The following is a 57,220-nucleotide window of genomic DNA, read 5'->3' on the forward strand; positions in this document are numbered from 1 at the left end:
ACTGTTCCGGCGCCTCAAAGGCTTCCGGCGCATATTCTCGCGATTCGACAAGCTGGATGTGATGTTCATTGCCTTCATCAATTTCGCGCTCATCGTTGATGGGCTTAGATAGTGTGAACACGCCCTAGTATGTGCCGGTCTATCCACACAGCAGCAAGCCATGACCGCAAAGAACGAACGAGTCCTGATCGCCGGCGCCGGCCCGGTAGGCCTGGTGGCCGCTAATGTATTGGCAGACGCCGGCATACCGGTGGCGGTGTTCGAGGCCGAGCCGGCCCTGCCCCAGACCTTGCGCGCGTCGACTTTCCAGCCGGCCACGCTCGATCTGCTGGCGCGCCTGGATGTTTCGAAATTACTCATCAACATGGGTCTGGTTGCCCCGCGCATGCAGTACCGCGACCGCAAGGGCTGGGTGGCCGAATTCGACTTCGGCGCCATAGGCGACGAAACCCGGCATCCCTATCGGCTGCAGTGCGAGCAATTCAAGCTGAACGGCCTGCTGGTGGATCGCCTCGCCCGCATTCCCCACGCTCAGGTGCGCTTCGATGCGCGGGTGACGGACGTGGCGCAGGACGCGGACGGCGTCACGCTGACCATCCAGAACGCCGCCGGCGCCGCCACGACCGAACGCGGCACCTGGCTGATCGGCGCGGATGGCGGGCGCAGCGCGGTGCGCGACCTGCTGGGGGTAGTGCTGGACGGCTTCACATGGGCCGAGCGCTTCCTGGTGGCGAGTACGCCTTTCGATTTCGCCGACGTGATTCCGGGCCTGGCCGACGTCAGCTACTTCGCCGATCCGGAGGAATGGTTCTTCCTGCTGCGCGTGCCGGGGCTGTGGCGCGTGATGCTTCCCGTCGGCGCCGAGGAGCAGGATGCCGACATCCTGTCCGACGCCAGCATCCAGCGCCGGCTGCAGCGCGTCCACCCGAATCCCGCAGGCTACACGATCGAGCACCGCACCATTTACTCGGTGCACCAGCGCGTGGCGCCGCGGTACCGGGTCGGCCGCGCCTTCCTGGCGGGCGATGCCGCCCACTTGAACAACCCGCTGGGAGGCATGGGCATGAACGGTGGCATACATGATGCTTTCAACCTCGCCGACAAGCTCGCCCGCGTCTGCCTGGGACAGGCGGAGGACGCGCTGCTCGATCGATATGAGGCGGAGCGGCGGCCCGTGGCGCTCGACTACGTGAACAAGATCACTATCGCCAACAAGAACAACCTGGAGACGCGGGACGAAGCGCACCAAAGGACGTGGCGCGAGGAGATGACACGCACGGCCGGCGACCGGCGGCTGGCCAAGGAGTACCTGTTGAAGGTTTCCATGATCAGCAGCCTGCGCCGACCCGAGATGCACCAAGGCGCGTGACCTCTCGGGACACGCGTCATCCCTACCACTCGTATCCCCATCGGGAGTTCAGCATGTTCAGCAAGCTCGCACTAGGCAGTATGCTCGCGCTGGCATCCTTCGCGATGCCGGCATGGGGCGATTCCTACCCCAGCCGCACGATCACCATCGTGACGCCCTTTCCGCCCGGCAGCACGAGCGACATCATTCCGCGCCTGCTGGCTCCCCAGCTTTCCAAGTCCCTCGGCGCCACGGTCATCGTGGAGAACCGTGCCGGCGCCAACGGTTCTCTGGGGGCCGCCAAGGTGGCCTCCTCGCCCGCCGACGGCTATACCTTGCTGATGGCCACTACGGGCGTGCTCGCCATCAACCCCTGGGTCTACAGCAAGCTCTCGTACGCGCCCGCCAAGGACTTCGAACCCATCATCAACGCCGCATCCACGCCCAACCTGCTGGTGGCCCATCCCGGCGTCGCTGCCTCGAGCCTCAAGGAACTGGTCGAACAGGCCAGGAAGCATCCCGGCGAACTCACTTTCGCCTCGGCCGGCAACGGCAGCACCAGCCACCTGTGCGGCGAGTCGCTGAAGGCCGCGGCCGGCGTGGACCTGGTCCATGTGCCGTACCAGGGGCCGGCACCCGCGATGCAGGACGTGCTCAGCGGCCGTGTCGCGCTGATGTGCGACAACCTGTCCAACGTCATCCAGTACGTCAAGAGCGGCCGCTTGAAAGCCATCGCGCTGACCGGCAAGGAACGCAGCCCGCAGGCGCCCGACATCCCGACTTCGGCCGACGGGGGCTACCCCGACGTGCAGGCCGGCAACTGGTACAGCTTCGTCGCGCCCGCGGGCACCCCGCGCGCCATCGTCGACCGGTTGAATGCGGAATTCGCCAAGGCGCTGCGGGATCCGACCGTCACCGCGCGGCTGGAGTCCATGGGATTGACCATCATCGCCGACAAGCCCGAGGAATTCCGCGCCTTCATTGCGCAGGAGTCCGCGCATTGGCAGAAGGTGGTCAAGGCGGCCAACGCGCGCCTGGACTGACGCGTCCTCATTCCCCTGGATTTCCGCCGGCCCGGCCGTGCATCCGCACGGCCGGCCTCGGCATAGCCGATGGACACACGATGCTATTGAATCTCGTCACCCTCGAAGGCGTCCGCCAGCACGACGCCACCATTTCCCATGCTGTCATCGCCGGCTGGACCGGCCGCGACCGTGCCGCCATGGAAAAACACATCGCCGAACTGGAAGCACTAGGCGTTCCCCGCCCCGCCGCGACTCCCATGTACTACCGCGTCGCCGCTGCGCGGCTCACCACGGCGCCTCGCATCGAAGTCTGCGGCACCGATTCGAGCGGCGAAGTCGAGTTCGTCATGCTGCGCATCGACGGACGGCTGTGGGTCGGCATAGGGTCCGACCATACCGACCGCAAGGTCGAGACCATGGGCGTAGCGATCTCCAAGCAACTGTGCGAGAAGCCGGTCGGCACCGATTGGTGGCTGTTCGATGACGTTGCCGCCCATTGGGACGAACTGCTCTTGCGCGCGTACATCGTCGAGAATGGCCAGCGCGTGCTCTACCAGGAAGGGCCGGTCACGGCGATGCGCGATCCGCGCGACCTCATCGCCGGCCATGCCGGCGCCGGCGGCGTCCTGCCCGAAGGAGCGGTCATGTTCTGCGGCACGCTGGCGGCCCGGGGCGGCATCCGTTTCTCTCCTCGATTCGAATTCGAACTGCACGACCCCGTGCTCGGCCGCACCCTGCGCCACGCCTATGACATCGAGGCCCTGCCGGTGGCCGGCTGACCATTGATAGCTGAAAAGACAAAGGAACCCATCATGCCCGTGAACAAGCAACACGACGAATTCCACTCCGTGGACATGGAAAACGGCTGGCAACTGCCCGAAGGCTACGACCCGGACTCGGGCGCGCGCGAGAAAATCCTCTCCGGCTCGCTCGACGTGCTGAACAAGCGCGGCAGCCGCACCCGCCTGCTGCGCTTTCCGCCGGGGCTCTACACCAGGCAGCCCATCGTCCACGACTACTGGGAAGAAGTGTTCCTGGTGGCCGGCGACCTGACAGTGGGCAACGACGCCAACGGCCAGGGCGGCACGCCCTTCTCGGGCTACACCTACGCCGTGCGTCCGCCCGGCGCCTGGCACGGCCCCTTCAAGTCCGAGGGCGGCTGCCTGCTGCTCGAAATACACTACTACGATCCGGTGTAGGGGAAAGCCCACCCCCGGGGAGGCCCACCCCCTTGCGCTACGCGCTCCCCCTCAAGGGGGCGATGCGGGTGGACCGGCGGAGCCGGATCCACCGCATCCTGGGGTAAAACCGGGCTGGCCGCAGGCGGCGTTTGGCCGCGGCTCTCATTTTGGATGACGTTATGACTTTGCCTGTCGTGTCCCTGGAACATCTGAGCGCCGAGCTGGAAGCCGGGCGCGTGAGCAGCCGCGAGCTGGTCGAAGCCTGCCTGGCGCGCATCGCGGATCCGGCCGGGGAAGGGGCGCGCGTTTACATCCGGGTGGATGCCGAGGACGCGCGCCGCGCCGCCGACGAAATCGACGAGGCACGCGCGCGCGGCGAGCGGACACGGCGCTATGCGGGCATTCCCGTTTCGATCAAGGACTTGTTTGATATCGAGGGCCAGGTCACCACGGCGGGTTCGGTCGTGCTGGCGGGCAGCGCTCCCGCCGCGCGCGACGCCGCGGCGGTGGCGCGCCTGCGCGAGGCGGGTTTCATCATCATCGGCCGCTCGAACATGACGGAGTTCGCATACTCCGGGCTAGGCCTCAATCCGCACTACGGCACACCGCGCAACCCCTACGATCGGCAAGCCGGCCGCATTCCCGGCGGCTCGTCGTCGGGGGCGGCGATCTCGGTCACCGACGGCATGGCCGCCGTGGGTCTGGGTACGGATACGGGAGGCTCGTGCCGCATCCCCGCGGCGCTGACGGGGCTGACAGGCTTCAAACCCACCGCGTCGCGCGTTCCCGCGACGGGAGCGTTTCCGCTGTCCACCACACTGGACAGCATAGGCGGCATCGGTTTCACGGTGAATTGCTGCGCCATCGTGGACGCCATCCTGTCGTCGGATCCGGTCTACCTGAGCGAGCGCGCGCCGCTGGCGGGCCTGCGCATCGGCGTTCCGCAGACCGTCGTGCTGGACGGGATGGACCGGCACGTGGCGGACACTTTCCAGGCGGCGCTGCGCCGCCTCTCGCAGGCCGGAGCGCAGGTCGCGGACGTTCCCTTCGCCGAATTCGGCGAACTCGCGGACATCAATGCCAAGGGAGGATTCACAGCGGCGGAATCCTATCCCCTGCACCGCGCCATGCTGGCGCGACATGGCGACCAGTACGACCCGCGGGTGAAGGTTCGTATCGAGAAAGGCGCGCAGCTGACGCCCGCGGATGTCGCGGAACTGCGGGCGCGACGGACCGACTGGATACGGCGCACCGGCCGGCACTTCGAAGAGCTCGACCTCATCGCCTGCCCCACGGTCCCCACGATCGCGCCCACGCTGGCGGAACTGGACGACGACGGCGCCTACGGGCGCATCAATCTGCTGATGCTGCGCAATCCCACCTTCATCAACTTCCTGGACGGCTGCGCCATCTCGCTACCATGCCACGAACCGGGCACGGCGCCCGTCGGCCTGATGCTGGCCGCCACGCAGGGGCAGGACCGCCGCCTCCTCGCCATGGCGAGGTCGGTGGAAGCCCTGCTCGCCGCGCGCTGAGCAGTGCTAGCGGCGCTGCGCGAACGCCAGGTAGTCCGTGTCGAAGCTCATGCCCCACCCGGGTGCCGTGGGCAGGGTGTAGAGACCATTCACGAAGGGCCGGTCCGGCTGGTTGGCGATCAGCTTGTAGAAGAACGGATCGCGCCAGGGGAGCATGACTTCGGCATAGCGCCCATTGGGCACCCCGGCTGACATCATCAGGCCGATCTGCGGCTCCAGGTGCTGCATGACCGTGACGTTGAAGGCCGACGCCAGCATGGCGACACGCCGCCATTCGGTCGGCCCGCCGCCCCAGCTCGCATCGAAGTTGCAGATGTCGATGGCGCCGGCGGCAAGCAGATCGCGGCAGCCGAAGCGCGACAACTCGCTCTGCCCCGCGGCCACCGGCACGCCGCCCACCGCGCGCACCACGGCCATGTCGGCGCGGTCGTTATCCCAGCGGCACGGCTCCTCGAACCAGGCCAGGCCCAGGTCGCGGGTGCGGCGCACGAACTCGAGCGCCTCTTCGCGCGTCCAGCCCTGGTTGGCGTCGCATGCCAGCACGAACGAATCGCCGCCTGCCTTGCGTACCGCTTCCGCGCGCAAGGCATCTTCGGCCGGCGTCTTGCCGCCCAGCTTGAGCTTCAGGCCGTGGATGCCGAAAGCCTTCAACTCGGCCACTTCATCGGCCAAGGCCTCGAGATCGCCGCTCTGGCGGTAATAGCCGCCCAATGCGACTACCGGCACTTGTTCACGCGCGCCTCCCCAGAGCACGTGCAGGGGTACGCCGGCCAGCTTGCCTACCGCGTCGTGCAGCGCGCTGTCCACGCACGCCTGGGCGCGCAGCGCCACCCGCCGGTCGCGCAGGAACGGTTCGGTGGCGCGCCGCGTCGCGGCCCAGGCCTCGTCGACGGCGGCGACCTTGCGGCCGCGCAGCATCGGCTCGAGTTCATCGTGGATCAGGCGGATGATGGCCGGCTGCAGTTCGTCGTCGTTGCCGTTGAAGCACTCGCCCACCACGCCCGCGTCGGTGTGGATGCGCGTGACGATAGTGCAACGATGGGTCAGCTTCAGGGTCGATCCCGTGGCGGGCCGCTCGAGTTCCACCTTCAGCGGGATGGTCTCGATATGCGTGATGCGGGCATCCACGAGAGGGTGCACGCCGGTTGCTGGGGTCGCGGAAGTCATGATGCTCCTTTGCCGGGCTCGAGCGCATAGACCCGCTCGCACATGACCCGGCGGGTATTCTGGAAATGCGGACGCACGCGGCCGCTCCACTCCGTGGCGCGCACCGCCAGCCATGCCGGATCCTGCTTGATGGCCGGCGTGGTCAGGTCGTAGCATGCCAGCGATCGCTGGCTGCCGTCGGCGTTGGCGGCGACCAGCCGGCGCGCGCGTATGTTGCCGGCCACCGCCGCCAGGCCGGGAAGGTGCTCCTGCGCGTACCAGCCGTCCAGGTCCTCGGCCACTTCGGGCCGCACGTCGGTCTCGACCACGTAGTGGTAGCGGGCGGTTTCGCCCCGGGAGGCACCGGGAAGATCCTGCACGGGGGCCAGGTACAGCACGTCACGCGCCGCGCCGGGCATCTGGCGATCGGCCAGCCCGGCCAGTTCGCCGGCCAGCGCCGCATCGGACATGGCTGGATCGCTCGACCAGAAATAGAGATACAGGTGAGAACCGTCCAGCGCGCGATTGGCATCGACGCGCTCGAAACGGCCGGGATACCGCGCGACGGCTTCGGCCGCCAGTCTTTCGATGGCGGCCGCGTCGGCGGGTGCCGGGGAATACCGCAGCAGTATCGCGGCGGGTGTGGTCATAGACATCTTCCAAAAAAAGGCCCCGCGCCAGCCCCTTCGCGCTCCCCAACGGAGCGCCTTGTCGTCTCGGGGCGGCGCATGCTCGTCCTCGGCAGCGGGGGAGGGGGCGCATCCGCTGCCGTCCGGCGGTCCTCGTCAATCGGCCTGGATGCCCAGCCGCTTGATCAGTTCCGCCCACTTGGTGGTTTCGCCCGCGAGGAACTTGCCGAAGGGCTCGGGTGCCAGGTAGGCCACCGAGGCGCTTTCCGCTTCCAGTCGCCGGCGCATGTCGGGCTCGGCCAGGATGTCGCCGATGGCCTTGCTCAACTTGTCGACGATAGGCTGAGGCGTTCCGGCAGGCGCCAGCACACCCCACCAATTGTCGCCGTCGTAGCCGGACAGGCCGGCCTCCTCGACCGTGGGTACATCCGGCAGCACCGCCTGCCGCTTGGCGCCGCTCACCGCCAGCGGACGCAAGCGGTTGGCCTTCACATGAGGCAGCGCCTGCAGCACGGTGCCGACCGACACCTGGGCATGGCCAGCGGCCACGTCGGTCAACGCGGCGCCCGCGCCCTTGTATGGCACGTGGGTCATCGATATGCCGGCGCGGATCTCGAACAACTCGCTGACCAGGTGCTGGGAACTGCCGACACCGGACGAAACGTAGTTGAGCTTGCCGGGATTGGCCTTGGCATGGGCGATGAGTTCCGACAGCGTCTTGACCGGCAGGCCGGGATAGACCGAGATCAGCAGCGGCGCCGTCGCCAGCCTGGCGACCGGCGCGAAGTCCTTGGCAGGATCGTAGGGCAGCTTCTTGTAGAGCGTGGAGTTCGCAGTATGCGGCGTCGAGATCAGCAGCAGCGTATAGCCGTCCGGCCGGGACTTCGCCACGACTTCCGTGCCTATGGTGCCGCCCGCGCCGCCGCGATTGTCGACGATGAACGGCTGTCCCAGCCGCTTGGTCAGCTCCTCGCCGATGAGCCGGCCGACGATATCGTTGCTGCCGCCCGGGGCGAACGGAATCACGATGCGCACGGGACGGCTGGGATACTCCTCGGCGTGGACGGCCGGGCTCGTCGCTGCCGCCAGCAGCATGGCGGCGGCCGGCGCCAGGAGTTTGCGGTAAATGGGCATGAGGTCTCCTCGTTCGTGCCGCGCCGGCGGGTTCCCGCGGGCGGCGTTTCGTCAAGGGCCGCATTGTGCGCACCGGCGTTATTTTCATCAATAAAATAGCGGCTACATCTGATATCCGAAAATTAAATACCATGGATCTGCAGCAGCTCGAATCCTTCGTACGCGTGGCGGAACTGGGCAGCCTCACCCGCGCCGCGCTGGTGCTCGGCGTCTCCCAACCCACCTTGAGCCGGCACATCCGCCTGCTGGAACTCGAGCTCAAGAGCCACCTCCTGGTCCGCACCGGGCGCGGCGTGGAGCCGACCGAATCCGGAAAATGCCTGCTTTCCTACGGCAACGCCATCCTGAAGCTGACGCGCCAGGCGCGCGCCGACATCCAGGCTCTGCGCGAACAACCCACCGGCCGGCTGACCGTCGGCCTGCCCCCGCGCATCGCGCACGTGCTGACGCCCGCGCTGGTCAAGGAATTCCGGCGCCGCTATCCCGAGGCGTCGATCTCGGTGTCCGAAGGCCTGAGCGTGTCGCTGCGCGAGGACCTGATCCTGGGCAAGATCGAGATCGCCCTGCTGTTCGACCCGCCCCCCAGCCCGAAGCTGGAGTATCGCAGCCTGTACCGCGAGGAGATGATGCTGTGCGGGCGCCCCACGCCTGCCTTCCCCCTGCCGGCCAGGCTCGCCGCCAAGGAACTCGAGCGATATCCGGTCCTGGTTCCCAGCATCCCCAACGCCGTGCGCAATGTGATCGAGGCCAATTGCCGGCCCCATGGCATCAAGCTCAACGTCGTCGCCGAGGTCGACGCGGTCCATACCCTGCTCACGCTCGCATTGAGCGGACAAGGCTATGCCATCGTGCCGCGCAGCGCCGCGCCGGCCGCACGAACGCTGGGCGGCAAGCCCTTCAAGGTCTCCACCATCGACGCCCCGCGCATGCTCAACAACCTCGTCCTGGCGACGGCGCGCGAGCGGCCGTTGTCGCAGCTCGCCCAGGGAACGGTGGCGCTGCTGGCCGAACAGGATATCGGCCGGCTGCTCGGCGCGGGGCGGCGCCTCCACGGTACCGGCGGCTGACCCGTCGCCGGGGCGTGCGCGCCCTTCAACGGATGCGGCCGGCCCCGGGCTTATGGGCGACCACGTCTCCGAACTCCTTGGACGCCAGGATCGCCTGCCGCGCATCGTCGATGATGCCGGCATGCTCGCGGGCGCGCCGCCGGCGCTCCAGCAAGATCAGCCGCTTGGTCTGCGCCACCGCCGCGGCGGAGTTCGAGGCGATGCGGCGGGCAAGCGCGAGCGCGGCGGCAACGCTGTCGGGCGCCACCTGATCCACCAGCCCGATGCGCAGCGCTTCCTGCGGATCGATCAGGCGAGCCGTCAGCATGAGATCCAGCGCACGGGGTTCGCCCACCAATCCCGGCAGGGTCACGGCGCTGACGCCGGAGAGCATGCCGTGCTGGACCTCGGGAAACCCGAGCTTGCCCGATTGGGCGGCAATGCGGAAATCCGCATGGATAGCCAGCGTCAAGCCCATGCCGATGGTAAAGCCATGCAAGGCCGCCACGACCGGCTTGTTCAATTCCACCCCGATGCCCGGGATGGCGTCCATCAGCGTGCGGGTGTCGACCATGGTGCCGGTGGCCTGCATCTCCTTGATGTCGGATCCTGCGCAGAAGGCCTTGTCGCCCGCGCCGCGCAGCACCAGTACGGCCACCGCCGGGTCCTCGGCGGCCTCGCGCCAGATGCGGCCAAGCTCCCGCTTCGCAGGCACGTCCAGCGCGTTCATGCGCTCAGGCCGGTTGATGACGATTTCGTGGATGCCGCTGTCGAGCGGCCGGTAATCGATACCCATGGGAGCCTCGTTCGAAATGACGCCGGCCATGCGTTGACAGCACGTCCCGCGCTATGCAAACTATAGCGCATATGTGTAAATAGTAAACATTATGTGCATATTATGCACATTTATATGCCGGGAAATATTCCATGAAAGCCGTTTTTCTTTCCGCCTTCGGGGGCCCCGACGCGCTGGAAATCCGCGAAGTACCCACGCCATCGCCCCAGGCGGGAGAAGTCCTGGTCCAGGTCAGGGCCGCTGGCATCTGCCATCACGACGTCCTCCACCGCGCGGGCAAGCTGCCGGGAGCCAAGACCGGCGTCGTGCTGGGGCACGAAACCGCAGGCGAGGTCGTTGCCGTCGGCGCGGGCGTCGTCACGCACAAGGCTGGCGACGCGGTGGTGATCTACCAGCGCCAGTTCTGCGGCATGTGCCGCAACTGCCTGCGCGGCCGGCAGGACATGTGCCGCGCGCTGGGCCTGCCCGCCGTCGATACCGTGGGCGGCTACGCCGAATACGTGTGCGTCCCGGCGCCGATGGCCATCCCGGTCCCCCGCGGATTGCCCTGGGAAGCAGCAGCCCTTTCGTGCTGCCCCATCGGTACCAGCCTGCGCGCGCTGCGCACCCTGGCCGGCACCAGCCCGGGCGATACGGTCCTCATCACGGGTGCGAGCGGCGGCCTGGGGATGCACCAGATCCAGATCGTGCGGGCCCTGGGGGCGCGCGCCATCGCCGTCACGTCGAGCCCCGCCAAGGCCGCCCACCTGAAGGCGCTCGGGGCCGATGAAGTCATCGTGTCGCCCGACCTGAAATTCAGCGCCCAGGCGTGGCAGCTCACCGGCAAGCAAGGCGTGGATGTCGCCATCGACAACTTGGGCATGACGCTGCCCGAGACCTTGCGCGCCATGGCCCAAGGCGGCACCGTCGTGGTACTGGGCAATATCGAGGGCCAGCCGGTCGACGTGCTGCCGGGCCTGCTCATCGGCCGCCGGATACGGGTCATGGGCTCCGGCAGCGGCACGCTGGAGGATATCCGGCAGGCCTTGGCCATGCTGGTGGCGGGCCAGATCCGGCCGGTCATCTCGGCAACGCTGCCTTTCAACGACATCCGCCGGGCCCACGAACTGCTCGATACCAAGGCCGTGGAAGGGCGCGTGGTCATGCAGGGCTGGACATGAACGTCGGCGCCCTGCTGCTGCGCTGTGCGCAGCGCTGGCCCGACCGGCCGGCCCTCGTGGATGCGCGCGACGGCGGCGTCCTGACTTTCTCGCGCCTGGCCGAACGCGCGTTCGCGCTGGGGCGCGCACTGCGCTCGGAAGGGCTGAACGGGCAGGACCGCGTGGCCATCCTCGGCGACAACACGCCCTCTTATCTGCTGTGGGACTACGGCACGATGTCGGCCGGCCTGGTCAGGGTGCCGCTGGATCCTGCCCTCAGCGCCGACGAGCAGGCGGCCCAGCTGGCCGACGCCCAGGCGCGCCTGCTGGCCTACGGCGACGACTACGCCGAGCGCGCGCGCGAACTCGCCGAACACCTGCCCGGACTGCTGCTGCGGCCGCTCGAGACAGCCGCCGGCTGCGCGGACCTGCTGCCGGCGGCGCTTCCTCCCGCCGAAGCCATGGCCTCGCTCAATTACACGGGCGGCAGCACGGGCGCCCCCAAGGCGGTCGTCATCACGCACGGCAGCCTCACGTCGGCGCTGCAGAACATCGTGCCGGCTCGCGGTCAAGGGCCGGGGGATGTCATGCTCAACATGCGTCCGCTGTGGCCGATCGCGGCCATCGTCGTACTGGCCCAGTTGGCGGCCGGCGGCACGGTGGTGCTGGCGGGCAGGTTCCACCCCCGGCGTTTCCTGGAACTGCTGGCGCACTACCGCGCCGCGTCCACTTCGCTGGTGCCCACCCACCTTGTCAGGCTGCTCAAGGAAACCCGGCCGGCCGATTACGACCTCTCCGCGCTGCGCAGCATCGACGTCGGCGCCGCGGCCATTCCCCCCGACACGTTCGAAGCCGCCATCGAAGCCTTCGGCCCGCGCCTGGGCATCCTGTATGGACTGACCGAAGCGTCGTGGAGCTGCTACCAGCCTCCCGCCGCGCTGGCCGACCCGGCCACGCGCGAGCAGGCCATGCGCAGTGTCGGCCGGCCGCTGTTCGGCTGCGAAATCCGCATCGAGCGGGACGGCGAGCCGGCGCCGGCCGGCGCGGAAGGCGAGGTACTGATCCGCGGCGCCCACGTCGCGGCGGGCTATTGGCGCCAGCCGGAGTTGACGGCGCAGGTTTTCCGCGATGGCTGGTTTCGCACCGGCGACCTCGGCATTCTCGACGCCGCGGGGATTCTGCGCATTACCGGCCGGCTGAAGGAAGTGATACGCAGCGGCGGCAAATCGGTACTGCCCGACGAGGTGGAACGCGCCCTGTGCGCGCATCCGGCCGTCGCGGAGGCCGCAGCCGCAGGCTTGCCGGATCCCGAATGGGGGGAAATCGTCGGCGCCGCCGTCGTGCTGAACGAAGGCGTCACCGTCAGCGTGGAAGAGCTCATGGAGCACTGCCGGCTGTCGCTCTCGGGCTTCAAGAAGCCAAGAGTGATCCGGTTCGTCGCGGGCATCCCGAAATCCCACTACGGCAAGATCCAGCGCGCCAAGGTCCGGGCCCTGCTGGCCGACAGCCTTTGAAGGACCGGCCCCGCGCGCGGCCGGGGCACGGCGGCCTACTGCTCGACGATATTGGCCAGCTTCACGATCTCGCGGGACTTGGCGGTTTCCTGGTCGATGAAGGCGCGAAAGCGCGCACCCGACACCCCGGAGGGCTCCAGCCCCTGGCGCTCGAACCAAGCCCGCGTTTCTGGCTCCGCCACGACGCGCTTGATGGCTTCCTCCAGTTTTTCGACCACCGGCGCCGGCAGGTTGGCAGGCCCCCACAGGCCGTACCAGGTCGAGAAATTGACCTCGGGATAGCCAGCTTCGGCAAACGTCGGCACGTCCGGCGCCAAGGGGCTGCGGCGGTGGCCGGTGATGGCGAGCGCCTTGAGCTTGCCCGCCTTCACCGGCGGCAGCGACGACAGCAGCGGATCGATCATGCCGCTCACCTGCCCTCCCATCAGATCCACCAGGGCCGGGGCCGTGCCCTTATAGAGGATGGTCGGCACATTCAGGCCGGCTCGATACTTGAACGACTCCACGGCCAGATGGCCCGCGGCGCCGAAGCCCCCGACCGCGAAATTGAATTTGTCGGGCGCAGCCTTGGCCCGGGCGACGAAATCCTGCACCGAAGCAGCCTGCGTGGAAGGCGGCGTGACGAACAGCAGCGGTCCGGAAGCCACCAGCGCGAGATGGGTCAAGTCCTTGACCGGATCGAAAGGCGGTTTCTCTTTCATGATGAGCGGATTGACCACCAGCGTCGAGGCGGTAAGCAGGAGCGTATAACCGTCCGCCTGCGACCTGGCCACCGCATCGGCGCCGATGTTGCCGGAAGCGCCGGCCCGGTTCTCGACCACCACTTTCTGCCCCAGGTCTTCCGACAAGCGGGCGGCGACGGTGCGCGCCACCGCGTCGACGGCGCCGCCCGCGGCGAAAGGCACGATCAGCCGCACCGGCTTGGATGGATAGGGAGCGGCCGCGGCGACCGAGCCGGCAGCCAGTAGGAACGAGATGGAGAACCGCACCAGAACGCGTGGAAACGACATGGCAAAACTCCCGCAGGGCCTGTGCCCGGATACCGAGCGTCGCATGATACGGCGCTCTCGAAGCGTTTCTCCGTCCTCCGTTATACAGAGTTGCTATGTGCATATTCTGCACAATTAGCTTGCAATACGCACTCAGAGATTAGCGATACCATGTCGCGACGTCAACGTTCCTCCAGCTTCCCATGCCTCGCCAGCCATCCGTCTCCAACGCGCAATCCGGCAACCGCGTCCAGGTGATCGACCGGGCCATGGTGCTGCTCGACGCCTTGATGCGCACGCCCCGCGGCGCCTCCGCGCTCGAGTTGGCCCAGGCCACGGCGCTCGATCGCACGACGGTGCACCGGGTCCTGCGCACGCTTGCGCACTGGGGCATGGTGCAGGCCCGCGAAGGCGTCTATACCCTGGGCCCCCAATGCCTGGTCCTGGGCACCGCCCAGCACGACCGCCTGGGCATACGCAGGGCGGCGCTGCCCCACGCCATCGAGCTGCAGGAAAAAGGCGTGGGCAAGCGCCGTGCGATCGTCTCGATCTCGGTGCCGGCGCTGGACGAGGTGGTCATCATCGAGCGCATCTGGACTCCCTCCGTGCCGCTCAACATCATTACCGACATCGGCACCCACTTTCCTCTGGACGCCAGCGTCAGCGGCCGCGCCATCCTGGCGGCCTGGCCGCGCGCCAAGGGCATCGCGCACGTGGGGGAGGAACGCTATGCGGCGGTGAGCGAACGGCTCGACACGATCCGGGCCCACCGCGGCATCTCGTTCGGGCTGAGCGAGATGCGCCCCGGCGTCGGAACCCTCGCCTGCCCGATCTTCGGACACGGCGACGAGGCGGTCGCCGCCCTGATCGTGGCCGGACTGGCGCTCGAAGAAGAATTGCGCCCCGACTCGCCGCTCGCCCAGCATGCCCAGCGCAGCGCGGCCAATATCTCGGCCGTGCTGCGGGCCGGCTAGCCGCCGGGCGCCGCGCTGTTTTCGGTTAGCATTCCGGGTTCATGACCGCCCTGACCTTTCTGCTCTTCCTCGCCAGCGTAGGCATCGCGGCCTACTGCCAGAACCTGACAGGTTTCGCTTTCGCCCTGTTGCTGCTGGGCATGGTCGGCGCCTTCGGCCTGATGCCGATCACCGACGCCGCCAACGTCTCCAGCATCCTGAGCCTCGTCAACGCCTGGGCTTACTGGCGCTACAACCGCGTCACATTCGACTGGGTGCTGCTGCGTCCCGTCCTGACCAGCAGCCTGCTTGGCGTGCTGGGCGGCGTCGTCCTGCTGGAGTGGCTGAGCACCAACGCCGTGACTACCCTGCGGCTGCTGCTCGGCGTTGCGATCATCGGCTGCTCGGTGCTGCTGCTGGTCCAGGCGGCCCCGCGCGACAAGCCTTCCGGCAAGCCCGCGCTGTGGTTCTTCGGCGGGCTGTCGGGGCTGCTGGGCGGGCTTTTCTCCACCTCGGGGCCGCCCATGGTTTATCACCTCTACCGGGAGCCCATGGACCGGGGCGCCGTGCGCGAATGCCTGTTCATGATGTTCGCCGCCAATGCCGCCTTGCGCCTGGTCCTGGTCGCCGGGAGCGGGCACTTCGCCTGGCGCTCGCTGCTGCTGGCCGTGTTCGCGGTTCCGGTAGTGGCCGGCGTGTCCTGGTGGCAGGCCCGGCATCCGCCCCGCATATCCCGCCGGGCCGTGGAATGGCTGGTCTGCGGGCTGCTCATGCTGGCCGGTGTCAGCCTGATCTGGGCCAGTCTTGCCCGCGGTTGAGGCTATTGTGCATCGCACAACAAAAAAGAGGCTTAACCCGTAAATCCTACCCATTTGTAAGCAACTTCCCGCTGAGACGTGCGAATCTGGTGTCACCGCTGCGATATCCGCAACGGCCCTACCGTCCCACTCTTACAAGGAAGTCAAATGTCTTACGAAAACGCCTACGCCCAGCGCTCTGACCTGCTCCTGCCCCTCTCCGAACAAACGCCGGAAAACCTGCCTTTCACGGTACGCATCGCCCGCGACGAGACGGCCATGGAGAAAGCCATTGCCATGCGCCAATCGGCCTACGGACGCCACGTGCCGGAAATCGCCAAGAATCTCGGCATGCCGGAGTTGCACGACAACGATCCGGGTTCCGTAGTCCTTTTGGCTGAGTCCAAATTCGATGGCGCGCCGCTGGGCACCATGCGCATCCAGACGAACATGTGCGGTCCCCTGTGGCTGGAGCAGTCGGTTACCCTGCCCGACTGGCTCGCCGGCCACGCATTGGCCGAGGCAACCCGCCTCGGCGTGGCCAGCGAGCGCACCGGCCGTGTCGCGAAAACAGCCCTTTTCAAGGCCTATTTCCTTTTTTGCGTGCAAGCGGGCATCGATTGGATGGTGATCGCCGGACGCTCTCCGCTCGACCGGCAGTACGAGGCGCTGATGTTCCAGGAAGTGTTCCCCGGCCAAGGATTCATGCCGATGCGGCATGCCGGCAACATTCCCCACCGGGTTCTCGCTTTCGAGGTCGCCACCGCCGAAAAGCGCTGGCGCGAAGGGGGCCATCCGTTGTATCAGTTTGTGTTCAAGACCCATCATCCGGACATTCGTATCGATGGGAATTTGATTAACATTGACGCGCTGCACCGCGCCACGACGGGAGAGGAGGCCCTTCTTCAACCGCAGGTCTGAGTCAGCATGGTTGGCGGTCCGCCTTTCGGGCGGGCCGCATATCGACAAGCTCCTTATCGAAAAGGCGAACATGCAGCCCCGTTCGGCGGAACCCTCTACCGGCATGTCCGGAGTCACGGCAAAGATCGACTGGTTCCTGCGCAACTTCTCCTACTACGTCGTACCGGCTGCCATCTTCGTCTTTTCCCTTGCCGCGCTCTCGCTCGGGCACAGCATCTACGACGCGGACGGCAACCGCATCCTGCCGTTCGCGGTGGCGCCGGCGGAAGGTCCCGACCAGACGCCCGCCTCCGCCCTCGCGGCCTTGGCGGCCGCGCCCCCGGTCATGTTCCACGACACGCGCCTGGCCGAAACGCCGTTCTGGTTCCGCTTTCGCGCGCCCCCCTCCAATACTCCGCAAAGCGTCGAGCTCCCATCCCGCCATGCGCAGGAGGTCGCCTGCTGGAACGCCGGCGACATGAAACTGCTGGGATCGGCCGATCGCACCAAAGCGACCGGCCTGCTGCAACCCATGAAGGCAGGCTTCGCGCTGGACCTGGGCACGCATGCCCAGCCGCGCGACATCCTCTGCCGCAGCCATTTCTCCGGTCCCGCCCGCATCACGGTGGAGGCCTGGCCCCAAGACGAGCTCGCGCTGTCCAAGCTGGCCTACCACCATGCCACCGGCGTCCTCGAAGGCGGCCTGCTGACTCTCGCGGTGCTGACGCTGATGACCGCGCTCATCAATCGCGATCCGCGCTACGTGCTGTTCGCGGTCTGGCTGGTCGGCAATCTGCGCCTGGGCGGCATCACGATGGGGTTCGACACGCAATGGCTGGAACGCACCATTCCCGCCGACTGGATGGCGATGGTCCGCAAGCTGACCATCGCCGCCTACTACATCGTGACCTACACCCTGTTCAGCCAATTCCTGAGGACCGAGCTCGGACGCGTCGGCTACGCCTGGCTGCTGCGGGCGGGTTCGCGCGCGGGCCTGGTGCTGCTGGCGCTCGCGCTTGCCCTGGACTTCGCCGACTTCCTTCCGGCCATGTGGGTCGTGGTCTCGTTCGGAATTTTCGTCGTCATATTCTTCCTGGCCCGGATGGTCATCATCACGCGCTCGCGCATCGCGCTGTGGTATGCCGCCGCCCTGGGCATCGTGCTTTTCTCGACCTTCTCCGAGGTCATCGCCGCCGCCTTCGAGTTCAAGACCCTGGTGGGCACGCTCAACAGCGTCACCGCGGCGCTGGCCTCCAGCCTGGTCGCCGCATTCGCGTTCGCCGAACAGATGCGGGTGGAACGGGTCGAGCGCGAGCACGCGGAGGCCGAGCTGCAGCGCGCCTACGAGGTAACGCCGGTCGGCCTGTTCACGCTGGAGCCGGACGGCCGGTTCGTGCGGGCCAACACCGCCATGCAGGAAAAGCTGGGACTGGCGGGACGACCGCTGCACGAACAGCGGTGGCAGAACTATTTCGAAGCCGGCGCATGGGAGCGGCTCAAGGAAATCGCCGAGCGAGGCGGCGAGGCCGAGATCCAGGCCCTGCCCGTGGGCGGCACGGAAACGCGCTGGTACCTCGCCAAGGCGACGCTGGCCCATACCCGGATCGAGGGATCGCTCCAGGACATCACCGAACGCCGCAAGGCCACCGAGCGGCTGCGCTTCCTCGCCAACAACGACTCGCTGACCGGCGCCCTGAACCGCCGTGGCATCGAGCAGGTGCTGGAAAACTCGCTCAAGCAATTCGACGAGTCCAGTCCGTTGGCATTGGCCTACCTGGACCTGGACCGCTTCAAGCTGATCAACGACCTCTACGGCCACCAGACCGGCGATGAAGTCCTCAAGCAGGTCTGCCAGCGGGTCAAGTGGTCGCTGGGAGACACGCACTACGTGGGCCGCATCGGCGGCGACGAATTCATCCTCGTGCTGCGCGACACCGCCATGCTGCCTGCCACCGAGCTGTGCCGCCGCATCATCAGCGATATCTGCGACATGCCGTTCCAGTTGCGGCGCCGGTCGTTCCAGGTCAAGGTTTCCATCGGGCTCATCGAGATCACGCCCGAGATGCGGGTGCAGGACGCCGTGTCGGCCGCCGACCGTGCTTGCCGCGAGGCCAAGAAAGGCAAGCACGGCCACATGGTCATCTACAAGGAGAACGCGCCCGCCTTCCAAGAGCGCGCCGAGGAACTCAGGCTCATCGAGGAGCTCGGCAGCACGTTCACGCCCACCGGGCTGTCGCTGGTCATGCAGCCCATCATGTCGCTGCGAGCGCCGGAGGCCTCGCTCGACTTCGAGGTCCTGGTGCGCATGCAGGACTCGTCCGGCACCATGGTCCCCGCGGGCAAGGTCATCGCCGCGGCCGAGGCCAACGGCACCATAGGCGAGCTGGACAAATGGGTATTGACCTCGACGCTGGTTTGGCTGACCGAGAACCTGCCCCGCCTGCCCCATACCCGCTTCGTCTGCGTTAACCTGAGCGGCGCATCGCTGAACGACGAGGCATTCATCGAGGACACCTTCCGCATCCTGTCCCGGTTCGGCGCCGTGGTGAAGTACCTGTGCATGGAAATCACCGAAAGCGTGGCCCTGCACGACATCGCCAACTCGCGCCGCTTCATCGACCGGCTCAAGTCCTGCGGCGCCAAGATCGCGCTGGACGACTTCGGCGCGGGCTACACCTCGTTCTCGTACCTGAAGGAATTCGCCGCCGACGCGCTGAAGATAGACGGCACCTTCATCAAGCGCATGCACGAGCATCCCGCCAATTACGCCATCGTCGAGGCCATCGTCGAGCTTGCTCGCAACCTCGGCATGCGCAGCATCGCGGAATGGGTGGAGGACTACGCAACCGTGGAAGCGCTGGCCGAACTGGGCGTGGATTATGTCCAGGGCTGGGCCATCGCCAAGCCCATGCCTCCCGAGGAATTGCTGCGCGCCTCTTCATCCGCCAGCTTCATCGCCGACGAACGCATTCGCGCTTTCATTGCGGGCGCGCCGCATCCGGGTCCGCAAGGCGGCATGCCCGCATCGGGCATGCATTGACGCGGCCCTCGAGGCCGTGACGCGGTGGCCGCGCCGGGCGGCGCACCGTGGGCTGTCTCGATTGCCTACATTTCATGTATTGATGAATCCATCATTTGCTGCCAGCATAGCGGTTCCGGTTTCGCTGCAAGGAGCATGCTGTGAGGCAAGATCCTGGCTGGAAGAACTCGACCGGGGTGGCACGCGCACCGGCCGGCGCCGGCATGTCGCGCCGAGGCTTCCTGAAAGCCGCGGCCGTGGCCGGCGTCAGCGTCTGGGTCGCACCGCTCTACAGCGCCGCGTTCGGCGCCCTGTTCGAAGATCGCATCTTCCAGACTCCGCAATGGAATCCCGCCGACGGCCATACCCGCTTCAGGGTCGATGGCCACGCCAAGGTGGTCGGGGACAAAGTCTTCGCGCGCGACATCCGCGCCGCCGACATGCCCCACTGGCCCCGGCAGCAATCCCATGCCCTCATCCTGCGCACCACGCTCGCCGATAGGCTCTACGAAGGCTTCGACCTGGCCATCCTCGGCGAGGACCTGAAGCCCGACCGCGTCGTCACGGCCGAGGATCTCGCGCGCGACCGGCTCGCCTTCCCCAGCTTCTATGGCGACGACATGCTCCTGCCCACCGGCAAGACGCCGGCCTACCTGGGACACGCGGTGGCCATCCTGATCTTCCACGATTTCCCGCGCTACCAGCTCGCCCGCGCCCGGCTGCGCGCAGGCAAGGACGTCATCCGGTACGGCGCCGTGACCGGACCGCTGGATCGCGAGCCGTGGGGCGTCTTCCGCTACGTCAGGGTGAGCGGGCCCACCCCGGACGATGAAGATGCTTACTCCAGCCTGAAAGACAGTCCGCTCTTCCCCACTGAAAAGAAGACGCTGGTCTGGCCGTCGGTCAAGGCCGAAGACAGCATCGACGCGCGAGGCATGCGCGCCGCCGAGCAGATCGCCGCGGAACTGGACTCCCCGCCCGCCGACTGGCTGGTGATGAAGCGCCGCTATACCACGCAGTCCATCGACACGGCCGCGCTCGAACCCGACAACGCGAACTGCTGGTACGACCCGGCCAGCCGATCGCTGCACATGGTCCTCGCCACCCAATCGCCGCAGGAAGTGGCCGAGGCGGCTGCCAAGATGGTGGCGGAGAGCGGCTTCCCGCTCGAGCGGCTGTTCGTGCATCCCTGCTACACGGTGGGGTACGGCTCCAAGGATCATTGCAACGTGCCTTTCTACGGCCTGGTCGCGGCGCTGTACGGCGACGGCCGCCCCGTGCGCTTCGCGGTGGACCGCTTCGAGCATTTCCAGACCTCGCTCAAGCGCCATGCTTTCGACATGCAGTACGCCATGGCGGTGGACCGCAAGACCGGCAAGCTGCAGTCCTTCCAGGGCACATTGAAGGGCAACGGCGGGGGACGCGCGAACTTTTCGCCATCCGTCGCCATGGTGGCCGCGACGGCGGCGCAATCGGTCTATTACTTTCCCAAGAACGACCTGATCGCCGTTGCCGAGGCCAGCCGCGCCGTCGACGCGGGCTCGGCACGCGGCTATGGCACGCTGCAAAGCATGGCCGCCACCGAAATGATGATCGACGAGATGGCCGAGCAGCTTGGCCTCGACCCTATCGAATTCCGGATGCGCAACGCCTTGCTGTCGGGCATGAAGAATACCCAGGGCGCCATCGCCGGAGGGGCGTTGCGCGTGGACGAAGTCCTGGAGCGCGCGCGCCGCCATCCGCTCTGGACCGAGCGCGTCCAGCGCAAGCGCGACTACGAGGCGGCCCATCCCAACGAGCGCTACGGCGTGGGGTTCGCCTGCGTACAGAAGGATTTCGGCACCGGCGGCGAAGCTGCGTTCGTACGCGTCGCACTCACGCCCGAAGGCCGCATCGTGCTGCACCATACGGGCGTCGAGATCGGGACGGGCATGAGCACGTCGCAGGCGGTGATGTGCGCCGAGTGGTTCGGACGCCCCGCCGACGAACTCCAGACGGCGGTCACGGACTGGGCCGACCTGCCCATGGTGGGCAATGTCGACACCTACACCGTCAAGCAGGAGGAACAGGACAGGCTGTCCGCCGACCCGCTCTGGACGCCGGTCCACGCGTCGCCCTCCAGCGCCAGCAATTCCGCCTATTTCTTCGGGCACGCCACGCGCGAGACGGCACGCGTGGTGTTCGAGCATGGCCTGTGGCCGGCGGCCATGTCGATCTGGACCCGCGGCACCGGCGGTGGCCAGGCGGCGCCCCTGGTGGTCCGCCGCGAGGACGCGCGCTGGACCGAACGGGGGCTGACCGCGGGTGGCCTGGAGCCGCTGCCGCTCGAGCGCCTGGTCAAGGTGGCCTACGAGTCCAACCTGGTCACCGCCGCGGTGGGACACACCTTCAACCGCTGGCAATGGGCCGAGGCCGACTTCAACGTGGGGGGCTCCACCGTGCGCCGGCCGCTCGACGGACTGGCGGTCCGGTACGGCGACGGCACGCGTTCGTCGACGGCCTACGAAGTCATCAAGCGGCAAAACGTCTTCTATCCGCCGGCCCAGCGCAACAACGCGGGGGTCACCTACTACAGCGCCAATGCGGCGCTGGCGGAGCTCGCCGTCAACATGACGAACGGCGAAGTCCGCCTGCTTTCGCATCATTCCGTCCTCGAGTGCGGCAAACCCGTGGTCGCCGAGCTGGTGTCCGGCCAATTGCAGGGCGGCATCGCGATGGGCATCGGCCACGCGCTGCACGAATACCTGCCGCTGTACGAGGACGGCCCCGGCAACGGCACGTGGAACTTCGATCGCTATCACCTGCCGCGCGCCCGCGACGTGGCGGTCTGGAACCAGACCGAGGAGATCCTTCCCCCCATCTCCGAGACCGATCCTGCCAAAGGCGTCGCCGAAGTGGTGATGATTCCCATCGTCGCCGCCATCGTGAACGGCATCGCGCATGCCATCGGCCATCGATTCACCGACCTGCCGGTCACGGCGGAAAAAATTCGGGAGGTCCTGGAACAATGACGATCACGACCTCGCCCTTGTCCCTCACCATCAATGGCCGTGAGGTGGGCCCCATCGACGTGCCGGACACGCTGATGATGGTCGATTTCCTGCACGAGTACCTGAACCTGACCGGGTCGCGCTTCGGCTGCGGAATAGGCGTCTGCCACGCCTGTACGGTCTTGCTGGACGGGCCGGACGGTGCCGAGGAAATCCGCACCTGCATTACCGGCGCGCACTATTTCAACGGCAAGCGGATCCGGACCATCGAAGGGCTGGCGGAGCGCGACGGCCAGCAGAAGGTCATTGCCATCACGCCCATCCAGCAGGCCTACCTCGATCACTACAGTTTCCAGTGCGGCTATTGCACCCCCGGCTTCGTCATCGGCGCCACCGCGCTGATGGAACGGCTGAAGGCGCACCCCGTCCGCGCAGACCAGCTGGAAGAAACCATCACGGAGCACCTGGGCCGCCATATCTGCCGCTGCACCGGCTATGTGCGCTACTTCGAGGCAGCCAAGGCGGTGATCCTGGCCACGCCCGGCCTGGTCAAGGAGAACTGACATGACGCGCTCGTCTTCCCGGCGACGCGGCGCGATCGCCATTCTCATCGTCCTGGTGCTGATCGTCGCCGCGATCGCGGCGGCGCTGCTCGGCAATCGCGACGCACCGCCCGACCGGCCGCCCCAGAAGGTCGAGGCGACACCGGAGCAGCTGCAGCTCGGGCGCTACCTGGCCAGAGCAGCGGACTGCGCCGCCTGCCACCAGACCGCCGACGGACCGGCCTACGCCGGCGGCTTTCCGCTCAAGACGCCATTCGGCACGCTCTACGGCACCAACATCACGCCGGATCCGGACCATGGCATCGGCCGCTGGACGGCCGACGAGTTCTACCGCGCGCTGACCCGGGGCAAGGCGCCGCACGGGCGCAACCTCTATCCGGCCATGCCCTATACGGCCTATCACGACATGCCGCGCGCCGATGCGGACCTGATCTACGCCTACCTGATGAACATCAGGCCGAGCGCCCAGCCGAACAGGAAGCCGGACATACCCTTTCCCTTCAACCAGCGCATCCTGATGTCCGGCTGGAACCTGCTGTTCTTCGACCGCTCGCCCCTGCCCGCCGCCTCCCAGGGCGAGTCGCCCCAGTGGGTCCGGGGCCGATACCTGACCAATGTGCTGGGCCACTGCGGTGAATGCCACACCCCGCGCGGCTCGCTCGGCCAGGTGCAGCGGGATGCCTGGCTACAGGGTTATGTCCTCGGCCGCTTCGAGGCGCCCGCCCTCACGCCCCAGGCACTGGCCGAACGCGGCTGGACCCAGGAAGACCTGCAGCGTTTCATGCGTACGGGGCTTGCGCCACAGGGTATCGCGGCCGACGAGATGTATCCGGTGATCGTGCACAGCACCCAGTATCTCAGCGACGACGACCTGAAAGCCATGTCGGTCTTCCTGCTCGGGGACCAGCCTCCCAAGACCGTACCCGTCCCTTCGGCCAAGCCCGAAAGCGGGCCGCCCTCGGCCGGCCGGCGTGTCTACCTGAATACCTGCGCGGCTTGCCATGGCATCGAAGGCGAAGGCCATCCGCCCGGCATGCCTCCCCTCGCCGACAACAGCACCGTACGCCTGGCAAGCCCGCGCAACCTGCTGCTGTCCATCCTCGACGGCCTGCCCGCGCAAAGACTGCCCAATGGCACCGGCATCGGGGAAATGCCCGGGTTCGCCCATCGGCTGAACGACGAGGAGATCGCCCAGTTGGCCAATTACATGCGGACGGCATGGGGCGGCCGCGACGGGCAGGTCGCGGCGGCGGACGTGGCGAAGCTGCGCGAAGCCAAATAAGGAAATACGGAATATCTGATGAAACGCCTGCTAATCAGCCCATTCTTCCTTGCGTTGTGCATGGCCTGCACGCCGGCGCCGCGCTCTCCCGCCGGATCCGCTTCCAGCGACAACGGCATCACTGTCTATGGCACGATCGATGCGGGGGTCGTCGTCAATCGATGAGGCAGCTTTAGGCGGCCCCGTCGAACACCCCGCGCGCCTGGATGCGTGCGAAGCTGCGCCGACAGGGGGCGCAGTTGCTAGACCCGCGCTGCCTTGATCTTGCGCCACAACGTGGTGCGGCTGATGCCCAGCCGCCTCGCGGCCTCTTGATGATTGCCACCGCACTCGGCCAGCACGGCGCAGACATGGGCAGCCTCCTGGCCGGCCCGTACCGTCGACAGGCTCTGCACTGCGCGAGCCTGCTGCCGAGCCGGCTCATCGGCCAGCATAGCCCGCACTTCGCGGCGCAACAACGGGCGCCCCACGGTCAGGCATGCCATGGTCAGGCGCTCGACCACGTTCTCGAGTTCCCGGACGTTGCCCGGCCAGGCGCCTTCCCTGAGGACGGGCAACGAAGCCGTCAGCATGGGCGCGACCGCATCGTCCAGCCCGGCGCGGCGCAAGGCGGCGGGCAGCAGCCGCCGCGCCAGCGCATCGATGTCCTCGGGTCGGCCGCGTAGCGGCGGCACCACCACCTGGAGGATGTTCAGCCGGTAATAGAGATCTTCCCGGAAGTCCCCCGCTCGCACCATGGAGAGCAGGTTGCGATGCGTAGCGGCGACGATGCGCACGTCGACCGGAATGGTATCGACGCTGCCCACGCGCGTGATTTCCTTTTCCTGCAAGGCCCGCAGCAAGCGGGTCTGGAGCGGCAGCGGCATTTCCCCGATCTCGTCCAGGAAAAGCGTGCCCTCGTTGGCGGACTCGAACAGGCCCGCCTTGCCCTGCCGGCGCGCGCCGGTGAACGCCCCTTCGTCATAGCCGAATAACTCGCTTTCGAGCAGGGTCTCGGTGAACGCGCCGCAGTTGATGGCGATGAATGGGTGCCGCCGGCGCCGGCTGGCATTGTGTATGCCTTGCGCCAGCAGCTCCTTGCCGGTTCCGCTTTCGCCATGGATGAGGACCGCCGCATCACTGTACTCGGCGAAGACGCGGCACTGCGCGATGACTTGCCGCATGGCCGCAGACTCCGCGACCACGTCGTCCAGCCGGTACCTGGCAGCCCGAGAGCGGCGGTGCGAATGCGCTCGCAGCTTGCCGACGGCGCGCTCGAGTTCGCTCGAGCCGTGCAGCGTGAAAATGGCGCCCGTCTGCACGCCCTCGTCGAGCAAAGGCACCCGGTCGACGACCAGGGACTTGCCGCCCAGCTCCTGCACGGAACCGATCTCGCTCGCGCCGCGCGTCATGACATGGCCCGGGGACAAGTCGGGCAGCACTTGGCGCAAGGGCTGCCCCAGGGCATTGCGCACGCTGCGGCCGGTCAACTTGTCCACCGACGGGTTGGCGGCCACGATACGGCCGGCCATGTCGACGGCGATGACCCCATCGTTCAGGTGATAGAGGACGGAATCGAGCTGCGTACGGCGCGACTTTTCCGCCTTCTGGGCGGCGGCGATCTCGATGGCATCGTCGAACGCCGCGCGCACCGAATCGAGCGAATACACCAGGATGCCCGTCAGGCCGGCCTCGTCGGCCAGGTTGGCGATGAGCCCCGGGCCGACCACCACGTCGATGCCGGCGGCAGCCAGCTCCTGGATGCAGTGCCGGGCGTCTTCGGAAGTCTGGTAGGCGCGGATCTGCATGGGCAGCGAAAACAGCTCCGCGAAGCGATGCAGGGCGGGCGGAACGCGCCGGTGCATCACCATGGCGATACGCTCGGACAATTGGCGCGCCTTGCAGATGGCGGCCATCAGGTCGAAGCCGCCCACCTTGACGAAGGCCACCGGAATGGCGAGGTTTTGCCGCAGGTACTCGCCATGGGCCCCCGCCGCGACGATGACGTCGCACGCCCGCTTCTCGCTGCGGCGGGCGATGTCGGCGATGGCATCGTCGAATCCCTTGTCGATGATCTCGACGGCGGCGCGGCCGGCAAGTTCCGGACTGACCGTGCGGAAGACCTCGGTGAGCCGGTGCGCGCTGACGGCCCAGATGAGCGGCCGGCGATCGTCGGGAGAAGCGGGGATGGCCATGTCGTTCCTTTTTCAATATTGAAACATGAAACAAAGGCCGGCGAAACACGGCCATACGCCACCCGCGGCGCGCCGGCACGCGCACGGCGGCGCAGACCATGGCACGGGGATTGCACCAACCGCGCCGACCATCACGGAGAACACAATGCCTCAGGACGCCTATCGAGCCGTCTACATGCGCGGCGGCACCAGCCGCGCCCTCGTTTTCGACAAGAGCTCCCTGCCTGCCGACCGGGCAGAATGGGATCGCATCTTTCTCGCCGCCCTGGGCAGCCCCGACCCCGGCATGCGCCAATTGAACGGCCTGGGCGGCGGCATCTCGTCGCTCTCCAAAATCGCCGTGGTCGGCGCCTCGTCCCGCGACGACGCCGACGTGGACTACACCTTCGGCCAGGTCGCCATCGACGCGCCGCTGGTGCAGTACCGCGGCAACTGCGGCAACATCTCGGCAGCCATCGGGCCCTTCGCGGTGGACGAAGGCCTGGTCCGCGCCACCGGCGACCGCGCCTCGGTCCGCATCCACAACACCAATACCGGCAAGGTCATCGTCGCCGACTTCGACTTGCTCGACGGCCAAGCCGCGGTCGCGGGCGACTTCGTCCTGCCCGGCGTGGCGGGCAGCGGCGCGCCGATCCGCCTGTCCTTCCTGGACCCTGGCGGCGCGGCCACCGGCCGCCTGTTCCCTACCGGCGCCGCGCGCGACACGGTCATGCTGGACGGCATCGGCAACATCGAGATTTCCTGCGTCGACGTCTCGAATCCCACGGTATTCGCGCGAGCCGCGGATTTCAGCCTGGACGGAACGGAGCCCGCGGCGGAACTCGATGCACGTCCCGACCTGCTGCGCCACTGCGAAACACTGCGTATTACGGCGGCGGTCCTCATGGGTCTTGCCACCGAAGAAGAAGCCCGCACCCGCATGCGCAATCTGCCCTTGGTATGCCTGCTGGCGCCGCCATCGGACGCCGTCCTGCCCTCCGGCCGGCGGCTGTCAGCCCGGGAGATGGACATCACCGCGCGGATGCTGTCCGCCGGACAGCCCCATCGCGCCGTTCCGCTCACCGGCGCCATGTGCCTGGCCGCATGCGTGCGCCTGCCGGGAACGCTCGGCGCGGAGCTCGGCCGCGCCTGCGCGGACGACCGCGACATCGTCATCGGCCATCCGTCGGGGTCGCTGCCGGTGGGCGCCGTCGTCCGCCGCGAGCCGGCGCTGCGGGTCGAGCGCACCGTCGTCACCCGCACGGCACGGCGGCTGATGCGCGGCGATGTCTATGTACCACGCGCGTAAACCGAGGCAATGACGAAACACGTTCCAATCATGCAACACTCCCGCAAAACCTGGTGCGCCCCCACCGTCAGGCGGTCGCGGAAAACTGCGTAAAAACAGCGACTTGCCGATGGGCACGCCGCGGACCACCGCGCTGGCACAGGCTTTGCTCGAAGGCACAGATACAAGAATCGATCAGGAGACCCTCCATGACGCCCCCGCGTTTTCCCGTTCTTTCGATGCGCCGGACGTTCCGGCGCGCCCTGCTGTGCACATTGATCGGAGCCATGGCCGCGGGCCTTTGCCAAGCCGGAGCGCAAGCAGCGGGCTATCCCGCCAAACCCATCAAGCTCATCGTGCCGTTCGCGCCTGGCGGCGGCAACGATGCCATCGCCCGCACCCTGGGCCGCCGCCTGGGCGAATCGCTGGGCCAGCCAGTGGTCATCGAGAACCGCGCGGGCGCGGGCGGCAAGCTGGGCGTGGAAACTGGCGTGAAAGCCGAGCCCGACGGCTATACCTTGACGCTGATATCGAACAGTTATGCGGTCAATCCCAGCCTCTATCCGATCAAGTTCGACCCCGTCAAGGACATCGTCCCGATCGGCATGATCGCGCGCGGACCGCTGTTGATCTCGGTGCCGACCTCGCTGCCCGTCGCCAATCTGTCCGACCTGATCCAGCTTGCCAAGAGCAAGAAGGGAGGCCTGACCTATGCGTCGTCGGGCCAAGGCGGCATTTCCCACCTGGCCACCGAACTGTTCCTGAAAGCCGCCGGCATAGACATGACCCATGTGCCGTATCGCGGCACCGCGCCGGCGCTGACCGACACGGTCGCGGGCCAGACCGACGTGTTCTTCAGCACCGCGGGCGCCGCGTTCCCGTACATGAAGAGCGGCCGCCTGAAGGTGGTGGCCGAGACACTCCCCAAGCGGATCCAGGCCGAGCCGTCGATTCCCACCGTCGCCGAGGCCGGCCTGCCGGGATACGAGGTCGTGGTCTGGTACGGACTGATCGCGCCCAAGGGCCTGCCCGCGGACATCCAGCAGCGCTTGAACAAGGAAATGAATGCCGCGCTCGCGCTGCCGGAAACGGTGGAACAGCTGAAGGCCAACGGCGAAGAACCGGCGATCGGCAAACCCGAGCAGCTGATGGCCCAGATCGAAAAAGAACTCGCCCTCTGGAAGCGCGTCGTCACCGACGCCAAGATCCAGGTGGACTGAGCCTTCCTTCCTCATACCGGGCGGGCGACCGCCATTGACCAGCATGCAAACGAAAATTCCCTGTGTCGTCATGCGAGGCGGGACCTCGCGCGGCCCGTTCTTCCTCGCTTCCGACCTGCCCGCCGATCCCGCCCTGCGCGACAGCGTATTGCTGGCAGCCATGGGCTCGCCCCACGCCTATCAGGTGGACGGCATCGGCGGAGCGACCCCGTTCACGAGCAAGGTCGCCATCATCAGCCCTTCGCGCCGTCCGGGCATAGACGTGGACTACCTGTTCGCACAGGTCCTGGTGAAAGAGCGCCGGGTCGACACTCGCCCCAATTGCGGCAACATCCTCGGAGCGGTGGGCCCCTTCGCCATCGATGCGGGCCTGGTAGCGCCCCAGGGCGAAGAAACCACCGTTCGCATCTACAACGTCAACACGCAGGCGCAGATCGACGCCATCGTCCAGACGCCGGGCTGCGCCGTCACGTATGCCGGCGACACCGCCATCGACGGCGTGCCCGGCACCGCCGCTCCCGTCAAGCTCAACTTCCGCAGCGCCGTCGGCTCCATCACGGGCAAATTGTTGCCCACCGGCCGGCCACTGGACGTCATCGATGGGATCGAAGTCAGTTGCGTGGACGTCGCCATGCCCATGGTGCTGTTCCCGGCGCGCCAACTCGGCAAGACCGGCCACGAAAGCGCCGAGGAACTGGACGCTGATACGGAACTGATCGCCAGGATGGAAGCCATCCGCCGGCAAGCCGGCGAACTGATGGGACTGGGCGACGTGAGCGGATCGGTGGTACCCAAGATCGGCCTGCTCGCCGAACCCCGACGAGGCGGCACCATATCGTCGCGCTACTTCGTGCCCTACTCCTGCCACCGCGCGCACGCGGTGACAGGCGCGCTGTGCGTAGCCTCTGCGTGCGCCGTGCCGGGTACCATCGCGGCGCGGCTTTCCGGCCTGGACAGCCGGCCTCCGCAGGGGGTGGTCCGCATCGAGCATCCCTCGGGTACGATCTCGATAGATCTCGATGTCGACCTGGTCGGCGCCGCGCCCGCTATCCGCCGGGCCGCCGTCATCCGGACGGCACGCCGCCTGTTCGAAGGCAGCGTGCTCATTCCTCGGGAAATCTGGGCAGGCACTCAGGCCAGGCATCGCCACGAGCACGAGCACGAGCACGCCTGATCATCGGCTGCTATAGTCCGTCGTCGAAGATACCCGCCGCACGGCGGGGAACCGTGGCCCGCATCGCGCGGAATTCGCCGCGGCCCCGACGATTCACGCCAGGCAGGCCGACCATGTTCCTTGCGCGCTTATCCCTCTGCGTGGGCTTTGCCATCGCCATGCTGCCCGCCCTCGCCGCGGCCGCCTCCGGCGGAGAGCTCGGAAGCCGGCTGCGCGCGGCCGCCGAGCGGGGCGACGCCGCCGAGATCCGCGTCCTGCTCGGCAAGGGCGCGCAGGTCGATGCCAGGGACGATACGGGCGCCACACCATTGCTGGTCGCCACCCACAGGAACAACGTGGAAGCGGCCCGGGCACTCATCGACGCCGGCGCGAACGTCAACGCCAAGGACGGGATACAGGACAGCCCCTATCTGTACGCGGGCGCCCGTGGCCACGACGAGATCCTGAAGATGACGCTCGCGCACGGCGCCGACCTGAAGAGCACCAACCGCTACGGCGGCACGGCGCTCATCCCGGCGGCGGAGCGCGGGCACGTCGAAACCGTGCGTATCCTGATTGCCGCGGGCGTCGACGTGAACCATGTGAACAACCTGCACTGGACCGCGTTGCTCGAGGCCATCATCCTGGGCGATGGCGGCGCGCGCCATACGGCGATCGTGCGTCTGCTGGTGGCCGCGGGAGCGGACGTGAACCTTGCCGATGGAGAGGGCATCACGCCGCTGCGGCATGCGCGGCAGCGGGGATACGAAGGCATGGTGCGCATCCTGGAACAAGCCGGGGCGCGCGACGGCGGCGCCGCGCCCCGGCGAGCATCGCCATGACCACCGGACCCGCCCCCGAAACCGCCATGATCGGCCGCTCAATGCCGGCCGGCATCGGTGGAGTCGGCCGAAGGGGTGAGGCTGCCCACTTCCACGCGATTGCGTCCGTGCCGCTTCGCGGCATACAGCAGCCTGTCCACCCTCGCGGCGAGGTCGGCCATCGATTCTCGCGGCTCCATCTGGGCCACCCCGAAGCTGGCGGTGATGCGCAGGCCTTCCGAAAGGCCGGCATAGCGCTCGGTTTCTATCGCCTTCCGCATTTCCTGGGCAAGCGCGCGCGCCTCCGCTGCATCCGTACCGGGGAGCAGGATCAGGAACTCTTCGCCCCCCATCCTGCTTGCCACATCGCCAGCCCTGAGCAGGCGCGCGACCAACGAGGCGGTCCGCCTCAGTACCTGGTCGCCCGCGGCATGCCCGTACCTGTCGTTGATCTGCTTGAAATGATCGACATCACAGGCGATGAGGCTGAGGGGCCTCTCCCTGCGCCGTTCCCAGGCGGCCGCATGTTCGTGAAACCCGCGCCGGTTCAGTAACCCCGTCAGCGGATCTTCGTTCCGCTCCCGCTTCAGGTCCTCGATCCTGTCCATGGTGGCGGCAAGAATCAGCACCACCGCCAGGGCAATGCCGAACAGGACGACCGTCAGGTGCAGCGCCACCCAGAAGCTCGAGGTACCGAAGGCCCGGGCGCCCATTCCCGCATGAACCTGCCCGAGTGTCAGCCAGGTTCGGGGGAAGAAACTCAGCGCGAATGCCAGGAAGAGCCAGAAAAGCACGCGCTCCATGGGCCTGCCGCGCAGCAGCCTCGTCAGCCGGGCCGCGGCGATCAACAGCACGGCGGCGCAGCCGAAGTTCAGTACATAGACCCTGGCGATAATGTCGTTCGAGCCGTAATAGAAGTAGCAGATCCCGCCAACGATGGAGACGAATGCGATGATCTTGACGGCCAGGCCCAGTCCAAGGCCCGAGCGCCCGAGCACGCCGTCGCCCAGGAGAATCACGCATCCGGCATACAGCCCGGCCGAGATCACGGCGTTCCAGCCTGCGTCCTGCGGTATCCCCAGTATCTGCACGAGCGACGCCGCGGCGAACAGCAGAAAGGATGCGGCCAGTACCTTGAGATAGCGCGCGCTATCGCTCTGGCGCGACAACACCAGGAAACTCAATGCGAACAGCGCCGCGATGCTGGGGCTGCCCAGCGTCAGGATCTGTACGGCGGAAAGGTTCGGCGACATGCCATCGGGCCCGGACGTGCTCGCCCTGCCGCACATACAGGCGGCAAGCTGCGAATCCGCGATTATGGCACTTCGCGATCCCCCTTCGCCCGACGAGCGATCCAGGGATCGCCCTCCGGAGCCGCGACCGTCACGAGGCGGCGAGTACCCGCGGGGTCCGGAACCCCCTGAAGATAAGCAGGGATGCCATCAGCAGGAGCACCGCGCTGGCGGTGAACACTCCGTGGGCGCCGCTCGCGTCGAAGATGGCTCCCCCCGCGGCGGCGCCGGTGGTGATGGCCAGTTGCACCGCCGCCACGATCAAGCCGCCGCCGCTCTCGGCTTCGTCCGGGATGGCACGAGTGACCCAGGTGGACCAGGCTACCGGTACCGCGCCAAAAGCCATGCCCCACAGCGAAACCAGCACTGCCGCGCCAAGAGGCGTCGTGCCCATGCTGTTCAGGCCGATCCCGATGGCGCCCATCGCCAGCGGCATGAGCAGGAGCGTCAGGCGCAGCCCGCGCTGCAAGATCAGGCCCGAGAGGGAGGTGCCGATGAAATTGGCCACGCCGAACCCGAGCAGCATGGCCGACAGGCCATTCACGCCGACCCCCGGCACGCCCTCCAGGAACGGCCGCAGGTAAGTGAAGAAGGCGAAGTGTCCCGTGAAGACCATGATGCAGGCCAGCATGCCCAGGCCTATGCCCGGACGCCGGAGGATCTCCACCAGCGTACCCAGGCGGTTCGCGCCGGAGGGAGCCATCCGGGGCAAGGTCAGCGCCTGCCATACCAGAGCCAGCACCCCCAGCGACACCGCCAGCAGGAAGACATTGCGCCAGCCGATCAGGTGGCCGAAGTAGCTGCCCATGGGCGCGGCGGCGATCGTGGCGGCGGACACCCCGCTGAATATGATCGCCAGCGCGCGCGGCACCATGGCCTCGGGCACCAGGCGCATGGTCGTTGCCGCCGACATGGTCCAGAAACCGCCGATGGCGATGCCCAGCAACACGCGTCCGAACAAGAGGACGAGCAGGCTAGGTGCGAATGCGACCAGCAGGTTCGACGCGATCAGCAACACCGAAAACCCGAGCAGTACCCATCGCCGGTCGATATTGCGCGTGGCCGTCGCAATCACCAGGCTGGTCACCAGTGCCACGGCCGCGGTGGCCGTCACCGCCTGGCCGGCCATGCCTTCGGTCACGCCCAGGCTCGCCGCCATCGGCGTCAGGAGGCTGGCCGGCAGAAACTCGGCCGTGACCAAACCGAAAACACCGAGCGCCAGTGCGAACACGGCGCCCCATGCGGGTTTTGCCGGCGCCGCCGCGGCGGCGCCGACAGAGGAGCATGCGTTCATATTTGTGAGGTTCCATTCCAAAATGCGCAGCGTAGGCGACGGAACCCGGACAGTCTATGATATAGAATCCGCTTTTATTGATCATTCGTCCGATCATCATGGCTGCTCCGGACCTCGACGCCGCTCCCGACCTGGCCAGTGAACTCCTCCTCGGCATGCGCCTGGTGGGCGTCCAATATCGGCGCATCGAGCTCGCTCCCCCGTTCGGCATCCGCCTCGGCCATGCGCCGGGGCGTGCCCACTTCCACTTCATCGGCCGGGGTCCGGTTGTACTTCGAAGCGCCAGCAAGACGCTGTATCGGCTGCATACCGGCGACGCGCTGCTCTTGCCGCATGGCGGCGAGCACGAGCTGCTGTCCGCCCCCGACGTGCCCAGCGAGGACGTCCAGGCGTTCGAGTCCGTCAACCTTTGCGAGACCGTCTGCGCCATCAAGCCATCCTCCAGCCCAACCGATGGCGCGCTGGTCTTCAGCGGCTGCATGGAATTCGAGTTGGGCGGCATGCAGATGCTCGTGGCCTCCATGCCGGAGGTGATGCTCGTGGGCACCTTGCTTGAACGCTATCCGGAAATCCGCCCCATGCTCGATGCCATGGAGCGCGAAACCTGCACGCGCCGCGCCGGTTTTGCCGGCATCCTCGCGCGGCTGGCCGACGTAGTGTCCGCCTTCATCGTCCGCGGATGGGTCGAGTGCGGTTGCGGATCGGCCACCGGGTGGGTGGAGGCGCTGCGCGACCCCCGCCTGGGCAAGGTCATCGTCGCGCTCCATCGGGATCCGGGCCGGGCGTGGACCGTAGCGGAGCTGGCGGCCCAGATGGGAAGCTCGCGCTCGGTCTTCGCCGAACGGTTTCTCGCGGTGACGGGCATGACGCCGTTGCGATACCTGACCGAACTGCGCATGCAACTGGCCGTGCAGTGGATAGAACGCGAGAAGCAGCCTATCGAGACCGTGGCGTACCGGCTGGGCTACGGCTCGCTGGCCGCCTTCAGCCGGGCGTTCAAGCGGGTCGTCGGCCAGCCACCGGGGGCCTTGCGCGGACGGGCCGTCGCCGAACGGGTTTGATCTTCACCCTGCTGCCGGCGTCCCGTTCCGTCCGGCCGTCCGCCAGTCCCGCGCCCCCCTTTGTGCGGAATCCCGGAAGCACCAAGCGGCAGCCAACGCCGTCGTCCCGAAAAATCCCCAATGAAATCAATGTGCTGAGCACGGCAGCACCACCGCGGTGCGGTGGGCATATGAACTGCTAAATAGCCCACCGTGCTCCGGCTCGCTACGCGCGGCACCCGAGGCGGCGTGGTCCCGTGTCGCCTCGAGATTCCATTCCAACAAAGGAGACGTCGATGGATCACGCATGGAGACGTACCGCCACGGCCTGTTCGGTCAGTGCCGCGCTGTTGCTGGCCGCCTGCGGCGGCGGAGACGATGATGGCCCCTCCACCCCGCCCGGCAACGGGGGCAACACCCTCCCGGGGCTGAAGGAAAGTGTGGAAATCATTCGCGACCGATACGGCGTATCGCACATCTACGCCAAGAACCAGGAAGACATGTTCTTCGCGCAGGGCTACAACGCGGCGCGCGACCGCCTGTGGCAGCTCGACCAGTGGCGGCGCCAGGGCGAAGGCAAGATGGCCGAACAATTCGGCCCCCGCTTCGTCGAGGCCGACCGCGCGGCAAGGATGTTCCTGTACCGCGGCGACCTGCAAAAGGAATATGCCAGCTATCATCCCGACGCCCAGGCCATCATTGCCGCTTTCGTGGCGGGCATCAACGCCTACATCGACCAGGTAAAGGCCGACCCGGCCAAACTGCCTCTCGAATTCCGGCTGACCGGCACCGAACCCGACCATTGGCGGCCGGAGACGGTCCTGGTCCGCAAGTACGGCATCACCCGCAATATCGGGTCCGAGGTTGCCCTGGCGCGCAGTGTCAACGTACTGGGCGCGGAGAAGGTGCAGGAACTGAGCATCTTCGAGCCCCCCATCGAGCTGCGGGCCCCCGCCGGCGTAGACCTGTCGCAGATCGACGCCGCAATCATGGATACCTACAACCTCGGACATGCGCCGGCGCGCTTCCAGGCCAGCGATTTCCCGAAGAGCCCGCTCGGCGCGTCCGAGCGCGACATGCTCGCCAAGACGCTGTCCGGCCCGCAAGAAGCAACCGGCGCGAATGCCATCGCCGACGCGATGTCCAGAGCCACGACGCGCCACATCACCCGCTACGAAAGCAATAACTGGACGATATCGGGTACGCGCACGGCATCGGGCAAACCCATCCTGTCCAACGACCCGCACCGGGCGCTCTCGATGCCATCGCTGCGGTACATGGTGCATCTGAACTCGCCTGGCTGGAACGTCATCGGCGCCGGCGAGCCGGCGCTGCCCGGCATCTCCATCGGCCACAACGAGCGCATCGCGTTCGGCCTGACGATCTTCTCGTTCGGCGACGAGGAGGACCTGTACGTCTACGAGACCAATCCGGCCAATCGCGACGAGTACCGCTACCAGGGCAAATGGGAAAAGATGAAGATCGTCGAGGAAACGATCAAGGTGCGCGGCCAGGCCGACGTCAAGGCGCAGATCAAGTTCACCCGCCATGGTCCGGTGCTGCATGAGGACCCGGCCCGCGGCAAGGCCTATGCGATGCGGGCCGCGTATCTCGAGTTTCCGGGCACCGCCGCCTACCTGGCCAGCCTGCGCCTGAACCAGGCGCAGAACTGGGAGCAGTTCACCGCGGGCATGGCGCGCCACTACACCCCGGGCGAGAATATGGTCTACGCCGACGTGGAGGGCAACATCGGCTGGTTCGGCGGCGCCATCGCGCCCATACGGCCCAAGGCAGACTGGTCCGGCTTGCTGCCGGTGCCGGGCGACGGCACCTACGAGTGGAACGGCTTCCTGCCGGGCGAATCGCTGCCGCGGGTGTTCAACCCGGCCAAGGGCTTCTATGCCACGGCCAACGAGTACAACGTGCCGGACGGCTACGACCACAAGGACATGTCGGCGCGCGAATGGTCCGACCCGGATCGCGTGCAGCGCCTCAACGAAGTGCTGGGCAGCGCGCGCGGCCTGACCGTACAGGACACGGCCAGGCTGCAATACGACGTCCTGTCGGTGCCGGCGCGGGAACTGATGGGCATCGCCGCCGGGCTCAGCTCGCCCGAAGCCGAAGTCGCCGACGCGCTCCGGCGCCTGAAGGCCTGGGACTATCGCATGTCGGCCGACTCGGAGGCGGCGACGATCTACGAATTCTGGCAGTACGTGATCGTCTCCAAGGTATCGAACCTCTACGTGCCCGCCGCCGGCCGGGAACTGATCGGCGAATTGCCCAAGCGCCTGGTGATGAGCAAGCTCAAGGAGCCGGACGCCGCGTTCGGCGCCAACCCGGTGGCGGGACGCGACGCGCTGCTGCTCGATGCGCTCAAGGAAGGACTGGCCAACATGAAAGCGGTCGTGGGCAATGACCCCGCCAAGTGGAAATGGGGCGACCTGTTCCACATCAAGTTCGACCACCAGTTGGCGGCGCTGCTGCCGGAGAGCCAGCGCGCCGCGCTGGGAACCGACCGCTATCCCATGAGCGGCAACATCGAGACCGTGTACCTGGGCGCCTACGGCCCGGACTTCCGCAAGGTGCACGGTGCCTCCTACAGGCAGGCCCTCGACGTGGGCAACTGGGACAACTCGCTCGCCATGAACGTGCCGGGCCAGTCCGCGGATCCGTCCAGCCCCTACTACAAGAACCTGCTGCCGCTCTGGGCCAAGGGGGATCTCTTCCCCATGGCCTTCAGCCGGCAAAAGGTCGAAAGCCTGAAGGCGGACAGCGTGACGCTGCAACCCAGGAAGTAGCGTCCTGGCGGCGCCGGGCCAATCCACGCATGGCCCGGCGCCGTATTCCGCCTGACTGGAAAACCGCCCGCCAGGGCTGGCCTTCCCTGATCAATGAACAGGCCGGGGCTCGCGGCCATGCACGGCAAGCAGGTGGCGCACGACGGGCCGCTGCGGCCCCTGGTGAAAACGCAGCACTTCCTCCTGGACATCGGCATCGGCCTTGGATACCCGGCGATGCTGGCGCAAGTGCTCGGCCCAGGACTCGACCTGGAACCATTCGAGCATGAGGCCGGGATCCGCGGCGTCCTCCGTGACGCCCCAGGCATAGGCGCCATCGCGCCGCCGTTCGGCAGAAAGCCGCTCGAGCGCCTGCAGGAAGGGGACACGGTCGGAAGGTGCGATTCGGTATTCGACCAGGATCAGCACCGGCCCCCGGTCGTTCTCGATCGGCGTGGCGGTCAGCGGCTCGGGCCAGTGGTTGGACGGAACGAGATCGGCCTCTCCTTTTGGCAGCTTGATCACGTGGGAAATCCCACCCACGATTACCAGTCCGGCAGCGCCGATCAGCAGGGCCGCGCCTACGCCGCCGAGAAAGGTCAGCGCGACCAGCGACCCGATGGTCTGCATGCCCCACGCGGTCAGGAGCATCAGGCAGACGCTGACGCCGGCCAGGAGCAACTGGATGGCGATCAGGAATTTGCGTCGATCGAGTATGTCGGCCAGCACGCCGGCCGGGATGGCCAGCAGGAAGACAGGCAGCGTGGCCGCGGCCTGCACCATGGCCACCGCCGTCGGCGAGGTGGACAGGTCCGTCATCAACCATGAACTGGCGACGTCGCGGATGAAGCTGCCGGTGTTGCCGATGACCGTCGCGCCCCACAGCACCGCGAACAGTTTCTGTCGCAGCGGCGCAAAGCTGCCATGCGAGGTGTCCTTCGCCGTTTCATTCATGTTCTTCCCTTCCCCTTGAGCTGCCCGGCCGGACCGTCCTGCGCCGCTAGACCGCCCAGCAGGAGCAGCCGAGCGCGCCGAAGAAACCCTTCTGGTCCGACACGGGCAGCCGCGATCCCCAAGCCCGGGCGTGCTCGTGTCCATGCAGTCCGCATGCCTGCGCGCAACCGCATGCCGCCACCCGCCGGTAACCCAGCGAATTCCGGCCGGCCCGCTCGGGCTCGCCCCAGGCGGCATAGCCGCCGAACAAGCGGACGGGCGACCAGTCCGGCATGGCCGCAGGCAACGGATTGTCGTCCAGCCCGGCGAAATCGCCTGCGCCATAGACCACCCGGCCGCCGACCATGGTCAGTTCGGAAGTCAGGAAGGAAATGTCCGCCTCGGGACAAGCGAAGTAATCCTTGTCCGGCACGATCAGGTCCGCGAACTGCCCTATGGCGATGCAACCCCGCCGGCCTTCCTCGTTGGCGAACCAGGCGACCTTCTCGGTCCACATGCGCAGCGCAGTCTCGCGGTCCAGGCAGTTGCGCCGGGGGTAGAGCGACAACCCGCCCACGGTCTTGCCGGTGACCATCCACGCCAACGACACCCAGGGGTTGTAGGACGCCACGCGCGTGGCATCGGTGCCGGCCGAAACGCGCACTCCCTTCTCCAGCATGCGGGCGATCGGCGGAGTAGCCTCTGCCGCCGCGGCCCCGTAGCGTTCGACGAAGTACTCGCCCTGGTAAGCCATCCGGTGCTGCACCGCTACGCCGCCTCCCAGTGCAGCGATGCGATCGATGGACCGGTCGGAGATGGTCTCGGCGTGATCGAAGAACCAGTTCAGGCCTTGCAGCGGGATTTCGCGGTCGACCTTCTCGAACACGTCCAATGCGCGGGAAATGGTTTCGTCGTAGGTCGCATGCAGCCGCCAAGGCCACCGGTTCTGCGCAAGGATGCGCACCACCTCTTCCAGCTCGTCTTCCATCCGTGGCGGCATGTCGGGGCGGGGCTGGCGGAAGTCCTCGAAATCCGCCGCCGAGAACACCAGCATCTCGCCGGCGCCATTGTGGCGGAAATAATCGTCGCCCTGCTTGTAGCGGACGCTGGCGGTCCAGTTCAGGAAGTCCTCTTTCTCGTGCCCCGGCTTTTGTGTGAACAGGTTGTAGGCCAGCCGTACCGTGAGCTGACCTTCGTCGGCGAGCTTCTGGATCACGGCATAGTCGTCAGGGTAGTTCTGGAACCCGCCGCCGGCATCGATCACGCCGGTCACGCCCAGCCGGTTCAGCTCGCGCATGAAATGGCGGGTGGAATTGAGCTGGTAATCGAAGGGCAGCGTGGGGCCCTTGGCGAGCGTGGCGTAGAGGATCTGGGCGTTCGGCTTGGCCAGCAGCAGACCGGTGGGGTTGCCCTGAGCGTCGCGTGTGATCTCCCCGCCCGGAGGCTCGGGCGTATCCTTCGTGTATCCGACGGCGCGCAGCGCCGCGGCGTTGAGCAGCGCGCGATCATACAGATGCAGCAGGAAGACCGGGGTGTCGGGCGCGACGGCATTGATTTCGTCGATAGTCGGCAGGCGCTTCTCGGCAAACTGGTGCTCGGTGAATCCACCCACCACGCGCACCCATTGCGGCGGCGGCGTGACCGCCACCTGCCGCCGCAACATGTCCATGGCATCGGCCAGCGAACGCACCCCGTCCCAACGCAGCTCCATGTTGAAGTTGAGTCCGCCGCGTATTACATGGGTATGGTTGTCGATCAGTCCGGGCAGCACGCTGCGGCCCCCCAGGTCGATGATCCGGGTCGCGGGGCCGGCCAGCGCCATGATCTCGCTGTCGTCGCCTACGGCCAGGAAGCGGCCGTCCTTGACGGCAACGGCGCTGGCCGACGGATTGCCGCGGTCCAGCGTGGTGATGCGGCCATGGCGCAGGATGACATCGGCAACGGCGGTCGTATTCATGATTGCTTCTCCTCGGTGGTCCGGTCCGGGTGCGGTGCATGGTGGCGGCCGGGCAACTGGCCAAACACATGGGCAACGGCCGACGTCTTGTGGCAGGCGGCAGTAAATGCGGACCCCGCAAGCCACTGCCTGCCCACGGGGACGACCTGTTCGCCGACCAGGATGCCCAGCAAGCCGACCAGGGCGACCAGCGGCGGCGCGGGCGAGCGCACGTTGAGCAGACTGTAGATGATGCCGACCAGCAGGCCGGCCCCCAGGGACAAGGCATAGAGTTTCATGGCGACCTCGATTCGTGGCTGCCCGCGGCCGGCCATCCAAGCATAGCGGAGCGGGACATGGGCGGCGAGCGGCGGCACCGGACCTGCGCCGCCCGCTCGCCAGATGCTTAGTTGGCCGGGTTGGGCCCGATGCGCTCGCCGTGCTGGACGCGCTCGGCGCCCTTGTGCACGTGGGTGATGGCGTAGTCGATCCCCATGCCATAGGCGCCGGAGTGCTCCTTGACGATGCCGGTCACCGCGTCATAGGTTTCCTTGCGGGCCCAGTCGCGCTGCCACTCCAGCATCACCTGCTGCCAGGTCACAGGTACGGCTCCCGCCTGCACCATGCGGTCCATGGCGTATTTATGGGCATCGAGCGAAGTGCCGCCGGAAGCATCGGCCACCATGTAGATCTCATAGTCGCCCTCTTTCATCGCGCACAGCGCGAAGGTGGTGTTGCAGACCTCGGTCCACAGGCCGGACACGATGATCTTCTTGCGGCCGTTGGCGGCCAGCGCATCGCGCACGTTCTGGTCGTCCCAGGAGTTCATCGAGGTACGTTCGAGTATCTTGTTCTGCGGGAACACCGCCAGAAGTTCCGGATAGGTGTTGCCGGAGAAGCCGTCCGTCTCGAGGTGGTGATCGTGGTCGGCACGTTGAACGCCTTGGCGGCCTTGGCCAGCCCCACGACATTGTTCTTGAGCATCTGCCGGTCCATCGACTGCACGCCGAAAGCCATCTGCGGCTGCTGGTCGATGAAAATGAGCTGGCTGTTCTGCGGGGTGAGGACTTCGAGATAGCGGGACATGGTGACGCTCTCCTTGGTGGGCAAACGGTTTCTTGGGGGGGCGGCGACGTGCATTGCTGCCGGGACAGCAGGCGTTCCGCCGGTCAGGCGGCCGGACCGGCGCGGGGGCCGCCGCATGCTCCCCGCGCCATTTACGGGAACGATCAGGCGGCTACGTCCACCAGGACGAGCTCGGCCTCTTCGCTGGCCGTAATGCGGATGACCTCCTCGTCGCGGATTGCCGCGCCGTCCCGCGCCTGCAGCGCGACGCCATTGACGTCGATCCGTCCCGTGGCGGGTACCAGATAGCCGTATCGTCCCGGACCGAACCGGTACTCCACCGACTCGCCGGCCTTGAGCGTCGCGCCGGAGACGCGTGCATCCGCGCGGATGGGCAGCGCATCCTCGTCGCCGTCCATGCCACTGGCCAGGGCCACGAACTGCGCCGACCGGTCACCCTTGGGGAAGGGCTTGGCGCCCCACGACGGCTGCCCGCCGCGCTGGTCAGGAACGATCCAGATCTGAAAGATGCGCGTGACGCCAGGCTCCAGGTTGTACTCGGAATGCCGGATTCCCGACCCCGCGCTCATGACCTGGACGTCGCCGGCTTCGGTGCGGCCCCGGCTGCCCAGGCTGTCCTGGTGCGTAATGGCGCCTTCCCGGACGTAGGTGATGATCTCCATGTCGGCGTGCGGGTGCGGAGGAAAGCCGGTTCCCGCGGCAATGGTGTCGTCGTTCCAGACCCGCAGCGCCCCCCAGTGCATACGCTCGGGATCGTGGTATCCGGCGAACGAGAAGTGATGCTTGGCATCGAGCCAGCCATGATTGGCTCCACCCAGGCTTTCGAAAGGACGACGTTCGATCATGGTGTTTCTCCGCGTGTTTGTGCATCGATGGAGACACTATAAGAACTGGTCGGAACTATTAAAATAGAATTAATCGAAAACCATACTTTCCATTTTTTGCATAATCATGAATAGACTGCCGGACCTGGAAGCCTGGGCGATCTTCGCCAAGGTAGCGGAAACAGGCTCCTTCGCCCGGGCCGCCGCGGAGCTCTCGCTGTCCCAGGCCACGGTTTCCAAGGCGGTCTCGCGCCTGGAGGCGCGCATGAAGACCGTCCTGTTCCATCGCACCTCGCGCCGCCTGTCGCTGACCGAAAGCGGCCTGGCGGCGCTGGAACGCGCTTCCCGGATCCTGGAGGAAGGCGAAGCGGTGGAAGCCGAGGTAGCCGAGCAATCGAACAGCCTGCGCGGGCCGATACGGATGACGGCGCCCATGTCCTTCGGGCTCTCGCATGTGGCGCCGGTGCTTCCGCCCTTCATGGCGCGCTATCCCGAGGTCACGCTCGATGTGCACTTCAGCGACGAGCAAGTCGACCTGATCGAGAAGCGGTTCGACTTCGCATTGCGCATATCGAGCCTGGCCGATTCCAGCCTGCTGGTGCGGCGCCTTTGCACCGTCCGCATCCTGCTGGTGGGCTCTCCGACCTACTTCGAACAGCACGGCCGCCCGCGGCATCCGCGCGAACTGGCCGCCCATCGCGCGCTGCAATACGCCTATGCGCGCACCGGCTCGAGCTGGCGCTTCCGCCACGCACGCCACGGCGAGTTCACGCAGGCCATGGTCACGCCGCTGCGGGTGAACAACGCCGAAGCGCTGGCGCCCGCCTTGCGCGCGGGCCTGGGTCTGGCGCTGCAACCCGAATTCCTGGCCTGGCAGGACCTGCAATCAGGCGCGCTGGAAACGGCCATGGATGATTGGCAAGTGGATGCCATCGCGCTGCACATCGTGTCTCCGCCCGGCCGCGGCAGGCCGGCCCGCGTACAGGCGTTGATGGATTACTTCGCGCAACACTTCGCCAGCGAGCCGTGGGCGCGGCCGGTGGGCGAGTAGGGTCCTATCATCGACCACAGCAAGGGCGTTGCCTATAACTATCCCGATTGGATTCAGCTGATGTTCGGCGAGACGCGGGTCTTCGACCGCACCAACAACCAGAATGGCAAGCCCACGCAAAGCTTGGCTGCGATCGAAAAGGCCAAGAATGAGGCCGCGTCGGCTGAGGTCGCGCAGAACGACACGTCTCCCGCGTCGCCCGCAAATCAATAAGCGCAATACCGCGCGCTATAGCCCTTGTCTTTTCAGAGCCGGCTCAGTTCGCCGGCCGCTACCGTCCAGGGCATTGCGCATCAGTTCCGGGATGTCGATCGCGCGATGCGTTTCCAGCGACGTCGTTACTACGACCTGGTTCGCGCTCATGCGCAATTGGCCACCGTCTCCTGTACACGCGAGCGCGAGGGTAAGCGACTTGTTTCCCACCCGCTTGACTTCGAGACTCAGCGTCACGTCGTCGCCCATCCGGCTGATGGCGCGAAAGTCGGCTTCAAGATGGATGGTAGGCAACCCGTACCGCAGCTTGCCGACATAGCCGGCGAACCCGAGCTCCGGAAGCAGGGCGTCGATCCATTCCTCCAGCAGATTGTTGAACATCACGAAGTACTGCGGGTAGAAAACAATCCCTGCTGGATCGCACTCGGCAAAGCGGATCCGGTGCTTCCGGGTGAATGTGCGGGGGCTCATGCGAAATGTCCTTCCTCAGCCATCGTGCTCCTCTTCCGCGATGGATCCCTGCAGAACCGCTTGTTAACCGTGCTTTCCTGCGGGAATCGGGGCCTGTCTCCAACACATGATTATTCATTTATTTAAACTTAAAGCAAGTGTTGGATAACCGACGGACGTGACGGAATTACATTCAGCGCTTTCAGCCAATCACGAAGCAACGGATGCTGTTTCCGCCATCCGATCCCTGCTCGGGTTGGTCATGAAGACACTTGGCGATGGACCCTACCCGAATTGCATGGAACTACCGGGGCTTCCAGAAGCAATAGCCCCGGCGGACTGGTAGACTTCCGAGGTCTCTCGGCAATCCCCAGGAACGCTCCATGCGCCATGTCTTTTTCGCCGGCGTGCTCGTTGCCATCATCCTCGCCGCCTGGGCGCGGCAGGAAGGCTGGATCGCAATGCCCGACATCGCCATGCAGGTGCTGTTGCTATGCCTGCCGGTGGCATTCATTCCGCTCTATCTGCAAGGGTTGCGCGAAGGGGAGCTCGTCATTCCGCCCAGGACCATCCGGCGCCGGGAAACGCCGCGTCTCTTCTGGTTCGTGGCCGTCTTCCAGGCTGTCATGGCGCTGGCGCTGCTGGTGTATCTGGGCGGCGAACTGCTGCGCAGCCTGACGGCAGGGTGAGCCGGCGGGACGCCGGCTCGAGCCCGATTGCCGTTTACTCGCGCCGCGCTGCCGCGGGCGGTATCTGCACTTGCACCGGCTGCGCCTGGCCGGCGCCATCGACGACCTGCAAGGTTACCGTCCCGCCCGCTGGACGCATTCCCAGAGCTCGCTTCACCAAGCTAGGCTCGGTGGACGGCATCGAGCGAGCCGCAATGCGGGCAGTCGTCGTGGTCGACGCTGCGACAGTTACGTCGCCCTTGAGCGCCTCCAACCCCGGCGGGATGGCCTCTGCATTCGGCTTCAGTATCTCGATGGCCTTGGCCCACAGTTCGGTCGTTTCACCTACGGCGCCGAGCGCCTTGAAACGTATCTTGCCCAGGGGCACCGTGCCGATCGGTTGGGAGAGCGACGCGCCGTTGACCATCACGATGTGCAGGACGTTGCCTTCCTTGCGCCATTGCATGGCCGTCGTGATCCGGCCGGCCTCGACGGGATCGACACCCAGGACCTCCAACGCTTTCGGGTCGTAGGTAACCGTGACCTGGGCCGCCCCCACAGCCTGCGTGCCGGCGAACACTGCTACCTGTACGGCGCCTTCGCCTCCTGGCGCCGCCGTCACCGACGGCTCTACAAAAAAGGCATCGCCGACGAACTGAGCATGCGCGGCGCCGCTCATGGCCGCTGCCAGCGGCAGGCCGGCCAGCAGGGGCTGGAGAATGAACGAACGGATACGCATTTATTGCACCTCGATGATGAATCGCTTGGTCACGCCCGGCGTCAGGTCGCTGCCCGTCTGTGCATCGCCGGCCACGACCTTCGCATTGCTGCTGAAAGTGATGAAGTAAGTCCCGACCTGGTCGGGTGCGGCCAAGCCGCGCATCAATACCTCGGCACGGCCCGCCGGCACCGGTACCTCTGCGGAAACACGGCGGACCGGCGCACTGCTGGTCAGTACGGTCTGGCCGCCGATGATGACCTCGAAAATATCGTCCAGGAGGTTTCCGTTATCTCCCATGGTGATCGTGACGTCCGACGTACTGCACCCGACGATCTCGGTCGCCTTGCCCAGCCCGTCGCACATCGGCCACGAGGCTTCCAGCGTCGCGGTGCTGATCGCCGTCGGCGACGCGCTCGGGCAACTGTAGTTGGCGGTCCCGTCGGAATTGAAACTGTAGCTGCCTTTGTCGGCGCTCAGCGGCATCATGACGCGATTCGCCGGCATCGGCGCCCGGCCCGCCGGGACGACTGCGCAACGCTTGGTCACGAAGCTCTCGATCGCGCCCATCACGCCCGCCGCATCCAGCGCATTGCCGGCTGCATCCGCCAGGCCGTCCAACAGCTTGACGTAGAGATCCTCCGCATATTTCGCGAAGAAATCCGCCAGCGTGCGGGCTGCCGTGTTGCTGCGCAGGATGCCCGCCACCACACGCTTGCCGATGATCTGCTTGACGAGATAACCGGCGCCCTGGCTGGCGCCCATGCCGCACAGGTGCTGCAGGCCGATGAAGGCCACTTCCGGCTTGACCAGCGCGGTCTGGCCCGGCTTGAGGCTCAGCGGGCTGACCGTCAGGTACAGCTTGGGATCGATGGGCTTGACGATCTCGCCCAGCGTAGAGGCTACCGACAGCGTCGCGCTGATCGGCACGCAGAACTTGACGAACGCGGCCACGGCGCCGATCTCGATCGCGGGACCGTCGGCCGGAATGACCGCGCCGGCCACGAAGATGGTGGCGGTGACCGCGCTGCATGCCGCGCTGGCGATCGTGGAAGCCTGGCCGAGCATGTCGGCGGTCTTCTTCAACCGGCAAAGCTCGGGCAGGACGAAGTCGCAGATCTGGTCGGGCGATATCGCCGCGGCCGCCATGGGACCCGCGGCGCTGTTCGCGGCCGCCTTGCCCAGCACCTCCTGGCTGGCCGACTGGAACTCCCTCATGCCATTGGCCAGCAGCGCCTTCTGGAACACCCGGGCCAGCGTGTCGCCATTGGGTCCGGCCAGCACGCGCTCGAGTTCCAGCCGGGCGTTGCCGAAGGCGCCGCGGCCGGCGGTCGCGACGCTGCGCAACTGCTCGGCGTCCTGGGCGCTCAGGCCGTCCGGGTTCGCCGTAATGGCGTCGTGCTGCGCCTGCATCAGGCGGTCGATCTGATCGAAGAAGGCCCGGACATCCTGGGCCGGTGGCACCGTGGGCTGGAGCGACGCCAACAAGTCCAGCGCCAGCGTATCGCTGGCCACGCCGTTGACCGACACCACGACCTGCGCCTGCGCATTGCGCGGCAGGCCCGCCGGCACCAGGAACGAGGCATAGCCCGGCAGCATGCGGAACACCTGGGGCGACGCGACGCCGTCCACGGTAATGGCGACCTCGGACTCCGGGTTCAGCAGCGCCGGCGACACCATCGCCACCACCGCGCCGGGATAGGCTTGCGCCTTCAGGAGCGCCGACGGCAGCTCCTGGCCGGCGGCCGCGGCCTGCATGGCCAGCGCAACGTCGGCTTCGTCGACGGTGCTGTCCAGGTTGATGTCGGCCCGCGCAACCTGCAGTTCATCCAGGGTGTTCAAGCCACCGACGTACTGCGCCAGGCGCATGGCGTCGACCAGTCCGGGCTTGGCATTGCCGGCGATGTTGCCGATGTTGGAGGGGATGCCGAACTCCGCGAAGGGCGAGCTGCCCGCATCCATCACCACCACGGCGGCGCTGGCCTCGGCAACGGTCTCGCCGCCCGAGATCGCCTGGACGGTCGCCGTCACCGGGCCGGCGGTGCCGAAGGACGCGGACACTCGCTGGCCGGTGGCCTTCTGGCCGTCGCTGAAGGTCCAACGGTACTGGTCGATCTTGGAGCCGTCCGTCACCGCGGAGACGCTGAAGTCGACGGACTTGCCCACGGAGGCCGAGCTGCGCGCCGCCTGGACTTCGATGACGGCTTTCGTGCTTGCCGCCGGCGGCTCCTGCGGCTTGGCGCCGTCACCGCCGCATGCCGCCAGCGTCAGGACAAGCGCCCCCGTCAGCGCAGCCAGCAGATGGCGTGCGCGCCTGCGTGTTGAACCCTGCATCGGAATACCCCCATAGGTAATGCGTTTTTTTGCGGCGAAGTTTGGCAACACCGAAGGGGAATCGCAACGAAATGCGTTGGGTTATTGGAAACAGGATTGATTCAACAGCCACAAAAAGTAACGTGCGCTCACATTCAAGCCGCCGCTTGTTCCCTTGGCGACGCTACGACGCCCAATCGTCCGACTGACGATGTCGGGCAAGTATTCGGAATAGTCGATTCACCGGAATGGCGGGGACTGGGACGGAGCGCTCAGGTAAGGTGGCGTCTCGCTCGGCCGACTTCGCAGTGGATGAGGAACAAGCCGAGACATCGTGGCTGAAGTCTCTGCTGCTGTAATGAGCTGGCGAAAGGTCGCCCTTGGCACCGAGGTTGGGCTGCGCGCATACGAACCGGGACGACTTTGCCGCGGCTTTCGAGCATGGACAGATAGACGCAACTGCTGCGTTGCTCGAGGAGTAAAAGGCTTGTCTTCTTGTCCACGGATTCCGGTCCTGCATCTCGAGGCGCGGAATCTCCATGCACAGGCAATCAGGCTGGAGCGGGTGAAGGGAACATCACGCCGCACTCAAATCGTTGATTGATAACGGGTTTATTCCGTTGGCGCTACGGAATCAGGCCAGATTATGTACCGGGCGTACCGCGTCGGCAACCAGATCCTGTCCGCATTTGTTTGCTGACATTCACGGTCCGTCATCAACACGCGCTCCAGGCAGACGTGTTTCATTCTATCGTTTGATGTATAAGATCAACGAAATCAAGGAACATCTTTGGAGCGATGGAAAGATCCTCACATGCCCATCGCGCTCTTGCCCTGCTCCACGAGCAGGGCTTCCTGCGCACCAGCGACTTGGACACCATCGGCGCGCCGCGGGTGGTGCTGACACGTCTGTCCACATCCGGGCAATTGGAGCGTGTCGGGCGCGGCCTCTACCGTTTGCCGGGCAACCCCATGTCCGCGCACGAGGACCTCGCCACGATTGCAGTCAAGGTTCCCAAGGCCGTGTTCTGCTTGCTGACGGCACTCCAGTTCCACGAACTGACCACGCAACGGCCTCGCCAGGTCTGGATTGCCATGCCTCGTGGCAGCCACACCCCGCGTATCGAGCACCCGCTGATCAAGATGGTGCAGATGGCGGGTGATGCCTATGCCTCGGGCATCGATGAGCACGAACGCGATGGCGCCAGACTGCGGGTCTACAGTGCCGCAAAAACCGTGGCGGACTGCTTCAAGCACCGCAACCGGATCGGCCTGGACGTGGCCATCGAGGCGCTGAAGGCTGCCTGGAAGACACGCAAGGCTTCAGCCGATGACCTATGGCGCCATGCCAAGGTCTGTCGGGTCGCAAATGTCATGCGCCCTTACCTGGAGGCGGTTTCGCATGAGTGACCACGCCGCCTTGATTCGCGCTTTCTGGGCGAGCCGATCCGTACATTTGGATCGAGACGTCGTTGTCAGCGAACGGCTCGAATAGGCAGCCCATCATGGCACTGGACCACCTCACACTCACGACATACCGCGATCGGCATCCTGCATGGCGATTGCTGGCCTCGCCACATGCGCCATTGGTGGCAAGCTTCCTGTACCGGGTGTTCGTCGCGCCGAACGTGCGGGTGACGAGCGAAGCGGATCTGGCCGAGATGCTGGAAGACGAGTTGTTTGCCCTGCGCGAAGCCCTCGGCGCCGAGGTGTATCCGAAAGCCGCAACCGAATACCTGAATGACTGGTGCGCGCCAGACAAGGGCTGGCTGCGCAAGTTCTACAAGCCCGGCACCGACGAGGCCCAGTTCGACCTTACCCCTGCCACGGAAAAGGCCATCGCCTGGCTGGTGTCGCTGACTGAGCGGCCTTTCGTCGGTACCGAATCGCGCCTGCTGACCTTGTTCGCGCTGCTGGAGCAGATCAGCACCGGAAGCCAGGCTGATCCAGCCAGGCGCCTGGAGGAACTTCGTCGCAAGCGCGACGAGATCGATGCCGAGATCGGACGCGTCCTGTCCGGCGATGTGCCGCTCATGGATGACACGGCCATCAAGGATCGCTTCCTGCAATTTCAGCAACTGGCGCGCGAACTGCTGAGCGACTTCCGTCAGGTGGAGCACAATTTCCGCCAGCTCGACCGCAGCGTCCGCGAGAAAATCGCGTTGTGGGACGGCAGCAAGGGGGCTTTGCTCGACGAAGTCATGGGCGAGCGCGATGCCATCGGAGATTCCGACCAGGGGCGCAGCTTCCGTGCGTTCTGGGATTTCCTGATGTCCAGCCGTCGCCAGGAAGAACTGTCCGCACGGCTCGACCAAGTCCTCGGCCTGCCTGCCGTGGCCGCGCTCAAGCCGGAGCCGCGCACCCGCCGGGTTCACCACGATTGGCTGGAAGCGGGCGAACATACCCAACGCACGGTGGCGCAGTTGTCGCAGCAACTGCGCCGCTTCCTGGATGACCGGGCCTTCCAGGAAAACCGTCGCATCCTCGAACTGTTGCGCAGCATCGAGATCAAGGCGCTTGCATTGCGCGACACGCCACCGGCCGGCGAAGTGATGCGCCTCGACGAGATGGGCGCGGACATCGCCTTGCCGCAGGAACGCCCCCTGTTTGCGCTCCATGCCAAGCCACGCCTGGCGGAACTGATACTTGAATCCGGCGAGGACGACGACATCGACACCGCACGCCTGTTCGACCAGCACGTCGTGGACAAGGCCCGCTTGCGTGAGGCCCTGCGGCAGGCATTGCGGCAACAGTCGCAGATCAGCTTGCGCGCGTTGCTGGAGACTCAGCCGCTGCAACAGGGATTGGCCGAACTGGTCACCTGGCTGGAACTGGCCCACGCGGGAAACCGCGGGCTGGATGGCCTCAGGGCCACGGTGGATGACGATGCGCAGGAGATCGTCGAATGGGCCATGCAGGACAGCGATGGCTCGACGGTACGACGGCGGGCGCGAATGCCGCGCGTGATCTTTACGCGCTGAATGCAAGCTGCGACGGACAGAGCAAAGACCCATGAACGATATGCATCAGGATGATCCAGAAGGCAGTGCCGAATCGCGCCCGCCCGTGGTAGCGGAACTCTCGCAACTGATGGTGCATTTGCTCAAAGGCGTGTTGTACCGCCAGGACGACGAGCGCCTATGGGCCAGTCTGCTGAACCTGCAGGCGCGTGTACGGGAGCAGGCGGCGGTGTTGTTGCTGGATCTGGTGCTGGACGAAGCCGAGGGCTACGCCTTCCTCAAAAGCCAGCCGGAGCCGGAGCATGCGGACGCCACACCTCGCCTGCCACGCCTGATCGCACGACGGCCGCTGTCCTATCCGGTCAGCCTGATGCTGGCCTTGCTGCGCAAGCGCCTGGCCGAATCCGACGCCGGCGGCGGCGATACCCGGCTGGTGCTGTCGCGCGAGGAGATCGCCGAACTGATGCGCGTGTTCCTGCCGGACGGCACCAACGAGGCGCGCCTCATCGACCAGGTCGATTCGACCATCACCAAGGTGGTGGAACTGGGCTATCTGCGCAAGCTCAAGCCCGCTGCCGGTGCAAGTCAGCAGGCACCCCGCTACGAGGTGCGGCGCATCCTCAAGGCGTTCGTCGATGCGCAGTGGCTGGCCGACTTCGATGCGCGCCTGGAGGGTTATCGCACCGCGTTGTCAGGTGGCGATCGCGACAAGGAAGCCGGCCGATGAACGATTTTTCGCCACAGCAGCTCGATTTCGTGGCCGACGACAGCCGCGTCGGCTTTCGCCTGCAGCGGCTGGAAGTCCTGAACTGGGGCACATTCGACCGGCGCGTCTGGCGCTATGAACTCGATGGGCGCAACGGCCTGCTCACTGGCGACATCGGTTCGGGCAAATCCACCCTGGTCGATGCCGTCACCACGCTGCTGGTGCCAGCGCACCGCATCGCCTACAACAAGGCCGCGGGCGCCGAAACGCGTGAGCGATCATTGCGATCCTACGTGCTGGGCCACTACAAGAGCGAACGCAACGAAGCCACCGGCAGCGCTCGCCCGGTGGCGCTGCGCGACACCACCAGCTACAGCGTGATCCTGGGTGTCTTCCGCAACGAAGGCTACGGCCAGGCGGTCACGTTGGCGCAAGTCTTCTGGTTTCGCGAACCGCAGGGCCAGCCCGCGCGCTTGTTCGTGACTGTAGAGCGGGAACTGTCCATCACCGAGCACTTTTCCGGATTCGGCAGCGACATCAACGGCCTGCGCAAGAAGTTGCGCGCGATGGGCTGCGAACTGAACGACAGCTTCCCGCCCTACGGCGCCTGGTTCCGCCGCCGCTTCGGCATCGAGCACGAGCAGGCGCTGGAACTGTTCCATCAGACGGTTTCCATGAAATCGGTTGGCAACCTGACCGACTTCGTGCGCAGCCACATGCTCGAACCGTTCGACGTGGGCAGCCGAGTCGAGGCACTGCTCGGCCATTTCGATGACCTCGATCGCGCCCACCAGTCGGTACTCAAGGCCAAGCGCCAGATCGAGCTGTTGACGCCGCTGGTGGAGGATGGCCGTCGCCACGGGCAGATAGCTGCCGAGATCCAGGCGCTGCGCGAAGGACGCGATGCACTGCGCCCATACTTCGCCGGCTTGAAGGCAGCATTGCTGGAGAGGCGCCTGGAATTGTTGACTCAGGATGCGATGCGCTGGGATGCCCGCATCAAGCAACTGGGAGAGCAACGAGACAACGCCCGAATCGAGCAGGGGAAGCTCGAAGGCGCACTGCGCGAGAACGGCGGCGACCGACTGCAACAACTCGCTGCCGCCATTCAGCAGCAGGAGGCAGAGAAACAGCAACGGCAGGAGAAAGCGGACGCCTACACCACGCTATTGACGCGCATTGGAGAAGCAGCGCCGGGAGACGAAGCTGCTTTCATGACACAAAGATCCACCATCGGAGAACACGCCGAAGCGCTGCGCACAAGCATTGCGGACCACGATACGCAGATCAATGAAGACGGATATGCGCTGCGACGGGGTCAGGAAGAACACAAAGCGCTCAGCGACGAGATCGACAGCCTTGCGCGTCGCAAAAGCAATATCGATGCGGCGCAGGTGCGCATCCGCGAAGCCCTGTGCGCCGCTTTGTCCATCGCCGAGGAAGACCTGCCCTTTGCCGGTGAACTGATCCAGGTGCGCGAGGACGAGCGCGACTGGGAGGGCGCGGCCGAACGCCTGCTGCATGGCTTCGGCCTGTCCATGCTGGTGCCGGATGCGCACTACAAGGACGTGGCCGATTGGGTGGAGCGCCAGCACCTTGGCACGCGACTGGTGTACTTCCACGTGCGTGCACGCAAGTCCACGCAGGCCGTCAGCCTGCACCCCCAGTCGCTGGTGCGCAAGCTGCTCATCAAGCCCGACACGCCGCACTACGACTGGCTGGAACGCGAACTGCACCATCGCTTCGACCTGGCCTGCTGCGACAGCACCGAGCAGTTTCGCCGCGAGACCCGCGCCATCACCCGCGCCGGACAGATCAAGGACCCGAGCGGGCGCCACGAAAAGGACGACCGCCGCCGCATCGACGATCGCAGCCGCTACGTGCTGGGCTGGAGCAACGCCGACAAGTTGCGCACCTTGCGTGACGAACGCGAGGGCCTGGAACAGCGAATGGGCGATATCGGTCTGCGCATTGCCGACGCGCAGCGATTGCGCAGGCAATGCCAGGCGCAACTGGAAGCCTTGGCCAAGCTCGAAGTCTTCACCCGCTACAGCGAGATCGACTGGCAGGCGCCGGCGCGCGAGATGGCCCGTCTGACCGAGGAACGCGACCGCCTCAAGGCGGCCTCCGATACCCTGCGGGAACTGGAAAGCCAACTGGCGCAGGTCGTCGAACGCCTGAAGGAGATCGAAGGCGATCTTGGCGAGGCCCAAGGCAAGCGCGGAGAAATCCGCAGCAAGCACGAAACTGCCTTGGCACAGCACGCACAGGCTCTCGAAATCCAGGCGCAAGCCGCACTTGACGACAAGTTGCTGCAAACCCTTGAGGGCTGGCGCGCCGAAGTCCTGGGCGACCACCAGCTCACGGTGGAATCCTGCGACAACCGCGAACAGGACGTGCGCAACGGCTTGCAGGCGCGCATCGATGCCGAAGACAAGCGTCTGACACGCCTGACCGAACGCATCATCAACGCCATGCGCGGTTTCAAGGAGACCTTCAAGGCAGAGACCGCCGAGATCGACATCAGCCTGGCCGCGCTGCCCGAGTTCGAGCGCCTGATGAACGAGTTGCAGCGCGACGACCTGCCGCGCTTCGAGGCGCGTTTCAAGGAGCTGCTCAACGTCAATACCATCAACGAGATCGCCAACTTCAACGCCCAGCTCGCGCGCGAGCGGGAAACGATCAAGGAGCGGGTCGATGCCATCAACCAATCCTTGCAGGTGATCGACTACAACCCCGGACGCTACATCCGGTTGCTGGCGCAACCCAGCCCCGATGCGGAGATCCGCGACTTCCTGCAGGATCTGCGTGCCTGCACAGAAGGCGCGCTGAGCGGCTCGGAAGACGAGCAGTATTCCGAGGCCAAGTTCCTGCAGGTCAAGGCCATCATCGACCGCTTCCGCGGCCGCGAGGGGCTGGCCGAGGTCGACCGGCGCTGGATGCAGAAGGTGACCGACGTGCGCAACGGCTTCCTGTTTTCCGCCAGCGAGCGCTGGCGCGAGGACGATGCCGAACACGAACACTATTCCGACTCCGGCGGCAAATCCGGCGGGCAGAAGGAGAAGCTGGCCTATACCGTGCTGGCCGCCAGCCTGGCCTACCAGTTCGGCCTGGAATGGGGGGCGGTGCGCTCGCGCTCGTTCCGTTTCGTCGTGATCGACGAAGCCTTCGGGCGCGGCTCGGATGAGTCGGCCCAGTATGGGCTGGAACTGTTCCGCCAGCTCAACCTGCAACTGCTGATCATCACGCCACTGCAGAAGATCCACATCATCGAGCCCTACGTGTCCAGCGTCGGCTTCGTGCACAACGAAAGCGGCCGCGAGTCGCGGCTGCGCAGCCTGAGCATCGAGGAATACCGGGCACAGAAGGCTGCCGCCACGGGAGGCGCTGCATGACATGGAGCCGGCCCGCCGACCTTCGCGCGCAAATCGAACGGCTGTGGCAGCGCGGCGAGTTGCTGCGTGCCGTGGTCGGTGACGGCGCGCTGGGCTGGCCGTTGCGGCTGTCGCTCAAGTCGCCTTCCGCTGCCGATCTCAGCAACCGTTTCGATGCCGTGCGCGGCTGGGTGCGCGATATCAGCGCCATGCCACGCGTGCGCATCGAGTGGCGCGAGTGGACGCACCGGGTACAGGGCCGGCAACGCCTGCCGGACACACTCTGGATCGATACGCTGGAAGACGCTCTGGCGATGATCGGCAAGACCGGAGATGGCCGCCGGTTCCAGGCACTCTGGCAGCAAACTGCCGAAGCGCAACCCGCACTGCTGCCATGGCTGCACAGATCACCGTTGCAGACCCTGGCACTGGCCGAACACTGGCCGCGCCTGCTGGCCGTGGTAGCCTGGGTGCAGGCCCATCCGCGCCCAGGCGTCTATCTTCGGCAGGTCGACGCGCCGGGCGTGGACAGCAAGTTCATCGAAGCGCATCGCGGCATACTGGGCCAATGGCTGGACCTGGCCTTGCCGACTGAAGCCATCGAGCCTGCTGCAACCGGGATGGCCGGGTTTGCCCGTCGCTACGGCTTTCTGGAGAAGCCCGTTCGCATCCGCCTGCGCTTGCTCGATCCGCAGCTGCTCCAGCTTCCCGGCTGCACGGGACTGACCGACATCACCCTGGATGAGGACAGCTTCGCCACGCTCGCCCTGCCTGCGCAGCGTGTTTTCATCACCGAAAACGAGGTGAACTTCCTGGCGTTCCCACCGGTCTCCGGTGCCATCGTCGTGTTCGGTGCCGGCTATGGCTGGGGAGCGCTTGCCCGAGCCAACTGGCTGCATCGCGCCTCTCTGCACTATTGGGGAGACATCGATACCCATGGCTTTGCCATTCTGGACAGCCTGCGCAAGTATTTCCCGCTAGCCGCTTCGTTCCTCATGGACCGCTCTACCCTGATGGCCCACGCACTCCAATGGGGTGAGGAGCCCCTCGACAAACGCCATATGTTGCCCTTGCCCCGACTGGTCGATGAGGAGGCAGCTCTCTACGACGACTTGCGTAATGACCGAATCCGGCCACAGCTGCGGCTGGAACAGGAACGCATCGGCTATCGCTGGCTATGCGCGGCGTTGGCGACAACAGCCCAGGACGATTCTCGGCCGTAGCGGTATGTCCTGCCGATGTCGTCAGGGCGTGGTCGATTCGACGAACGCCGGCTCGAAATCCAGCAGGTCGGTACCGCGCATGCCCAATCCCCGGGCCACTGCGCGCCAGCCCGCCACGGCCTGGGCCACTTCACTCCAGATCGCCTGCGCTTGCACAGCATCCAGCCTGAAATACGACGCGGCGGCCATCAGCATGTCACGGCTGTCGATGACGCCTGTGTCCTCGGTCAGCCAGGTCTTGCTCTCTCGACGGTCGCCCGGCATCGGGTTCAGATCGAAGGCCGGCGACAGGCGCCAGCCGCGCTGGCGCGCGTCGTACAGGAAGCCGGTGTTGCGCAGGTGATCGTCGGTGTTGCAGATCAGGAAGTTGAAGACCAGCCGGCGCCACAACTCATGGATGTCAGCGATCGGATCGGCGCCCGACTGAAGCAGCACATCCACCAGTTCGGTGTAGGCATGCGTCGCATCGCGGCCATCGGACTGGAGCATCGTCGCGGCCGACACGTAGGGGATGCGAGCGCCGTCGTCGGTGCGGTCGAAACGCCGGATGACGGCGACCGCCGTGCCGCCGATCACTTCCACGCGCGCCGGCGCCACCCGGATGCCGGCCTTGGCCGCCAGTTGCATGGCCAACACTTCGCCCCGGATCACGTCGCGCCGATCCGCCTGGCTGGGAAACTTGCCGACCGCCAGGCGTCCATCGATGTCCCGCACCGTGGACTTCGGCCTGGCACCACCCAGCGACGTGCCTTGCCCCAGCAGGTAGCGCAGATCCTGCGCGCTTTCCGTTCCGTCCTCCAGGGCGCGGGCCGCGTGCAGCACCTTGTCCAGTTCCACCAGTGGCGGTACGTGCCGGTTCGCTCCGCCGGCGCGCAGGTAGGCGCGAGATTGCGGATCGAACAGGCGCAGCGCGCCGACGCGCGCCTCGTCGTCCACCCACATCACGAAGTCCACCGGGTCCAGTGCAGGCGTGTCGCGGTCTTCCTGCCGCAGCTTCGCATGGGCGCGCCGGATCACACGCTCGCCCCAGGCGTCGGGCGCGGTGTCCTCCAGCGCGAGGAAGAACACCTGACGGGGATGCTGCACGCCGGCCACCGGCTGGAGATCGGGCGACAGCGTGAAGAACCGGACATCCTGCAGCCAGCCTTCGTCGTAGCTGAACGCGCTGCGCCGGCCGCTGCCCAAGTGCAGGCGCCCCACGACCAAGCCACTTGCCCCCAAGTGGACTTCGAGGTCCGGACGTCGCGCAGGCCGATGCGTTGCCATCAGAAGCCCTCCAGGTCATCGGCAGGCGCGGGCGCATCGCCTTTGTCAACGGGTGCTGCCTGCCGCTTCCTGCCGGCAGAGGTGCGTACCCGCTGCGGCAACTGCTCCCGCACCAGTTCCATGCCGAGCGCATCGTTCTCCAGGGTCATCGCCTGGGCCAGGTCATCGAGCCGGCCCAGCACGTGCAGCGCGCGCAGGAAGGTGTGCAGCGCGGTGCCGGGATAACCATCCTCCATGCGCCTGACGGTGCTCAGGGACGTGCCGATGCGCTGCGCCAGGTCTTCCTGGCTCAGGCGGCGCATGCGCCGCGCCGCCGAGATGTCCTGCCCCAGGCGGCGCAGCGCACGCGCGACGGGCTGCGGCATCGCCACCTGCGCACCAGAGCGCTTTTGCTCGGAAGAAGACATCTTTTAGAACCTCAAATATGAGCTTATTTTTCAAATAAGCGTTCATATTTGAACGCAAAAATGGGGGT

General features: G+C 66.4%; 47 protein-coding genes and 2 pseudogenes. 31 read left to right on the forward strand and 18 right to left on the reverse strand.

What is annotated here, in order from left to right:
• The 6 genes and pseudogenes from CDO44_RS14905 to CDO44_RS14930 form a co-directional block, all read left to right on the forward strand.
• A pseudogene (locus CDO44_RS14905) lies at positions 1-112 on the forward strand (IS5/IS1182 family transposase); the annotation flags it as partial.
• Between the two features lie 48 nt (positions 113-160).
• Positions 161-1,369, forward strand: coding sequence for an NAD(P)/FAD-dependent oxidoreductase (locus tag CDO44_RS14910; RefSeq protein WP_087781004.1), 1,209 nt, complete (start codon positions 161-163; stop codon positions 1,367-1,369).
• Positions 1,370-1,422: 53 nt separating this feature from the next.
• Positions 1,423-2,391: a tripartite tricarboxylate transporter substrate binding protein gene (locus CDO44_RS14915; protein WP_087781005.1), complete on the forward strand. Its 969-nt coding sequence runs from the start codon at positions 1,423-1,425 to the stop codon at positions 2,389-2,391.
• Positions 2,392-2,471: 80 nt separating this feature from the next.
• The gene (locus CDO44_RS14920; RefSeq protein ID WP_087781006.1) at positions 2,472-3,152 is read left to right on the forward strand and encodes a DUF2848 domain-containing protein; all 681 of its coding nucleotides are present in this window, start codon (positions 2,472-2,474) and stop codon (positions 3,150-3,152) included.
• Between the two features lie 33 nt (positions 3,153-3,185).
• The gene (locus CDO44_RS14925; RefSeq protein ID WP_087781007.1) at positions 3,186-3,572 is read left to right on the forward strand and encodes a cupin; all 387 of its coding nucleotides are present in this window, start codon (positions 3,186-3,188) and stop codon (positions 3,570-3,572) included.
• A 161-nt stretch (positions 3,573-3,733) separates the two neighbouring features.
• Positions 3,734-5,089 (forward strand): amidase, encoded by a 1,356-nt coding sequence (locus CDO44_RS14930; RefSeq protein ID WP_087781008.1) that lies wholly within the window; start codon positions 3,734-3,736, stop codon positions 5,087-5,089.
• Between the two features lie 6 nt (positions 5,090-5,095).
• Here the strand turns inward: CDO44_RS14930 and CDO44_RS14935 are convergent, their stop codons facing one another.
• The 3 genes from CDO44_RS14935 to CDO44_RS14945 all read right to left on the reverse strand — a co-directional run bounded on the left by CDO44_RS14935 (position 5,096) and on the right by CDO44_RS14945 (position 7,998).
• Entirely contained in the window at positions 5,096-6,256 is a 1,161-nt protein-coding gene (locus tag CDO44_RS14935) for a mandelate racemase/muconate lactonizing enzyme family protein (RefSeq protein WP_087781009.1), read from the reverse strand.
• Positions 6,253-6,885, reverse strand: coding sequence for a DUF4286 family protein (locus CDO44_RS14940; protein ID WP_087781010.1), 633 nt, complete (start codon positions 6,883-6,885; stop codon positions 6,253-6,255). Before CDO44_RS14940 ends, CDO44_RS14935 begins: the two co-directional genes overlap by 4 nt.
• Before the next feature lie 135 nt (positions 6,886-7,020).
• Positions 7,021-7,998, reverse strand: coding sequence for a tripartite tricarboxylate transporter substrate binding protein (locus CDO44_RS14945; RefSeq protein WP_233146195.1), 978 nt, complete (start codon positions 7,996-7,998; stop codon positions 7,021-7,023).
• 131 nt (positions 7,999-8,129) lie between these two features.
• Between CDO44_RS14945 and CDO44_RS14950 the strand changes: the two genes are divergently transcribed.
• Positions 8,130-9,065 (forward strand): LysR family transcriptional regulator, encoded by a 936-nt coding sequence (locus CDO44_RS14950; RefSeq protein ID WP_087781011.1) that lies wholly within the window; start codon positions 8,130-8,132, stop codon positions 9,063-9,065.
• A gap of 25 nt (positions 9,066-9,090) precedes the next feature.
• Here the strand turns inward: CDO44_RS14950 and CDO44_RS14955 are convergent, their stop codons facing one another.
• Positions 9,091-9,840 (reverse strand): enoyl-CoA hydratase/isomerase family protein, encoded by a 750-nt coding sequence (locus tag CDO44_RS14955; RefSeq protein WP_087781052.1) that lies wholly within the window; start codon positions 9,838-9,840, stop codon positions 9,091-9,093.
• 131 nt (positions 9,841-9,971) lie between these two features.
• Here CDO44_RS14955 and CDO44_RS14960 point away from each other — a divergent pair, with 131 nt between their 5' ends.
• Positions 9,972-11,000 (forward strand): alcohol dehydrogenase catalytic domain-containing protein, encoded by a 1,029-nt coding sequence (locus tag CDO44_RS14960; protein WP_087781012.1) that lies wholly within the window; start codon positions 9,972-9,974, stop codon positions 10,998-11,000.
• Complete coding sequence (locus tag CDO44_RS14965; RefSeq protein ID WP_087781013.1) at positions 10,997-12,493, forward strand: class I adenylate-forming enzyme family protein; 1,497 nt, start codon at positions 10,997-10,999, stop codon at positions 12,491-12,493. Before CDO44_RS14960 ends, CDO44_RS14965 begins: the two co-directional genes overlap by 4 nt.
• Before the next feature lie 35 nt (positions 12,494-12,528).
• Here the strand turns inward: CDO44_RS14965 and CDO44_RS14970 are convergent, their stop codons facing one another.
• Positions 12,529-13,503 carry a tripartite tricarboxylate transporter substrate binding protein gene (locus tag CDO44_RS14970; protein WP_087781014.1) on the reverse strand — a complete coding sequence of 325 codons (975 nt, stop codon included), beginning with the start codon at positions 13,501-13,503 and terminating at the stop codon, positions 12,529-12,531.
• 182 nt (positions 13,504-13,685) lie between these two features.
• On the opposite strand from CDO44_RS14970, the gene CDO44_RS14975 reads away from it, so the two are divergent.
• From CDO44_RS14975 to CDO44_RS27635, 8 genes are all read left to right on the forward strand, one after another.
• Complete coding sequence (locus CDO44_RS14975; protein ID WP_087781015.1) at positions 13,686-14,456, forward strand: IclR family transcriptional regulator; 771 nt, start codon at positions 13,686-13,688, stop codon at positions 14,454-14,456.
• Between the two features lie 41 nt (positions 14,457-14,497).
• Entirely contained in the window at positions 14,498-15,253 is a 756-nt protein-coding gene (locus CDO44_RS14980; RefSeq protein ID WP_087781016.1) for a TSUP family transporter, read from the forward strand.
• A gap of 147 nt (positions 15,254-15,400) precedes the next feature.
• Complete coding sequence (locus tag CDO44_RS14985) at positions 15,401-16,153, forward strand: hypothetical protein (RefSeq protein ID WP_087781017.1); 753 nt, start codon at positions 15,401-15,403, stop codon at positions 16,151-16,153.
• Positions 16,154-16,256: 103 nt separating this feature from the next.
• Positions 16,257-19,172 (forward strand): bifunctional diguanylate cyclase/phosphodiesterase, encoded by a 2,916-nt coding sequence (locus CDO44_RS14990; RefSeq protein WP_158213295.1) that lies wholly within the window; start codon positions 16,257-16,259, stop codon positions 19,170-19,172.
• 203 nt (positions 19,173-19,375) lie between these two features.
• Entirely contained in the window at positions 19,376-22,162 is a 2,787-nt protein-coding gene (locus CDO44_RS14995; RefSeq protein ID WP_087781053.1) for a xanthine dehydrogenase family protein molybdopterin-binding subunit, read from the forward strand.
• Positions 22,159-22,704, forward strand: coding sequence for a (2Fe-2S)-binding protein (locus tag CDO44_RS15000; RefSeq protein WP_087781019.1), 546 nt, complete (start codon positions 22,159-22,161; stop codon positions 22,702-22,704). The genes CDO44_RS14995 and CDO44_RS15000 overlap by 4 nt, the downstream gene beginning before the upstream one ends.
• Position 22,705: 1 nt before the next feature.
• Positions 22,706-23,986, forward strand: coding sequence for a cytochrome c (locus CDO44_RS15005; protein ID WP_087781020.1), 1,281 nt, complete (start codon positions 22,706-22,708; stop codon positions 23,984-23,986).
• 18 nt (positions 23,987-24,004) lie between these two features.
• Positions 24,005-24,151, forward strand: a complete 147-nt coding sequence (locus tag CDO44_RS27635) for a hypothetical protein (RefSeq protein ID WP_158213296.1) — start codon at positions 24,005-24,007, stop codon at positions 24,149-24,151.
• Between the two features lie 77 nt (positions 24,152-24,228).
• On the opposite strand, the gene prpR is transcribed toward CDO44_RS27635, so the two are convergent.
• On the reverse strand, positions 24,229-26,160 hold the full coding sequence (gene prpR, locus CDO44_RS15010; protein WP_087781021.1) for a propionate catabolism operon regulatory protein PrpR: 1,932 nt from the start codon (positions 26,158-26,160) through the stop codon (positions 24,229-24,231).
• 145 nt (positions 26,161-26,305) lie between these two features.
• Between prpR and CDO44_RS15015 the strand changes: the two genes are divergently transcribed.
• From CDO44_RS15015 to CDO44_RS15030, 4 genes are all read left to right on the forward strand, one after another.
• Entirely contained in the window at positions 26,306-27,448 is a 1,143-nt protein-coding gene (locus CDO44_RS15015; RefSeq protein WP_087781022.1) for a 2-methylaconitate cis-trans isomerase PrpF family protein, read from the forward strand.
• Positions 27,449-27,636: 188 nt separating this feature from the next.
• Entirely contained in the window at positions 27,637-28,647 is a 1,011-nt protein-coding gene (locus CDO44_RS15020; RefSeq protein WP_233146196.1) for a tripartite tricarboxylate transporter substrate binding protein, read from the forward strand.
• Positions 28,648-28,690: 43 nt separating this feature from the next.
• Positions 28,691-29,821, forward strand: a complete 1,131-nt coding sequence (locus CDO44_RS15025; protein ID WP_087781055.1) for a 4-oxalomesaconate tautomerase — start codon at positions 28,691-28,693, stop codon at positions 29,819-29,821.
• Positions 29,822-29,934: 113 nt separating this feature from the next.
• Positions 29,935-30,642, forward strand: a complete 708-nt coding sequence (locus CDO44_RS15030; protein ID WP_087781023.1) for an ankyrin repeat domain-containing protein — start codon at positions 29,935-29,937, stop codon at positions 30,640-30,642.
• A 38-nt stretch (positions 30,643-30,680) separates the two neighbouring features.
• Here CDO44_RS15030 and CDO44_RS15035 read toward each other — a convergent pair whose 3' ends face one another.
• Together CDO44_RS15035 and CDO44_RS15040 are read right to left on the reverse strand one after the other, a co-directional pair.
• The gene (locus CDO44_RS15035; RefSeq protein WP_158213297.1) at positions 30,681-31,874 is read right to left on the reverse strand and encodes a GGDEF domain-containing protein; all 1,194 of its coding nucleotides are present in this window, start codon (positions 31,872-31,874) and stop codon (positions 30,681-30,683) included.
• A gap of 130 nt (positions 31,875-32,004) precedes the next feature.
• Complete coding sequence (locus CDO44_RS15040; RefSeq protein ID WP_087781025.1) at positions 32,005-33,207, reverse strand: MFS transporter; 1,203 nt, start codon at positions 33,205-33,207, stop codon at positions 32,005-32,007.
• A gap of 98 nt (positions 33,208-33,305) precedes the next feature.
• Between CDO44_RS15040 and CDO44_RS15045 the strand changes: the two genes are divergently transcribed.
• Both CDO44_RS15045 and CDO44_RS15050 read left to right on the forward strand, forming a co-directional pair.
• Positions 33,306-34,268, forward strand: coding sequence for an AraC family transcriptional regulator (locus CDO44_RS15045; protein WP_087781056.1), 963 nt, complete (start codon positions 33,306-33,308; stop codon positions 34,266-34,268).
• Positions 34,269-34,543: 275 nt separating this feature from the next.
• Positions 34,544-37,045, forward strand: a complete 2,502-nt coding sequence (locus CDO44_RS15050; protein ID WP_087781026.1) for a penicillin acylase family protein — start codon at positions 34,544-34,546, stop codon at positions 37,043-37,045.
• A 90-nt stretch (positions 37,046-37,135) separates the two neighbouring features.
• Here the strand turns inward: CDO44_RS15050 and CDO44_RS15055 are convergent, their stop codons facing one another.
• From CDO44_RS15055 to CDO44_RS15075, 5 genes and pseudogenes are all read right to left on the reverse strand, one after another.
• On the reverse strand, positions 37,136-37,978 hold the full coding sequence (locus tag CDO44_RS15055) for an MFS transporter (RefSeq protein WP_087781027.1): 843 nt from the start codon (positions 37,976-37,978) through the stop codon (positions 37,136-37,138).
• Between the two features lie 46 nt (positions 37,979-38,024).
• Positions 38,025-39,914: an amidohydrolase gene (locus CDO44_RS15060; RefSeq protein ID WP_087781028.1), complete on the reverse strand. Its 1,890-nt coding sequence runs from the start codon at positions 39,912-39,914 to the stop codon at positions 38,025-38,027.
• Positions 39,911-40,192: a XapX domain-containing protein gene (locus CDO44_RS15065; protein ID WP_087781029.1), complete on the reverse strand. Its 282-nt coding sequence runs from the start codon at positions 40,190-40,192 to the stop codon at positions 39,911-39,913. The genes CDO44_RS15060 and CDO44_RS15065 overlap by 4 nt, the downstream gene beginning before the upstream one ends.
• Positions 40,193-40,299: 107 nt before the next feature.
• Positions 40,300-40,979, reverse strand: a pseudogene (locus CDO44_RS15070) (hydrolase).
• A gap of 143 nt (positions 40,980-41,122) precedes the next feature.
• Positions 41,123-41,824: a pirin family protein gene (locus CDO44_RS15075; RefSeq protein ID WP_087781030.1), complete on the reverse strand. Its 702-nt coding sequence runs from the start codon at positions 41,822-41,824 to the stop codon at positions 41,123-41,125.
• Positions 41,825-41,930: 106 nt separating this feature from the next.
• Here CDO44_RS15075 and CDO44_RS15080 point away from each other — a divergent pair, with 106 nt between their 5' ends.
• Entirely contained in the window at positions 41,931-42,854 is a 924-nt protein-coding gene (locus tag CDO44_RS15080; RefSeq protein WP_087781031.1) for a LysR family transcriptional regulator, read from the forward strand.
• 60 nt (positions 42,855-42,914) lie between these two features.
• The gene (locus tag CDO44_RS27640; protein ID WP_158213298.1) at positions 42,915-43,067 is read left to right on the forward strand and encodes a hypothetical protein; all 153 of its coding nucleotides are present in this window, start codon (positions 42,915-42,917) and stop codon (positions 43,065-43,067) included.
• 15 nt (positions 43,068-43,082) lie between these two features.
• Here the strand turns inward: CDO44_RS27640 and CDO44_RS15085 are convergent, their stop codons facing one another.
• Positions 43,083-43,538 (reverse strand): thioesterase family protein, encoded by a 456-nt coding sequence (locus tag CDO44_RS15085; RefSeq protein WP_087781032.1) that lies wholly within the window; start codon positions 43,536-43,538, stop codon positions 43,083-43,085.
• Between the two features lie 362 nt (positions 43,539-43,900).
• Between CDO44_RS15085 and CDO44_RS15090 the strand changes: the two genes are divergently transcribed.
• On the forward strand, positions 43,901-44,206 hold the full coding sequence (locus CDO44_RS15090; RefSeq protein ID WP_087781033.1) for a hypothetical protein: 306 nt from the start codon (positions 43,901-43,903) through the stop codon (positions 44,204-44,206).
• A 34-nt stretch (positions 44,207-44,240) separates the two neighbouring features.
• Here the strand turns inward: CDO44_RS15090 and CDO44_RS15095 are convergent, their stop codons facing one another.
• Together CDO44_RS15095 and CDO44_RS15100 are read right to left on the reverse strand one after the other, a co-directional pair.
• Positions 44,241-44,924 carry a cohesin domain-containing protein gene (locus CDO44_RS15095; RefSeq protein WP_087781034.1) on the reverse strand — a complete coding sequence of 228 codons (684 nt, stop codon included), beginning with the start codon at positions 44,922-44,924 and terminating at the stop codon, positions 44,241-44,243.
• Positions 44,925-47,237 (reverse strand): PKD domain-containing protein, encoded by a 2,313-nt coding sequence (locus tag CDO44_RS15100; protein ID WP_087781035.1) that lies wholly within the window; start codon positions 47,235-47,237, stop codon positions 44,925-44,927.
• 777 nt (positions 47,238-48,014) lie between these two features.
• Here CDO44_RS15100 and CDO44_RS15105 point away from each other — a divergent pair.
• From CDO44_RS15105 to CDO44_RS15125, 5 genes are all read left to right on the forward strand, one after another.
• Positions 48,015-48,626, forward strand: a complete 612-nt coding sequence (locus CDO44_RS15105; RefSeq protein WP_048939786.1) for a type IV toxin-antitoxin system AbiEi family antitoxin domain-containing protein — start codon at positions 48,015-48,017, stop codon at positions 48,624-48,626.
• Between the two features lie 95 nt (positions 48,627-48,721).
• Positions 48,722-50,197 carry a DUF3375 domain-containing protein gene (locus tag CDO44_RS15110; protein ID WP_198951371.1) on the forward strand — a complete coding sequence of 492 codons (1,476 nt, stop codon included), beginning with the start codon at positions 48,722-48,724 and terminating at the stop codon, positions 50,195-50,197.
• A gap of 31 nt (positions 50,198-50,228) precedes the next feature.
• Positions 50,229-50,903, forward strand: coding sequence for a DUF4194 domain-containing protein (locus CDO44_RS15115; protein WP_040436294.1), 675 nt, complete (start codon positions 50,229-50,231; stop codon positions 50,901-50,903).
• Entirely contained in the window at positions 50,900-54,277 is a 3,378-nt protein-coding gene (locus tag CDO44_RS15120) for an ATP-binding protein (protein ID WP_087781036.1), read from the forward strand. Before CDO44_RS15115 ends, CDO44_RS15120 begins: the two co-directional genes overlap by 4 nt.
• Positions 54,274-55,479: a DUF3322 domain-containing protein gene (locus CDO44_RS15125; RefSeq protein WP_048939784.1), complete on the forward strand. Its 1,206-nt coding sequence runs from the start codon at positions 54,274-54,276 to the stop codon at positions 55,477-55,479. The genes CDO44_RS15120 and CDO44_RS15125 overlap by 4 nt, the downstream gene beginning before the upstream one ends.
• A gap of 21 nt (positions 55,480-55,500) precedes the next feature.
• Here the strand turns inward: CDO44_RS15125 and CDO44_RS15130 are convergent, their stop codons facing one another.
• The gene (locus CDO44_RS15130) at positions 55,501-56,745 is read right to left on the reverse strand and encodes a type II toxin-antitoxin system HipA family toxin (protein ID WP_087781037.1); all 1,245 of its coding nucleotides are present in this window, start codon (positions 56,743-56,745) and stop codon (positions 55,501-55,503) included.
• Positions 56,745-57,152, reverse strand: coding sequence for a helix-turn-helix domain-containing protein (locus CDO44_RS15135; protein ID WP_048939782.1), 408 nt, complete (start codon positions 57,150-57,152; stop codon positions 56,745-56,747). Before CDO44_RS15135 ends, CDO44_RS15130 begins: the two co-directional genes overlap by 1 nt.
• Between the last annotated feature and the right edge of the window lie 68 nt (positions 57,153-57,220).

Origin of the sequence: Pigmentiphaga sp. NML080357 (assembly GCF_002188465.1) — a bacterium.
Classification (GTDB): Bacteria; Pseudomonadota; Gammaproteobacteria; order Burkholderiales; family Burkholderiaceae_B; genus Pigmentiphaga.

Excerpts from the sequence above, each read along its gene's own strand:
- CDO44_RS14910 (WP_087781004.1), top strand. The coding sequence starts at position 161 with ATGACCGCAAAGAACGAACGAGTCCTGATCGCCGGCGCCGGCCCGGTA.
- CDO44_RS14915 (WP_087781005.1), top strand. The coding sequence starts at position 1,423 with ATGTTCAGCAAGCTCGCACTAGGCAGTATGCTCGCGCTGGCATCCTTC.
- CDO44_RS14920 (WP_087781006.1), top strand. The coding sequence starts at position 2,472 with ATGCTATTGAATCTCGTCACCCTCGAAGGCGTCCGCCAGCACGACGCC.
- CDO44_RS14925 (WP_087781007.1), top strand. The coding sequence starts at position 3,186 with ATGCCCGTGAACAAGCAACACGACGAATTCCACTCCGTGGACATGGAA.
- CDO44_RS14930 (WP_087781008.1), top strand. The coding sequence starts at position 3,734 with ATGACTTTGCCTGTCGTGTCCCTGGAACATCTGAGCGCCGAGCTGGAA.
- CDO44_RS14935 (WP_087781009.1), bottom strand. The coding sequence starts at position 6,256 with ATGACTTCCGCGACCCCAGCAACCGGCGTGCACCCTCTCGTGGATGCC.
- CDO44_RS14940 (WP_087781010.1), bottom strand. The coding sequence starts at position 6,885 with ATGACCACACCCGCCGCGATACTGCTGCGGTATTCCCCGGCACCCGCC.
- CDO44_RS14945 (WP_233146195.1), bottom strand. The coding sequence starts at position 7,998 with ATGCCCATTTACCGCAAACTCCTGGCGCCGGCCGCCGCCATGCTGCTG.
- CDO44_RS14950 (WP_087781011.1), top strand. The coding sequence starts at position 8,130 with ATGGATCTGCAGCAGCTCGAATCCTTCGTACGCGTGGCGGAACTGGGC.
- CDO44_RS14955 (WP_087781052.1), bottom strand. The coding sequence starts at position 9,840 with ATGGGTATCGATTACCGGCCGCTCGACAGCGGCATCCACGAAATCGTC.
- CDO44_RS14960 (WP_087781012.1), top strand. The coding sequence starts at position 9,972 with ATGAAAGCCGTTTTTCTTTCCGCCTTCGGGGGCCCCGACGCGCTGGAA.
- CDO44_RS14965 (WP_087781013.1), top strand. The coding sequence starts at position 10,997 with ATGAACGTCGGCGCCCTGCTGCTGCGCTGTGCGCAGCGCTGGCCCGAC.
- CDO44_RS14970 (WP_087781014.1), bottom strand. The coding sequence starts at position 13,503 with ATGTCGTTTCCACGCGTTCTGGTGCGGTTCTCCATCTCGTTCCTACTG.
- CDO44_RS14975 (WP_087781015.1), top strand. The coding sequence starts at position 13,686 with ATGCCTCGCCAGCCATCCGTCTCCAACGCGCAATCCGGCAACCGCGTC.
- CDO44_RS14980 (WP_087781016.1), top strand. The coding sequence starts at position 14,498 with ATGACCGCCCTGACCTTTCTGCTCTTCCTCGCCAGCGTAGGCATCGCG.
- CDO44_RS14985 (WP_087781017.1), top strand. The coding sequence starts at position 15,401 with ATGTCTTACGAAAACGCCTACGCCCAGCGCTCTGACCTGCTCCTGCCC.
- CDO44_RS14990 (WP_158213295.1), top strand. The coding sequence starts at position 16,257 with ATGTCCGGAGTCACGGCAAAGATCGACTGGTTCCTGCGCAACTTCTCC.
- CDO44_RS14995 (WP_087781053.1), top strand. The coding sequence starts at position 19,376 with ATGTCGCGCCGAGGCTTCCTGAAAGCCGCGGCCGTGGCCGGCGTCAGC.
- CDO44_RS15000 (WP_087781019.1), top strand. The coding sequence starts at position 22,159 with ATGACGATCACGACCTCGCCCTTGTCCCTCACCATCAATGGCCGTGAG.
- CDO44_RS15005 (WP_087781020.1), top strand. The coding sequence starts at position 22,706 with ATGACGCGCTCGTCTTCCCGGCGACGCGGCGCGATCGCCATTCTCATC.
- CDO44_RS27635 (WP_158213296.1), top strand. The coding sequence starts at position 24,005 with ATGAAACGCCTGCTAATCAGCCCATTCTTCCTTGCGTTGTGCATGGCC.
- prpR (WP_087781021.1), bottom strand. The coding sequence starts at position 26,160 with ATGGCCATCCCCGCTTCTCCCGACGATCGCCGGCCGCTCATCTGGGCC.
- CDO44_RS15015 (WP_087781022.1), top strand. The coding sequence starts at position 26,306 with ATGCCTCAGGACGCCTATCGAGCCGTCTACATGCGCGGCGGCACCAGC.
- CDO44_RS15020 (WP_233146196.1), top strand. The coding sequence starts at position 27,637 with ATGACGCCCCCGCGTTTTCCCGTTCTTTCGATGCGCCGGACGTTCCGG.
- CDO44_RS15025 (WP_087781055.1), top strand. The coding sequence starts at position 28,691 with ATGCAAACGAAAATTCCCTGTGTCGTCATGCGAGGCGGGACCTCGCGC.
- CDO44_RS15030 (WP_087781023.1), top strand. The coding sequence starts at position 29,935 with ATGTTCCTTGCGCGCTTATCCCTCTGCGTGGGCTTTGCCATCGCCATG.
- CDO44_RS15035 (WP_158213297.1), bottom strand. The coding sequence starts at position 31,874 with ATGTCGCCGAACCTTTCCGCCGTACAGATCCTGACGCTGGGCAGCCCC.
- CDO44_RS15040 (WP_087781025.1), bottom strand. The coding sequence starts at position 33,207 with ATGAACGCATGCTCCTCTGTCGGCGCCGCCGCGGCGGCGCCGGCAAAA.
- CDO44_RS15045 (WP_087781056.1), top strand. The coding sequence starts at position 33,306 with ATGGCTGCTCCGGACCTCGACGCCGCTCCCGACCTGGCCAGTGAACTC.
- CDO44_RS15050 (WP_087781026.1), top strand. The coding sequence starts at position 34,544 with ATGGATCACGCATGGAGACGTACCGCCACGGCCTGTTCGGTCAGTGCC.
- CDO44_RS15055 (WP_087781027.1), bottom strand. The coding sequence starts at position 37,978 with ATGAATGAAACGGCGAAGGACACCTCGCATGGCAGCTTTGCGCCGCTG.
- CDO44_RS15060 (WP_087781028.1), bottom strand. The coding sequence starts at position 39,914 with ATGAATACGACCGCCGTTGCCGATGTCATCCTGCGCCATGGCCGCATC.
- CDO44_RS15065 (WP_087781029.1), bottom strand. The coding sequence starts at position 40,192 with ATGAAACTCTATGCCTTGTCCCTGGGGGCCGGCCTGCTGGTCGGCATC.
- CDO44_RS15075 (WP_087781030.1), bottom strand. The coding sequence starts at position 41,824 with ATGATCGAACGTCGTCCTTTCGAAAGCCTGGGTGGAGCCAATCATGGC.
- CDO44_RS15080 (WP_087781031.1), top strand. The coding sequence starts at position 41,931 with ATGAATAGACTGCCGGACCTGGAAGCCTGGGCGATCTTCGCCAAGGTA.
- CDO44_RS27640 (WP_158213298.1), top strand. The coding sequence starts at position 42,915 with ATGTTCGGCGAGACGCGGGTCTTCGACCGCACCAACAACCAGAATGGC.
- CDO44_RS15085 (WP_087781032.1), bottom strand. The coding sequence starts at position 43,538 with ATGAGCCCCCGCACATTCACCCGGAAGCACCGGATCCGCTTTGCCGAG.
- CDO44_RS15090 (WP_087781033.1), top strand. The coding sequence starts at position 43,901 with ATGCGCCATGTCTTTTTCGCCGGCGTGCTCGTTGCCATCATCCTCGCC.
- CDO44_RS15095 (WP_087781034.1), bottom strand. The coding sequence starts at position 44,924 with ATGCGTATCCGTTCGTTCATTCTCCAGCCCCTGCTGGCCGGCCTGCCG.
- CDO44_RS15100 (WP_087781035.1), bottom strand. The coding sequence starts at position 47,237 with ATGCAGGGTTCAACACGCAGGCGCGCACGCCATCTGCTGGCTGCGCTG.
- CDO44_RS15105 (WP_048939786.1), top strand. The coding sequence starts at position 48,015 with ATGGAAAGATCCTCACATGCCCATCGCGCTCTTGCCCTGCTCCACGAG.
- CDO44_RS15110 (WP_198951371.1), top strand. The coding sequence starts at position 48,722 with ATGGCACTGGACCACCTCACACTCACGACATACCGCGATCGGCATCCT.
- CDO44_RS15115 (WP_040436294.1), top strand. The coding sequence starts at position 50,229 with ATGAACGATATGCATCAGGATGATCCAGAAGGCAGTGCCGAATCGCGC.
- CDO44_RS15120 (WP_087781036.1), top strand. The coding sequence starts at position 50,900 with ATGAACGATTTTTCGCCACAGCAGCTCGATTTCGTGGCCGACGACAGC.
- CDO44_RS15125 (WP_048939784.1), top strand. The coding sequence starts at position 54,274 with ATGACATGGAGCCGGCCCGCCGACCTTCGCGCGCAAATCGAACGGCTG.
- CDO44_RS15130 (WP_087781037.1), bottom strand. The coding sequence starts at position 56,745 with ATGGCAACGCATCGGCCTGCGCGACGTCCGGACCTCGAAGTCCACTTG.
- CDO44_RS15135 (WP_048939782.1), bottom strand. The coding sequence starts at position 57,152 with ATGTCTTCTTCCGAGCAAAAGCGCTCTGGTGCGCAGGTGGCGATGCCG.